The sequence below is a fragment of the Acuticoccus kandeliae genome (genome assembly GCF_003073115.1).
Genome location: NZ_QBBV01000001.1, coordinates 1,761,283 through 1,817,684 on the forward strand (window position 1 = coordinate 1,761,283; position 56,402 = coordinate 1,817,684).

Here is a 56,402-nt window from a genome sequence, read left to right on the forward strand (position 1 = left end):
CGCAGCCGGACCATCCGCCCCACGGGCTGGAGGGCGCCTTCAGGCGGCGCCCGGTTGGTAGTCCTCGAGCCAGCGATATTGAAGGGTGTTCTCGATCGTCTCCGGGAATTGCGCGCGCATCGCGTCAATCGCGTCCGTCGGCGTCGATCCCGCGTCGATCAGGTGCATGGCCGCGACGATTCCACTGCGGCCCGCGCCATGCTGGCAGCACATGCCGATCGCGTGGTCATCGGCGAAGAGCCGGCCGAACACCGGCTCAAGCCGCCTCCAGGCGTGCAGGAAGGGCCGCGACGGGACGCTGAAATCCTCGATCGGCAGATGGATCGAGGGCACGCCGAGGGCGCGGGCGGCCGTCTTGAGTTCGGCGACCGCCCCCTCCGGCAGTTCGTCGCGCTGCGCCAGGATGATGAGGAGGCGCATCCCGGCCGCAACCGCCCCGGCCAGGGTCGCGTCGCGTGATTCGGGGCTGAGCCAGGCGTCTCCGCGATGGTCCGTCTCGAGGCCCGGGCAGCCCATCGTGATGACGCGCCCTCCGCCTTGCCGGGCGCAGATGGCGCGGATCGCAATGGTGGCTTCGCTGTCTTGGCCGATCGGCATCATTGGAGTTCCCGTAGAAAGACGAACGCGCGGCATCGCGTGACGCCGCGCGTCGATGAGGCTCAGCGGATCGGCAGGGCGTACATCAGGCCGCCGTCGGCGGGGGTGCCGTTCGGCGTCTGTGTGCGGTCGAGCCCGAAGGGGGTGTCGGCGCCGAGATGGCGGTCGAAGACCTCGCTATAGGAGCCGACCTCACGGATCACCTGGACCGACCAGTCCTGCGGCAGGCCGAGCTTGGCGGCCATGTCCGTCGCGGCCGACTCGCCGCCGAAGAGGCGCTGGACGGCGGCCGGCTGATTGTCGATGTCGGCCACCACGGTGTCGATATTCGCGGACGTGATGCCGTAGGCGTCGGCGTTCAGCATGACCTGGAACGCCCAGAACACCGCCGCCTCGAGGGCCTGATCGGGCCGCACGACAAGGGTGAGGGGCTCGTTCGAGATCACCTCGGGCAGGATCACATAGTCCGCGGCGTTGGGGGCGAGCTGCCGGTCCGCGGTGAGCGCCGTGATATCGGACGCGTAGACGTCGCACTTGCCGGAGAAGAAGGCTTCGAGCCGGGCGGTCTTGTCGGCGATATTCTCCACCCGGTAGTTCATGTTCCGCGCGCCGAACCAGTCCGCGATGTTGAGGAGCGTGGTCGAGCCGTCCTCGGCGCAGACGCTGGCGCCGTCCAGTTCGCTGGCGCTCGCGACGCCGAGCGCGCGCGGCACCATGAAGCCCTGGCCGTCGTAGAAGGTGGTCACGACGAAGGCCATGCCCTCGTCCGCATCGCGGGTGCCGGTCCGGGTGATGGAGCGCGAGGCCATGTCGGCCTCTCCCGCGACGAGCGTCTTCATCGAGTCCGAGAAGCCGACGCCGCGGATGTCGGCCTTGTCCGCATCACCGAGGATGGCGGCGGCGGCCATGCGGCAGAAGTCGGCATTGAAGCCCTGGAAGACGCCCTGGGAGTCGGGCACGGAAAAGCCCGGCGCGGTGGGGCTGACGAGGCAGACAAGGCTGTCCCGCGCCTTGATGGCGTCCATGACCGGTCCGGCGGCGGCCGGCATGGAGGCGAGGGCGAAGGTGGCGACCGCGAACAGGCCGAGGGTCCTGGTGGTTGGCATGGGATGCTCCAGCTGAAGGGGGCAGTGGGTCAACGCCCAACCTGTATACAGGTATATTTCAAATTTTTCATGACAGTTCAGCGACGGTGCGAATTTTTATGCCGGTGCAGGTCGCGCCCCACCCAGGACAGGAATGCGCAGGTCGCGAGAAACCACACGCCGACAAAGGCATACGCCTCCAGCGCATAGGCCCCCCAACCCGGCGCGCTGAAGGCCATGCGCGCGGTCGAGGTGAGGTCATGAAGACCGAGCACGACCACCAGCGAGGTGTCCTTGTAGGCGCCGATCACCGAGTTCACGAGCGCCGGCAGGGCGCGTGTCAGCGCCTGCGGCAGGACCACCAGCCGCATCGTCTTCGCCCATGAGAGGCCGAGCGCATGCGCAGCCCCGCCCTGGCCGTCGGGCACCGACTGAAGCCCGCCGCGCAGGTCCTCCGCGATGTAGGAGGCGTGGAAGAAGATGAGCGCGATCAGCGTCGCGATCACCGGGCTGATCCGCGTCCCCGGCGGCAGCGTCAGCGGCAGCACGAAGACGCCGACGAACAGCACCGTCACCATGGGCACACCGCGCATCGTCTCGATGTAGACGATTGCGGCGCGGCGCAGGACCGGCGAGGCCGTCTGGTACCGCAGCACCGCGAGAGCCACGCCGAGCGGAAACGCGAGCGCGATCGCGATCACCGAGAGGATCAGGAGGACCGGAAGCCCGTTCCAGCGCGAGACGTCGACCGGGACGAGCCCTGCCCAGCCCCCTCCCATCAGAAGGAGCGCGAGCGGGACGGCGACGACCCAGAGCCCGGCGAGTGCCCGCGGACTGAGCCATGCGAGCCGCCCCGTGATCCGCACCCCGACGAGCGCCGACAGCCCGAGCAACAGCACGCTGACGAGCGCCGGCCGCCAGTGCGCGTCGAACGGGTAGGTGCCGAACAGGATGAACCGGGTCTTCTCGGCGTAGAAGCGCCAGCAGGCGCCGGCATTCTCGACGCAGCGGTCCATCGGCGCGAGGGGGGAGGTCGCCGACAGGAACGCCCAGTCGACCACCTTCCACATTAGCCAGAGCGAGACGGCCGCGCTCACCCCCGACACGAGCGCCGTCATCGGGGTGCCGGCCCAGTCCCGCAGGATGCTGCGCCTCGCGGCCGGAGGCGGTGCGGCTGGCATCATGCGGCGTTCGAGCCGAAGCGCGCGCGAAGAGCGTCGTTGAGGCGGTTCAACGCCGTCGAGGCGATGAGGCAGAGCGCGAGATAGAGCGCCATCGTCACGAGCATGATCTCGAGCGGGCGGAAGGTCTGGTTGATGATGGTGCTGCTCACCGACATCAGGTCCGAGTACCCAACGGCGATGGCGATCGAGGTGTTCTTGATGAGATTGACGTACTGATTGATCATCGGGGGGATGACGATGCGCAGCACCTGCGGCAGCACGACGAACCGGGTCGCCTGCCGGGGGGAGAGGCCGAGCGAGCGTGCCGCGTCGACCTGACCGGACGGGATGGCGAGGATCCCGCCACGCACGACCTCCGCGATCTGCGCGCCGTGGTAGATCCCGAGCGTGACGAGGACGACGACGAATTGGACGGACATGCGTGCGCCGCCCACATAGTCGAAGCGTTCGAGCCGCGGCACGCTGACGGGAAGCGGGATCTGCGCAGCCCATGCGAAGAGCGCCGGGCCGACGAGCATCGTCCCGACGATGAGCGGGGCGACCGGCCACTCCCGCCCTGTGTCGCGCTTGACCCTGCGCGCCCTCATCCAGATCCAGGCCGAGCCGAGGGCGCACGCCGCGACGGGCAGGAGGAGCCACAATTGCGCCCGCCGCGGCTCGATCATCGGGAGATAGAGCGAGCGGTTCGACAGATGCACCGGCCCCAGCGAGAGGGCTTCACGCACCGGCGGCAGGCCCTGGACTGCCACCACGTAGAGAACGAGGAGCACGAGGATCTTCGGCAGGTTGCGGAAGACCTCGACATAGACGAGCGCGAGCGCGCGCCCCGGCGGGCTCGACGAGACGCTGACGAGCGCCATGAGGACACCGAGGACGGTCGCGAGGACCAGCGCTGCCGCGGCGAGGACGATGGTGTTGACGAGACCGGCGAGGATCGCCTGCGCATAGGTGTCGTCGGCGCGGTAGGCCGTGAGGCTTTCGTTGAGGTCGAACCCGGCCGTTTGCGCGAGAAAGCCGTAGCCGGGCGTCATGCCGGCGGCGCGCATATTGAGCTCGATGTTGAAGACGAGGGTGCCCGCCGCAACCAAGATGAACGCGACGACGACGATGCCCGGCCAGTCGGGTCGGCGGCGCGCGGGTGGGGGCGGTTGTTGCATGGACGGCGACCTTACGCTAATGTTGCGCACCTGTATACATGTTGTGCGTCAGGTCTGTGACAGGCTCGGCGCATCAGTCCCGGATCCGGCAATGAGCGTGACTTCCAGACCCCGCGTCGACGATATCGTGGACGCCATCCGCAAGCGGATCTTCCTGCAGCCGGTCGATGCGGAGACGGTCTTTCTCGAAGGCGCGCTCGCGAACGAATTCGGCGTGTCGCGCACGCCCGTCCGGCAGGCCCTCCAGAGGCTGGCCTATGAGGGGCTGATCGAGGTGCGGACGGGGGTGGGATCGCTGTCAAACCCGCTCGACCCGAAGGAGCGGGACCTGCACGTCGTGGTGCATTGCGGGGTCCTGCGCCTCGTCGCGTCGTTGCCTGATGCACCGGTCGTGCCCGGCGTCTCGGGCCGGCTCGCCGCGCTTGCCGAGGTGAGCCGCTTCGGCCACGCGTCCGGCGCGGACGAGGTCTTCGACCTCTTCACCGAGTTCAACGCCACGCTGTCGCGGATGGTGCCCGACACGGTCGTCGCCGACGCCCATCTCGTGAGCGGCTGGCGGGTCGTGCGCTGGGTCTTGAGCGAGATGCGGCAGGACCATGATGGACGGACCGCGTTCGCCCACGAACTCTGCCTTCGCGTCCATGGCGCGGCGGGCGAGGGGCGGGCGGCCGTCTTCGGCGCGGCCGCGGACGTGTTCACGACGGGACTGCTCGGCCGCTAGCGTGCCTCTTCGTGCGAGGCGACTGATCCTGCCCCAGTGGGCGGTCTTCTGCCGCCATTCGCTCGGCCTCGGCGGGTGATCTGTCGCCGGGAGCGCGTCGCGCCGCTCTCCTGTGCGAACCAGGCTGCGGCCTTTGAGAGGATATCTCTCTCCTGGCGCAACAGGCGGTTCTCGCGGCGAAGGCGCGGCGGCTCCTCGCTCGTCAGCCCATTGGTGCGGCTTCCGCCGTCACGCTCGGCCTGGGTGTCCCCGAGCGGAGGGTGAAGCAACGTCGAGACGACAAGATCGACCGGCAGCGCGCGATCAATGCGGGTCGGTTGTAGTCGGCTGCCGACCCGGACGAGATCGCGGATGCCGGAGCCTTTATTGTAGAGAATGTGAAGCCGGAGGCCGTGTGTACAAGCGCTGCCACTTCAACGAAGGTCGGTGGCTAACCCACTGAAAAGATTGGCGACCCCGGTAGGACTCGAACCTACGACCTACGGATTAGAAGTCCGTTGCTCTATCCAGCTGAGCTACGGGGCCGTTTTCGTCTGGTGTTCGGGCTTGTGGCCGAACGGGCGCTCGTCGGGGCGTGGCGGTGCCGGGCGGCGCGCGGTGTTCGGTATCATCCCCGCCGATGGGGAGGCAAGCGGTTGGTGTCCGGGCGGCGCTGCTGGCCGGGAGGCGTGCACCGGGGTCTTGATCGGGCGCAGCCGGATCGGGCCGGCCTCGCTCGTTCGCGGTGAGGGTGGTGCCGCAGCTCGTGCCCGGCGTGGCCGGCGGCGCAGAGACGTGGTCGTGCCCGGCTAAGCGTTGGGCGGGGATCTGAGGCGGTACGCGGGTTCGGCGGCGTTCAGATCAGCCTGGCCGAGCTCCCGACGGCCGCCGGATCAGCCGGCCCCCGGTGGTGGCGACGCCAGCAGAGCCCCAGTCGCCACGAGGCGGCCAGCCGTGCCCAGGATGGCCGCCTGATCGGCCGACACACGGTGGCCGCGCGTTCAGCCGAGCCCCAATGGCCGCCGGATCGGTCGATCTGCGGTGGCCGCGAGGTCAGCCGTGCCCGGCCGGACGTCCGATCAGCCGAGCCCCGCGCGCGGGATCAGAACCCCAGCGCCGCGCGTCAGTGGGTCCAGGGGGCGGCGCGGTCGGAGCGGAAATTGTCGGAGTAGGCGATCCGCTTTTCCTGGGCGGATTTCGGCTCCTCGACACGGAATTCGATGCCGTGGCGCTCGGCGTAGGCGATCGCCTCTTCCTTGGTCGCGAACTCGAGGCGGATCTGGCGCTTGGTGTCGGCCGAACTCGTCCACCCCATCAGCGGGTCGACCTCGAGGGGGCCGAGCCCTTCGAACTCGAGGCGCCAGAGCCGCGTGCGGCGGTTGCCGGACTGCATGGCTGTACGGGCCGGTTTGAAAATTCGTGCTCGCATCCGTCTCTCCAAGGCGGGCCTCGGCCCGGCGAACCGGCGTTGCCGGCGCGTGGTCGGGGCAGCAAGATTCGAACTTACGACCCCCGGTTCCCAAAACCGGTGCTCTACCAGACTGAGCTATGCCCCGACATGCGCAGCCATCTCCTACACGCTGGCTTCGCGCCGGGCAACGGTGGGATCGGCGCGAGGCGCCGCCGAAGTCAGCGTCGCAAGGTGCGGCCGAAGTCAGCGTCGCGCGGCGAGTCTGAAGTCAGCGTCGCGCGGCGCGGGCGGTCAGCCGTCGACGCGGCGGTGGAGGAGCGTGTCGCCTGGGGCGAGGCCGATCTCGTCGGCGACGCCGGCATTCACCTCGAAGACGAAGCGGGCGGGACCGTCGGACGGGATCGAATCGGTGGAGAAGGGGGTGGTGTGCTTGGCGATGGAGACGACCGTCCCGTCGCCGCGCGTAAAAATGATGTCGAGCGGGAGGGGGGTGTTCTTCATCCAGAAGGCGCGGGGCGCCTCGCGGCCGAAATCGAACAGCATCCCGTGATCGCGCGCCATCGTCTCGCGGAACATCAGCCCCTGCGCGCGCTCGACCGGATCGTCGGCGATCTCGATGGTGAAGGTGTGGGTCCCGCTCCCGGTGACGAGGACGAGCTCGTCCGCCGGGAGGGTGGCCTTGTCGATCGTCGCGGCGTCGGCGGCGAAGGCCGCGTGGTGCGATGCGAGCGGGATCGGCGCGGCGAGGAGGATCGCCGCGCAGACGAGGGAGGCGACGCGCGTCATGGCGTCAGTGGGACTGGGGGACGGTCGTTCCCGATTCCGGCAGGATCTCGGCCGCCATCAGACCCTTAGGGCCGGGGCCGAAACGGACCTTCACCACCTGGTTCGGCCGCAGCTCGGTGATCCCGAAGCGACGCAGCGTCTCCATGTGGACGAAGATGTCGGCCGTTCCTTCGCCGCGGGTCAGGAAACCGTATCCCTTGGAACGGTTGAACCATTTCACCCGCGCGAATTCTGCGGGACCTTCCGGCGTAACTTGGATATGCGCACGGGAAGGCGGGAGTTGCGAAGGATGAGCCGCACTCGACTCGTCCATCGAAAGAATACGGAAGGCTTGAAGGCCTTTGGTGCCGCTCACGCACTCGCAAACGACACGGGCGCCTTCATAGGCGCTCTGGTATCCGTCGCGACGAAGGCAGGTCACGTGGAGAAGAACGTCGGCGCCACCATCGTCGGGAACGATGAAGCCGTAGCCCTTGCCGACATCGAACCATTTGATGCGGCCTGACATCTCTGTCAGTCCTTCCAGACCTTCGAAGTTCGGGGTGCTGCCCCGGTCGTCGGCAGAATAGTCCTCGTAAAATCGAACCGCTTTGTCGTCGCTCACCACTAAACCCGCCACTTTACCAATGACACTGCCGTCCAACGCATCCGTGAATCGTACGTTACCATTGATTCACCGTTTCGGCGACTGGTGTCGCCGTCTTGCCGCTCTGTGTTGCGAATGAGACACACGAATTTCGTCAAATTTTCACCTGTTCGATGATCGCGAACGTCGCCGCGAGCGGCGTTCGCACGACGAGATCGGCGTCTTTGTCCTGTTCTGTCGGGGCGCGCGAGGCGATGACGAGCATCGCGCCGGCCTCCCGCGCGACCTGCGGCAGGGCTGCTGCGGGGTAGACAACGAGCGATGTTCCGAGGGCGAGGAAGAGGTCGGCCTCGATTGATTCCTCCATCGCGCGCTGCAATTCGGCCTCGGGCATCGGCTGGCCGAAGGAGATGATCGCCGCCTTGATGAGGCCGCCGCACGCGGTGCAGCGCGGCGAGGCGCCGGTCCGCTCGATCGTCTCTTTCGCGTATTCGATCTCGTGGCGCGTGCCGCATTCGAGACACGTCGCGTGGTCGCCCGCGCCGTGGATCTCGATCAGCTTCTCGCGCGGCACGCCGGCGCGCGTGTGAAGGCCGTCAATATTCTGGGTGATCACCGTGGTGACGAGGCCGGAGCGGGCGAGGGCTGCGACGACCCGGTGCGCGGCGTTCGGCTCGGCGGCGGCGAAGCGCTCGGCCATGTCGAAGCGGCGCTCCCAGTCGGTGAGGCGCGCGTCTTCCGAGGTGAGAAACGCGTCGTAGAGGATCGGCTCCATGCGGGTCCAGATCCCGCCGGCGCTGCGAAAGTCTGGGATGCCGGATTCGGTCGAGATGCCGGCGCCGGTAAAGACGACGACGCGACGAGCCGAGCGAAAGGCGTTGATCAACGCCTCACTAGCCTCTTGCACATCGCTCAAGATCAATCCGGTCATGAAGTGTTTCTGGGGGCTTCGCGAGAAAAAGCGCAAGAGGTCGTCCATCAGCAAGGTTAAAGAGCGTGCCTATAGGCGATCGCCTCGGCGACATGGGCGCGCTTGACGCCGTCGCTGCCGGCAAGGTCGGCGATGGTGCGGGCGACCTTCAGCGTGCGGTGATAGGTGCGCGCGGAGAGGCGCCGCTCGGTCACAACCTGGTCGAGCAGGGAGAGGGCCTCGTTTTCGGCGGCGAGGACGGCCTCCAGCATGTCGACCGCGCACTCGGCGTTGACGGGAATGTGGGGGGAGGCGGCGTAGCGGTGGCGCTGGCGCTCCCGCGCCTCGGAAACGCGGGAGTAGATCGCGACCGAGGCCTCGCCCGGCGGGGCGCGAAGGTCCGCCGGCGTCACCGCGCCGACGCGGATCGTGAGGTCGATCCGGTCCAGCAGGGGCCCGGATATGCGCGACTGGTAGGAGTCCTGGCAGGCCTTGCCGCGCTTGCAGGTGTGGCCGGGCTCGTTGGCGTGGCCGCACCGGCAGGGGTTCATCGCGGCGAGGAGCTGGAAGCGGGCGGGGTAGGAGACGCGCGTGTTCGCCCGCGCGATGGTGGCCTTCCTCGTCTCCAGCGGCTCGCGCAGCGCGTCGAGCACCTGGGGCGCGAACTCGGGCAGCTCGTCGAGGAAGAGGACGCCGCCATGGCAGAGCGAGACCTCGCCCGGCCGCCCCTTCGGCCCGCCCCCGATGAGGGCCGGCATCGAGGCGGAGTGGTGTGGCGCGCGGTAGGGCGGGGCGCTGTCGAGCCGGCCGCCCGCGAGGTCGCCCGCGATGGAGCGGATCATCGCGCTTTCGAGGAGGGTGTTCGGCTCGAGCGGGGGGAGGATCGAGGGCATCCGCTCGGCGAGCATCGACTTGCCCGAGCCCGGCGGGCCGACCATGAGGAGATTGTGCCCGCCGGCGGCCGCGATCTCGAGCGCGCGCTTCGCGCTCTCCTGGCCGCGCACGTCGGCAAGGTCGGCCCCGATGCGGCCGGGGCGATGGATCGTCGGGCGCGGGCGCGACAGGGACTGGTGCCCGGCGAAATGGTTGACGAGGGCGGCAAGGCTTGCCGGGGCGAGGATCGGCATGTCGGCCGAGGCCCAGGCGGCCTCCGCCCCGTCGGACGCCGGGCAGATGAGGCCCTTGCCGAGCGCGTTCGCGCCGACCGCCGCCGGCAGCACGCCCGCGACGCCGACGATCCGCCCGTCGAGCCCCAATTCGCCGACGACGACGTGATCGGCGAGCGCCTCGCCGGGGATGATGCCGAGCGCGGCCATCAGGGCGAGCGCAATCGGCAGATCATAATGACTGCCCGATTTCGGAAGGTCCGCCGGGGCGAGGTTCACCGTGATGCGGCGCGGTGGCAGCGAGAGGCCCGAGGCGGTGAGGGCGGCGCGCACGCGCTCCCGGCTCTCGGTCACGGCCTTGTCCCCGAGGCCGACGATCATGAAGCCCACGGCGCCGGGGGCGATCTGCACTTCGACGTCCACGGGTACCGTGTCGATCCCGCGGAATGCGATGGTGGTGATGCGACTGACCACGCCCTGGCTCAATGCAAGAAAATCAACCTAAGGTACATGATGGGGCGAGATGTCGCAACCAATGACCGCAAGAAATCGGGATCTTTGCGGGACGGTGATGGATCACCACGTTGCGAAGGACGCGCCGGGGCAATAACGTCCTGTTACAAAGCCACGACGTGTCGTGATCTGTGGCGCGGGAAGGGGCGCAATATCCATGGGAACCAACCGCTCGGTGGTTACATCGGGGGGCAGCCGTTGATCGTCGAACCCCGTGACCATCGCCGCCGGCGCACCGTCGCCCGGCTCCGATCCTTGTCGCCCGTGGTCCGGCGCTTCGTTCCAACGGGCCGCAACCCCCACACGGCCGTCGGCCCGTGGCTCGGCACGCAGCCGCGTCTGCCGGGCCGCCGCATCGCGCCGCTCGACCGCAAGACGCCGACCTTCGGTCAGCTCGGCACGCTTGAGGTCCGCCTCGCCCGCACCACGGGCGAAGTGAAGCGGGCTCAGCAGATCCGCTACCAGGTCTTCTACGAAGAGCTCGCCGCGCAGGCCGACGCTTACACGATGGCAACGCGCCGCGACCGCGACCAGTTCGACAATCTGTGCGATCACCTCCTGGTGCTCGACCACAACGTCGCCGCCCGCCGCTTCCGCAAGCCGCGGCCGCGCATCGTCGGCACCTATCGGTTGCTCCGCCAGGAGATTGCCGAGCAGAATGGCGGCTTCTATTCGGCCTCGGAGTTCGACATCCAGCCGATGATCAACGGCCACCGGGATCTCAGCTTCCTGGAGCTCGGCCGGTCCTGCGTCCTGAAGCCCTATCGCGACAAGCGCACCGTCGAGCTCCTGTGGCACGGTGCCTGGTCCTACGTCCTCCGGCACAATGTCGACGTGATGTTCGGCTGCGCCTCGCTCGGCGGGACGGATCTCGAGGCGCTCTCCGTTGCGCTCTCCTATCTTCACCACAACCACATGGCTCCGGCGGAGTGGCGCGTCAGCGCGCTGCCGAAGCGCTACGTGTCGATGAACATGATGCCGGCCGACAAGGTCGACCCGAAGCAGGCGCTGCGTGCCCTGCCGCCGCTCATCAAGGGCTACCTGCGGCTCGGCGCCTTCGTCGCCGACGGCGCGGTCATCGACCACCAGTTCGGCACGACCGACGTGATGATGGTGCTCCCCGTCGCCGGGATCTCGCACCGCTACATCAACTATTATGGCGCGAACGCCACGCGCCACGCCTGACGGCGAACGAGGCGGTGGCCGACCCGGCCGCCGCCTTTTCTTTTTCCCCTAGTCCGGAAGCGGCGCGTTCTTGCTGAGGCGCAGCTTGGTGACGCGATTGCGCTCGCGCTCCGTCACCTCGAAGCGCACCCCGTGGAAGGTGAACGCCTGGTTCACCTCGGGGATGGTCTGCGCCTCGTGAATGACGAGGCCGGCCGCCGTCGTCGCCTCGTCGTCCGGCAGCGACCAGTCGAGCGCACGGTTGAGGTCACGGATCGTGACCGACCCGTCGACGATGACCGATCCGTCCGGCTGGGGCGTCACGCCCTCGACCTCGACGTCATACTCGTCCTCGATCTCGCCGATGATCTCCTCGATGATGTCCTCGAGGGTGACGAGCCCCATCACCTCGCCATACTCGTCGACGACGAGGGCGAAATGGGTCTTGCGCTTCAGGAAGGCGTTCAGCTGGTCCTGCAGCCCGGTCGTGTCCGGCACGAACCAGGGCGGCTTGGTGATCGCCGGGATGTTGACCTTCGCATAGTCGCCCCCCGCCGCATGGATCGCGCGCAGGAGGTCCTTGGCGTGGAGGATGCCGACGATGTTGTCACTGGTGTCGCGCCAGAGCGGCAGGCGCGTGTAGGGGGAGGCGAGCGCCTCGCCGACGATCGCATCGGGCGGGTCGTCCGCGTTCAGCATCCGCATCCGCGTCCGGTGGACCATCACGTCCGAGACCTCGAGGTCGGCAAGGTCGAGGAGGGCGCCGAGCCGGTCGCGGTCCGCCTTGTGGAGGCCGCCCTCTGCGTGCTGCAGGTCGACCGCGCCGCGGATCTCCTCACGCGCCGACTGGACGAGCTCGTCGTCCGCCCGCACCCCGAAGAGGCGCAGGATGAGGCGCACGATGTGCTGCACCGTCACCGTCACCGGGGCGAAGATGATGACGACCACGCGCACGATCGGGGCGACGACGAGCGCGAAGCCCTCCGGCCGCAGGATCGCGAGCGTCTTCGGCAGCACCTCGGAGAAGATGAGGACGAGCGCCGTCATGATGAAGGTCGCGTAGACGACCGCCGCCTCGCCGAAGAGGCGGATCAGGGCCGACGTCGCGAGCGCGGAGGCGGAGATGTTGACGAGGTTGTTGCCGACGAGGAGCGCCCCGATCAGCTCCTCGCGCGACTGCATCAGGCGGCCGGCGGTGGCGGCCCGCTTGGAGCCCTGCCGCTCGTGCTGGTGGATGCGGGCGCGCGACGCCGCCGTGAGCGCCGTCTCCGAGCCGGAGAAGAACGCGGACATCGTCAGAAGGACGAAGATCGCCGCAATGGTGAGCCCGAGACCCCAATCGATCATCGGCGTCACTCAGTTCGACCGGTCGTTCATGACGACGGAAGGCCCTCGCTTTTCAGGAAGCTGATAAGGCGCGCCGGCGGAACGCCGTCGGCGACGAATGCATCCCCGATGCCGTTGACGAGCACGAAACGGACCACCCCGTCCTTCACCTTCTTGTCCTGCGACATCGCGCCTGCGACGTCCTCGGCGTTGAGCGGCACGGGAATGTCCGCAAACGTCGTCGGCAGGCCGACCGCTTGCAGATGCCGGGCCACCCGCTCGGCATCCTCGGCCGGGCAGTGGCCGAGCGCGACGGAGAAGCGGAAGGCGAGGGCGCAGCCGAGGCCGACCGCCTCGCCATGGACGACGCGGTCGTCATAGCCCGCGCACCGCTCCACGGCGTGCGCGAAGGTGTGGCCGAGATTGAGGAGGGCGCGTCGCCCCGTCTCGCGCTCGTCCTCGACGACGATCTCCGCCTTCATCTCCACCGCGCGCGCAATCGCCTCGACGAGCCCGTCGGTGAGGGCGGCGGCGCCCTGCGCCTCGAGCCGCTCGAAGAAGGCGCGGTCGCCGAGGAGGCCGGCCTTCACCGTCTCCGCATAGCCCGCGCGGCGGTGCCGGTCGGGGAGGGTCGAAAGGGTCGCGATATCGGAGAGGACCAGCGCCGGCTGGTGGAACGCGCCGACGAGGTTCTTGCCGTGGCGCGTGTTGATGCCGGTCTTGCCGCCGACGGAGGAGTCCACCTGTGCGAGAAGCGTCGTCGGCACCTGCACGAAGGGCATGCCGCGCCGCGTGATGGCGGCCGCGAACCCGGCGAGATCGCCGACGACGCCGCCGCCGAGCGCGACGACGATGTCGCCCCGCTCCAGCTCCGCGTCGAGGATCGCGTCGACCGTCGCGGTGAGGTGGCCGATCGATTTCGAGGATTCGCCCGCCGGCACGACGTGGCTCGTCGAGGCGAGGCCGCCCGCCTTCAGCCCCGCCTGAAGGGCGGAAAGGTGGAGCGCGGCGACGCTCTCGTCGGTCACGATGAGCGTGCGGCGCTTGCCGAGCCTCGCGGCGATCAGCGCGCCGGCCTCAGCGATCAGCCCGTCGCCGATGAGGACGTCATAGGCGCGCTCGCCGAGGGGGACGGTGATCGTGATCGGGGCGGCCGACTGGATGTGGGGGCGGGTCGCCTCGGTGGTGGTCATGCCTCACTCATGGGTTCGTGCGCCAACGGCGTGGCGCTGAAATGGTTGCGCAGGGAATCGAGAATGGCCGCGACGACCTTCTCGTGCGGACCCGAGGAGGAGACGACGCGCACGTCCGCCCCCGCGAAGACAGGGTCGCGCAAGCGCCGCAGCTCCAGGAGCTTCTGGTGCGGGTCGACGTCCTTGAAGAGCGGCCGGTGCGCGCGGCGCGCGACGCGCGAGACGAGCACGTCCGTCGACGCGTCGAGCCAGATCGAGACGCCGCGCGCCGCGATCGCCGCGCGCGTGTCGGCCGACATGTACGCCCCGCCGCCGGTGGCGAGCACCTTCGGCCCGTCCTCCAGGAGGCGCGTGATCACGCGCGTCTCGCCGGCGCGGAACTCGGCCTCCCCGTGCGTGGCGAAGATGTCGCTGATCGACATGCCCGCCGCTTTCTCGATCTCATTGTCCGCATCGACGAAGGGTATGGCCAAGCGTGCCGCAAGGCGCTTTCCGACGCTGGACTTTCCGGCCCCCGGCAATCCCACAAGCACGAGATTGCGGTCCTCCAACGCCGTCAACAGGGCCTTCGGCCCATTCTGTTCCACGGGAGTTCTCCCACCCCTTCTTTCGTCGCGCGGCTCTTCCGGGCCGCGTCTGCCCAGCGGACAGGATTACGCGGCCGACTGCAAGCCCCGCCATGCAAGCCTGTGCCAGCAGGGCACAATCCATCCGTGACGCAGCCTGCTGCCGAACGCGCGGGTCGCAGTCAAGCCCAGCCGGCGCCGCAGCGGCGCGGCCGGGGCGGGCGCGCGGCCTCCACAGGGGACGATCGGTAAAGTTTGATCGACTTCCCTCACGCCGCTGAAATCCGTGATCGGCCACTCTCCGGGCTCGTTCTGGAGAGGCAATCGATGTCCCTGGCCGCAGAAGCCTTCCTGGAGATGATGGCGGTGGAGCACGACGCCTCGCCCCACACCATCGAGGCGTACCGGCGGGATCTCACCTGTTTCGACGAGGTCTGCCGCGCGCGCGGCGTCGTGTCCGAGGCGGCGGGGGAGGCGGACCTGTCGGCCTTCCTCCAGTCGATGTCGGCGCGTGGCGAAGCGAAGACGACGCAGAACCGGCGCCTCTCCGCCGTGCGCCGCTTCATGCGCTTCCTCTACGCGGACGGACGGCGCGGGGACGACCCCGGCGCGCTCGTCGACGGCCCCAAGCGGCCGAAATCGCTCCCCAAGATTCTGTCGATGGACGAGGTGCGCCGTCTCCTCACCGTCGCGGAGGAGGCGGCCGAGGCCGGCGGCGCCGCGCCCGCGCGCCGCTCCGCGCTTCTCGAACTCCTCTATGCCGGGGGGCTGCGCGTCTCCGAGCTCGTCTCGCTCCCCGAATCGGCCGTGAACGACAAGCGCGAGGCGATGATCGTGCGCGGCAAGGGCGACAAGGAGCGCCTCGTGCCGCTGACGGAGGCTGCGCGCCGGGCCGTTGCGCGCCACCGTGCCGCACGCGGGCCCTCGCCGAACCGCTATCTCTTCCCCGCGCGCTCGCGCGAGGGGCACCTGACGCGACAGGCCTTCGCGCGCGAACTGAAGGCGCTCGCCGCCGCCGCGGGGCTCCCGGCCGCCAAGGTGTCACCCCACGTCCTGCGGCACGCCTTCGCGACGCACCTCCTCGTCAACGGGGCGGATCTGCGCGTCGTCCAGACACTTCTGGGCCACCAGGACATCTCGACGACCGAGATCTACACGCACGTGCAGAGCGACCACCTCGTCGCCGTTCTCAACGACTGTCACCCGCTCGCCTGACCGGCGAATTGAACGCGTTTGGCTTGACAGGCCGCGTCACCAACTTAAGGGTCCGCCTCGTCCTTAACAGCCGCGACCTTGGTGCATGCGTACTTTCCTCGAATTTGAGAAACCCGTCGCCGACGTGATCGGCAAGATCGAGGAGCTGCGCACGCTCGGCGGGAGTTCGGCCGTGGACGGGGGCGACGAGATCGCCAAGCTCGAGGACAAGGCCGAGAAAGCGCTCGCCGAGCTCTACGCGAAGCTGACGCCGTGGCAGAAGACCGAGGTCGCGCGCCATCCCGACCGGCCGCACACCTCCCACTATCTCGCCCGCCTCGTGGATGATTTCACGCCGCTCGCCGGCGACCGCGCCTTCGCGGACGATGCGGCGATCGTCGCCGGCGTCGGCCGCTTCAACGGCCGCTCGGTCGCCGTCCTCGGCCACGAGCGCGGATCGGACACCGAGAGCCGGCTGCGTCACAATTTCGGCATGGCCCGGCCGGAGGGCTACCGCAAGGCGAAGCGCATCATGCAGCTCGCCGAGCGCTTCCGCCTGCCGGTGATCACGCTCATCGACACTGCCGGCGCCTATCCGGGCATCGGCGCGGAGGAGCGCGGCCAGGCTGAGGCCATCGCCCGCTCGACCGAGCAGGCGCTGACCCTCACCGTGCCGAGCGTCGCCATCATCATCGGCGAGGGCGGATCGGGCGGCGCCCTCGCGCTCGCCTCGGCGAACCGCGTCCTGATGCTGGAGCACGCGATCTACTCGGTGATCTCGCCCGAGGGCGCGGCCTCGATCCTGTGGCGCGACGCCGCGCGTGCGCAGGAGGCCGCCGCCAACATGAAGATCACCGCGCAGGACCTGTTGCGGCTCGGGGTGATCGATTCCATCATCGAGGAACCGCTCGGCGGCGCCCATCGCAATCTCGGGCAGACGATCGAGCGTGTCGGCGCCGCCATCGAGGCGTCGCTCTCCGAGCTGTCCCAGCTCGACGGTCCGGCGCTGAAGGCGTCGCGCGCCGAACGCTTTTTGGCCATCGGACGCACGCTCGAGACTTGAGCGTTGCGCGCGCGCAACAGCGCGCCATTCACAGGTGGACAAGCCGTCGCCAAGGAACGTTGACGGTTTGTAAACCGGCCCCACACAGGGTACACGCCAGCAACGGTGGTCAGTATTGTCGCCACCGTGGATCGCGGGATGAACGCATGCACTATGATGCAGTCCGCAAGCCGACCGACCGCCGGATGAGTGTTCCCGGCCTCCTGCGCCGCCTCCGAGGCCCGGTTCTCGCGGGTGGGCTGGTGTCGCTCGCCCTCGCGGGGTGTCAGGTCAGCGAATTGTCGACCGCGGCCCACCTCGCCCCCGTCCCCTCCGCCCTCGCGACCAAGATCGACCGGATGGGCATGAGCGTGCGCTCGCCCATCCTCCTGCGCATCTACAAGGAAGAGTCGGTCCTCGAGGTCTGGAAGCAGGATCGCGCGGGCAAGTACAAGCTTTTGAAAGAGTACGAGATCTGCGCCTGGTCGGGCGAACTCGGCCCGAAGCTGAAAGAGGGCGACCGTCAGGCGCCCGAAGGGTTCTACACGGTCACGCAGGGCCTGATGAACCCGAACTCCAGCTATCACCTCGCGTTCAATCTCGGCTTCCCGAACACGTATGACCGCAGCAACGGGCGCACCGGCTCGTTCATCATGGTCCACGGCGATTGCTCCTCGCGCGGCTGCTACGCGATGGACGACCAGCAGATCCAGGAAATCTACGCCCTCGCGCGCGAGGCGTTCGCCGGCGGCCAGAAGGGCTTCCAGGTCCAGGCCTTGCCCTTCCGCATGACGCCCGAGAACATGGCGCGTCACCATGACAGCAAGAATCTCGAATTCTGGGAGATGCTGAAGGACGGGTCGGACCATTTCGAGGTGACCGGCCAGGAGCCGCGCGTCGACGTGTGCGGCCGCAAGTACGTCTTCAACGCGCGTCCGGCCGGCGGCTCCTTCGTGCCGACCGCCTCGTGCCCCGACTACACGGTCGAGGCGCAGATCGAGCAGCTCGTCGCCGCGAAGCGCAACGCCGACCTCGAGAAGCGCAAGGTCGCGATCGCGCGCGACGACAACCGCAAGGAGCGCGAAGAGCGCTGGGCGGCCCGCGAGAAGCAGATCGCGACGATGTTCAACAACAGCCGCAGCGGTGCGGACGAGCCGCCCGCCGCCACCCCCGCGGCCGCGGAGACCACGGTCGCGAGCGCGACCGCCGGCGATCTCGGCGCCGCGCCCTCCACGGGCGGCACGCCGATGCCGCGCCCCTCGCCGCGCGGCACGACCGCCGCGATGGAGACGAAGTCGGGCGGCGGCTTCCGCATCCCGAACCCCTTCGCCCGCAAGGACGAGCCCGTGGCGTCGGTCGCCGCCGTCGAGGCGACGCCGGTCGCGCCTGCGGCTCCCGCTGCGCCGGCGCCCGCCGCCACTGCGGCCGCTCCGTCGAGCCAGTCTCTGCCGGGCGTCGCCGTCTCCTCCACCGCCGGCGTCGCCGCCGCGCCGCCCGCAGCGCCGACCGCGCCCGCCGCGCAGGCCCAGGCGCAAGCCCAGGCGAGCGACACCGCGACGAGCACCGCCCCGCCCGCCGCCCTCGGCTACGCGGCCGACGAGGAGGAGGGGGGCTTCCTCTCCAACGTCTCGAAGGGCAGCAAGAGCCTCTTCCGCCGCGCCGGCAGCCTCTTCAACTGAGGCGCGGCCCGCGCACCCGCGCGGACGGACGACACGAAAAAGCGCCCCGCCGGCATCCGGCGGGGCGCTTTTGTTTCATCTTCGCGACCAGATCCGCCGCCAGGACGCGCGTGACGCGTCAGGGATGCGACGAAACGATCAATCTCACGATTGAATGGATCTTTCTGCCGACTTCTTCGTTCATCGAGAAACGAAGGAGTGTTCCATGGCCGATCTGATCCGCATCCTGTGCGCGGTCTTCCTGCCGCCGCTGGGCGTTTTCCTGCAGGTGGGACTGACGCTGCAGTTCTTCATCAACATCGTGCTGACGCTGCTCGGCTTCTTCCCGGGCATGATCCACGCGCTGTGGATCATCGCGCGCCGCTAAAGCGTCCCGCGCGTTCGCGCGCGGATAAGAGGCTCTCGATCCTTGATGGAGAGCGGCGCCTTCTCGCGCGATGCGCGACGAAAAGGCAAATCGCCGGCGGCGGGTCTCTCCCGCCGCCCGCGCCCCCTCAGCTCCCGGTGACGGGGTTGGCCGTGCTCTCGCAGCCGATCTGGCTGCCGCAGCGCTCGGAGACGGTCCAATGGTCCGCCGCGCTGACCGCCAGGAAGACGGGGCCGAGCAGGATCACGCACAGAACGGCGACGGCCGTCAGGGCCCCCAGGGCACGTTGCATATTTGGTCTCCCGTTCGCCGATCCGGCGCAAATCGTGAGAGCGTCCGGACCGTATCACTCCGCGCGGGCCAAACACGCCGCGCGTTGACTATCAGTTGCGCCTCTTTCGTCGATTGACCAAGAGGCGTTTGCCAACGTCCGCAGCCTGGCGTTTCCACTCCATTGGCCGCTTCGTTCAAATTATCCCTTCCGCGTTTGGACCTTCATCGTCAACCGACGAGGACCGGGACGAGCGAGGCGAGGAGGAGGGCGGCCATCAGGATGTTGAAGGCCCTCATCGCGCGCCGCGTCGCGAGAAACCGCCCGATGGACGCGCCGAGCGCCGCCCAGGCGAGGGTGCTGGCGAAGGTCATCCCGCCGAAGATCAGCGCAAAGAGCACGGACAGTGTGACGCGCCCCGCGCCGGCCTCCGCCCCGCCATAGGTGACGACCGCGCCGCCCACCATCACCCACAATTTCGGATTGACGAGCTGGAGGAACGCCCCTTGCGCGAAGGAGGTGGGCGCCGTCCCCGCTGCGCCGGGCCCGTCGGTATCCACGGGCGACGGCGTGGCATTCGCGATCGTCCATGCGAGCCACGACAGATAGACGATCCCCGCCCATTTCAAGACGCGGCCCACCGCCGGGTCGGCGACCAGGGACGCCCCGAACGCCGCCGTCGCGAGCATGATGGAGGCGACCCCGACGGCGATGCCCGCCATCAAGGGCAGGCTGCGGGCCATGCCATGGCGCGCGCCCGACGCAGCCGCGATCGTGTTGTTGGGGCCGGGGGTGGCCGCCATGGCGAAGGCGAAGCCCAACACCCCGGCGAGCCATCCAGTGTCCATGGACCATCCTCCGGTGCCGATCGGCAGACGCTACCGGAGAGGGCCCGCAATAGGATTGCGTTGTTGCGCGGTTTTCCCCCATGTTTAGCATTGGAAGGTGCCAATGCCGAAGATTTTGGAATCGGATGCCATGAATCTGGACGACATCGACAGGCGCATCCTACGCGAGCTTCAGCGGGACGGGCGGGTTCAGAACAACGAGCTCGCCAAGCGCGTCGGCCTCTCGCCCTCGCCCTGTCTGCGCCGGGTGAAGCTGCTGGAGGCGAGCGGCATCATCAGCCGCTATGTCGCCGTCCTCGATCAGGGGAAGGTCGGCCTCCAGCTCTCGATGTTCGCGCGCGTCTCGCTGGTCGCGCAGGACGCGGAGACGATCGACCTCTTCATCGCGGCGATGCGGACGCTGCCGGAGGTGGTCGAGTGCTACATCATGCTCGGCGAGAGCGACGCGCTTCTGCGCGTGGTGGTGCGCGACCTTGCGGACTATCGCCGCTTCCAGGCGACGCACCTCACGCGCAAGAACGGCATCCAGAACGTGAAGACGGACGTGCCGAGCGAGGTCGTGAAGCAGACCTTCGCCCTGCCGGTCTGAAGCGCCCGCGTCCGGCGCGACGCGATCCGTTGCCTTGTCCCCCGTCTCGCTGTACGGCGAGCGTCATGGAACCGCTCTTTCTCTATGACACCCGCACCCGCTCAAAGGCGGAGTTCGCGCCCGCAGACCCGCGAGACGTGCGGCTCTATGTCTGCGGTCCCACGGTCTATGACCTCGCGCACATCGGTAACGCGCGCCCGATCATCGTCTTCGACGTGCTGTTCCGCGTGCTGCGCGCCCGCTATGGCGCGGACGCGGTCACCTATGTGCGCAACATCACCGACGTCGACGACAAGATTAACGCGCGCGCGGCCGAGCGGGGGATCGACATCCGCACGCTGACCGAGACGACGCTCGCCGACTTCCACGCCGACCTTACCTCCCTCCACACCCTGCCGCCGACGCACGAGCCGCGCGCGACGGACAATATCGACGGCATGGTCTCGATGATCGAGACACTGGTCGCGAACGGGCACGCCTATGTCGCGTCCGACCATGTGCTCTTCGCGGTCGCCTCGGTCGACACCTACGGCAGCCTCTCCAAGCGCTCGCTCGACGAGATGGTGGCCGGGGCGCGGGTCGACGTCGCGCCCTACAAGCGCGATCCGATGGACTTCGTCCTGTGGAAGCCGTCGAAGCCCGGCGAGCCGGCCTGGCCGAGCCCGGCGGGCATCGCGGTGGGCGGACGGCCGGGCTGGCACATCGAGTGCTCGGCGATGGCCGCGCGCTATCTCGGCGAGACGTTCGACATCCACGGCGGCGGCATCGACCTCGCCTTTCCCCATCACGAGAATGAGCGGGCCCAGTCCTGCGCGGCCTTCGGCGTGAAGGAGATGGCGCGGGTGTGGATGCACAACGGCTTCCTCCAGGTGGAGGGGCGCAAGATGGCGAAGTCGGAGGGCAACTTCATCACCATCCGCGACGCGCTCGGCCGGATGAGCGGCGACACGCTGCGCCTCGCGATGCTGATGACCCACTATCGCCAGCCGATCGACTGGACCGACCAGCGCGTCCAGGAGGCGCGGGGGCTCCTCGCCTCGTGGGCGGCGGCCGCCGAGGGGGTGGCCCCTGCGGCCGAGGCGGACGCCGAAGTGGTCGCGGCGCTCTCCGACGATCTCAACACGCCCGCCGTGGTGACGCGCCTCTCCGAGCTTCAGCGCACCGCGCCCGACGCGCTCGCGCCGAGCGCGATGCTCCTGGGGATCGACCTTGCCCGCGTCGCGGAGGCGATCGCGGCGGGGGAGGCGGCGAAGAGTGCGGCGCTGACGGTCGACGTCGACGCGCTGATCGCCGAGCGCCTCGCCGCGCGCGCGGCAAAGCGCTTCGACGAGGCCGACCGCATCCGCGACCAGCTCCTCGCCGAGGGCATCGCTTTGAAGGATGGGAAAGACGAGAACGGCGCGCCGATCACCACCTGGTCGTTCACCAGCTAGCACGGCGACGGGAAGGCGCGGGCGGCAAGCCCGGCCTTCACCGGCCCCGTTCGAACGGCGCTAGAGGCGCCGCAGCATCGCCTCGCGCGGGCTGCGCTCGGCGTGAAGCTTGGAGTGGCGCGAGACGAGGGTCGGGATCACCTCGGCGATCTCGTCCACAACGTCATAGCTCACCTCCCAGCCGGGCCGGATGAAGCCGGACGCGGACATGTGGGTGATCAGCTCGCTGAGGGGGGCCCAGAAGTCGGCGACGTTCGCGAGAACGATCGGCTTCTCGTGCTGGCCGAGCTGTGACCAGGTCATCATCTCGACCACTTCTTCGAGCGTGCCCACGCCGCCGGGGAGGGCGACGAACGCATCGGCTCGCTCGAACATGATTCGTTTGCGCTCGTGCATGTCCTCGGTGACGATCAGCTCGGACACGTCGCGCAGCATGACCTCGCGGTCATGCAGGAATTGAGGGATCACGCCCACGACATGCCCCCCGGAGGAGAGCACCGTGTGCGCGATCCGGCCCATCAGGCCGAGGGACCCCCCGCCATAGACGAGGCTGATCCCTGCTTCGGCAAGGGCCACACCAAGTTCGTCGGCCGCGGCGACGAATGCCGGGTTATGGCCAGTGGACGAACCGCAATAGACACATACGCTTTTCAAGTCGTGCATGGGTGAAAGGCTAGCATGAGGCCCGAGGCCTTGCACCAGATTCTATCGTGTCGCTCGCGGTTCGTTTTCGCGTGGCTGTGGGGCGTCAGTTCGACGGGGCGGGCGTCGTCGCCGGGGCCGGCGTGGTCGTGGCGGCGGGCTCCACCATCGGGGCCGCGTCGAAGTAGCCCATGAAATAGGCGGCGCCAGCGATGATCAGGGCGATGATCACGAGGGTCACGATGATGTTGCTCACGCTCATTGGGTTTTCTCGCTCCAGCTCGGCGGTCCTGGCGCCGCCAGGCCGCGGTTGTGCCCCGCCCGGGTTCGGACGAGGCTTTGGCGATCGCGCGCCCGCGCCATGCCGGAAAGCAGAACGCTGGAAGGCGCCAACCGTTCGCGTTCCCTGATGTCGCAGGTGCGGCGCACCCGGTTGGGGCCGGGAACGCTCACACTCCATCAAGTGGGGCGAGCATAGACGATGGGCAACATGGCGTCGAATGCATCATAGCCGGAAGAGAAAGGATCTTGCGCGGTCAGCGCACCGCCAATTCCACATTCGCTCTGGCAAGGAGCGCGTCCAGGCTGACATTTGCGGCGTCCGCAATGAAACCGAAGTTGATTGACGTGCCGGGCGCGATGCTCGCGTTCCAATCGACATTTTGCATCACGACACGGCCGTTGCTTTCCGACAGGAGCGTCACGTTCCAGCTCTGCGTGATGGCGAAGGGGAGGTTGATGCCGAGCTCCCACCCGTTCACCGGCGCGTCCGACACGTTGCGGATCACGACGTTGAAGAGCGTGCCGTTCGACCACTGGTCCTCGAGCACGATGTCGATGGTGAGCTGGGGCGGGGCGTCGACGGAGGGGGCGACGCTGATCTCGCCGCCGCCGGGCGCGGTCGCTGGCACCGTCGCGACCGCGCGCCCGGTGCGGATCTCGGCCCCGCTCGCGCGGGTGAGGGCGAGGGCGAACCGGTCGGCGGGGTTCGCCTGGCCGAGACCCACCTCCAGCACCGCCTCACGCTCGCCGCGCGGGATCACGAGCGTCCCGTTGGTGGCGTCGGCGCCGGCGCCCTCGGCGCTGATCGAGAAGGCGATGTCGACGTCGCGCTGGGCGGGCTCGGACAGGACGATCCGGAACATTGCCGCCGCCGACGGGTCGGGCACCACCGTGCTCGCGACGTCGACGAAGGGGAGGGCGGCGGCCGGCGGCGCGTCGGCGGTGATGACCGCCGTCCCCGAGCCGCGCAGCGTGCCCGCCCCGCCGACGGTCAGATAGAAGAAGCGGTCCCCCGCCGGCGCGTCGAGCGGTAGGACGGGGACGGTGACCGACTTGCGCTGCTGGCCGGGCGCAAAGGTCAGCGTGCCGGCCGTCGCCACATAATCGACGCCGGCGAGCGCCGTGCCGTCCGCCGTTGCATATTTGAGGACCGTCTCGGCCGTGGCGGGCGCCTCCAGCACGATGTCGAACACCGCCGCGTTCGCCCGGCCTGCGACGCTGGAGAAGCCGACATCGGGCCGCGTGCGCGCCAGATACGGATCGAGCAGCGACAGGACCGGGCGGCGCAGCGTCATCCAGTCGTCCTGGTAGAGGCCGCCGGTGTCGCCCGAGTTCGGATTCAGCGCCCACCACATTGCCGGGATGTCGTTGCGCGTGAGGTAGCTCGAGATCGCGCGCGTCCAGCTCCGGTCGGCCTCGGTCTGGAGGAGCGAACCCCATTCGCCGATCAGCACCGGGGCGATGTTCTCCTCGGCGAGATAGCCCCAGTTCGTGCGGAACTTGTCGTCGAGATTGCTGCCGTCGGCGAACCAGGGCTGGGCGTAGACCGAGGGCGGATAGTCGTGCGCGGAGTAGACGAGGCGGTTCGGGACCGAGAGGCGCACGGGCCGGTCGGCCGCGCCCTGGAGGTTGCCGCCCCACCAATAGGGGTCGCCGTCATAGACGGAGATGCCTTCCACCACGATCAGCCAGTTGGGCGCGATCGCGAGGACGGCGTTGCCGATCCGCTCGGCGGCGGCCGCCCAGTCGGTCGGCGCGCCGTCGCCCCAGGTGCCGGCGTGCGGCTCGTTGACGAGGTCGGCCCCGATCACCGCCGGCTTGTCGCGATAGCGCCGCGCCATCGTCTGCCAGACCGAGATGACGTCGGCCTCGGTGAAGCCGCCGTCGCCGTACCAGAGGCCATTGTCGTTCGGCCCGTCCCCGGCCGGCCCGCGGTGATAGTCGAGGAGGATGCGCAGCCCGATCCGGTTCGCATAGTCGACGATCGCGTCGAGGATCTCGAGCCCGTTGAGGCCGACGAGGTCGGGGTTGAGGGCGGGGTCGATGCCGCTCGGCTGCCCACCGCCGGTGCGCACGAGCTCGCCCGAGAACGGGATGCGCACGAGGGTGAAGCCGAGCGACTTCACGTCGTCCATCATCGTGCGCCAGTTGCGCGCCCAGAGCCCGTGCGGGGCCGAGATGTCCGTCTCCAGCCCGAACCAGTTGATGCCGTTGAGGATCGCGGGGTTGCCCGCCGCGTCGAGGATGGTCGCGCCGCGCGTCGTGAAGGGGCCCGGCGCGAAGACCGCGCCCGGCAGCCCCGCGCGCGTGCCCTTGGTGCGCTCGACCGTGACGCCGGCGACGGAGAGAGGGGCGGTGGGCGGCGTCGGGCTCGCCGAGACCTGGCCGAGGAGCTTCGCCCCGCTGGCGGCCGCGGGCGCGGTGGAGGGCGCGACCGGTGCGGCCGGCGCTCCGGGCTGGCGCAGCGATCCGATCGGCGGCGGCCCGGCCGATGGCGGCGAAGGGAGGCCCGGCGCGGGGGCGGCGCCGGCGGGCGCGGCGGGGGCCACGCGCGTGCCGGAGGGGACGGCGGTGGAGACCGACAGGAGGCGGAACGCGTTCGAGCCGTCGACCTGCATGCCGAACTCTACCACGTCGCCTTGCGCGAGGCGGCGGTTGTAGTCGACCGCGCCGACGGTGTAGCGCGTCCCGGTCCGGCCGATGATCTCAGCGTTCCAGATGTTGATGATCTGGCCGCCCACATCGATCTCGACGCGCCAGTCCTCGACCGCGCCGGTCGCGTCGAGCGTGAGGTCGACGAGGCCGCCTGTTCCCCAGCTTTCGCGCAGCGCGGCGCGGACCTCGGCCTGCGGCGAGGCGACGCTTGCCGCCGCGACCTCGAACGCGCGCGCGGGCTGTGCGAGCGTGCCGAATGTCAGCGACAGCAGGATTGTGAGGACGATGTTGGCGGCCGCGATCCGGCCAAGCTCCGTGTGATGGTGGGAAAACACCAGATACGGCCTCGCATTAGACTGTCGGTGGGACATCTGCCCCGGCGCTAAGATGTCAAGGCAAGTGTCGCACGTCTTAAATGCTGTTGGCCACAGCCTATGGCTTGCGCCAAGTGGGCATGAACAGCGCAGCGAGGCTTGTCGCGCTGAAACGTTTGGCGTAGGGAACACGGCGCGGCGACGTGGCGGAGTGGTTACGCAGCGGACTGCAAATCCGTGTACGCCGGTTCGATTCCGGCCGTCGCCTCCACCCCACAATCCGCGAGCGCTCCGGCTCGCGCCACTTGGAGATGGGCATGGGCGACGAGGCGGTGCTTCGCACGCGAATGGTCAACAATCAGCTTCGCACCTTCGATGTGACGGACCATCGCGTCCAGGACGCGTTCCTGACCGTCGAGCGCGAACGCTATGTGCCGGCCGATGAGCGCGCCATCGCCTATTCGGACGAGGCGATCGCCATCTCGCGCGACGCGATCGGCCGCCCCTCCCGGACCATGACCGCGCCGGCCATTCTCGGCCGTCTCCTCCAGCTCGCCCGCGTCGGCGAGGAGGATGTCGTGCTCCTCGTCGGGGCAGGGCTCGGCTATACGGCCGCGGTTCTCGGCAATCTCGCGAGTTCGGTGATCGCGCTCGAGAGCGATCCGGACCTTGCCGAGCGCGCGACGCGCCTTCTCGAAGAGGCGGACGTCACCAATGTCGCCGTCGTCACCGGCCCCTTGCCGGAAGGCTATCCGTCCGAGGCCCCGTTCGACGTGATCTTCGTCGACGGCGCGATCCAGACCGAGCCGACCGCGCTTCTGGAGCAGCTGAAGGACGGCGGACGCCTCGTCGCGATCGAGGGCGAGGGGCTTTCCGGATGCGCGCGGATCTACACCAAGGGGACCGCCTCGGTCTCCTCGCGCACGGCGTTCAATGCGGCCGCTGGAACACTCCCAGGTTTTGCGAAAGAGGCCTCCTTCGTCTTCTGACGAGGCTGTGGATCTTGCCAACATCTTAACGGGCGTTGCGCAAATGCCTCACCGCTGAAAGGCTTGGCGTTCCGCGGGCTTCCGAAGCGCTGCGAACACTGGCCTCCGACCCCGGCTCGCCATTAGGAAGGTGGCGTAGTCACTGAGGGTACGGTCGCAATGGTCAGAGTGAATAGAGTCGGCATTGCAGCGGTGGCGTGTACGATGCTCGTCGCGTTCGCGCCGACGGCTCAGAGCCAGACTCTGACCGAATCGCTAGCTGCTGCCTACAACACCAATCCCACTCTCAATGCGGCCCGGTCGCGTCTGCGTGCGATCGACGAGAACATCGCCATCGCCCGCTCCGGCAACCGGCCGCGCCTGTCTGCTGCCTTCAGCCAGGAAACCAACACCTCCCGCATCGTCGGCGACCGCGGCTTCCGCGGCACTTCCGGCAGCAACCCGACACAGGTCGCGCTCCAGCTCACCCAGCCCCTCTTCCAGGGCTTTCAGGTCCGCAACACGATCCGCCAGTCCGAATCGGCGGTGAAGGCCGAGCGCGCCTCCCTCCAGAACACCGAGCAGAGCGTCCTCTTCGACGTCGCGACCTCGTTCGAGGACGTGATCCAGAACCGCTCCATCGTCTCCCTGCGCGAGAGCGACGTGGAGTTCCTCACCGCCCAGGTGCAGGCCGCGCAGGACCGCTTCGAGGTCGGTGAAGGCACCCGCACCGACGTCAGCCAGGCCGAGGCCCGCCGCGCCCAGGCCGTCTCCGCGCTTGCCTTCGCCCGCGCCAACCTCTCCTCCAGCGAAGCGACCTACCGCCAGCTCACCGGTCTCGACGCGCGCAACCTGAAGAACAATTTCAACGTCGAGCGGCTGCTGCCGAAGAGCCTCAACTCGGCGATCGATATTGGCCAGCAGGGCCACCCGGCGATCATCGCGACCCTTTTCGACGTCGACACCGCGATGTTCAACGTGAAGGCCATCGAAGGCCAGGCACTGCCCTCGGTGAACGTGACGGGCCAGCTCTCCACGACGTGGAACCAGCAGACGAACGTCGACCGTCAGGACGCCGCCTCGCTCGGCCTCAACGTGTCGGTTCCGATCTATCAGGGCGGCCTCATCGCGGCGCAGACGCGCCAGGCGAAGGAGCAGCTCGGCACTTCGCGCATCCAGGTCGACCTGACGCGCGACCAGGTCCGCCAGAACACGGTCGCGTCCTGGGCATCCTATGACGCCTCGGTCCGGTCGATCTTCGCGGCCCGCACGGGTGTCTTCGCCGCCCAGCTCGCCCTCCAGGGCGTCGTCGAAGAGCAGCGCGTCGGTCAGCGCACCACGCTCGACGTTCTCGACGCGCAGCGCGACCTCGTGTCCGCCCAGGTGACCCTCGTCCAGTCCGAGCGCGACAAGGAAGTCGCCGCCTTCGCGCTCCTCGGCGCGATCGGCCGCCTCGGCGTCGAGACGCTCGGCCTCCAGGTCGCCGTCTACCGCCCGCAGGAACACACCGACGCCGTGCGCGACAAGTGGTTCGGCTTCCGCACGCCGGACGGCCGCTGACCCCATCTCCACCGTTCGACGAAACAAGGCGGCCCTCGGGCCGCCTTTTTCTTTGGGCAATCTTCCCGGCGCCGCGCGGCCGGACTTCGGGCGCATGATCTGTGAACTCAGCCGCGTTTACGCGATCGCAACGGTTGGTCGGAGCGGTCGGATGATACCATCGACCCCGTGAAAGATGATTCGCGGGCCCTTGGCGGGGCGGGAGGGACGATGGAGGATCTGTTGGCATCGATCCGAAAGATCATCGCCGACGAGGCCGGTGCGGAGATGTCCGCCGCCGCCTCACGGATGCACGCCGCCCGGACCCGGTCGGACCGCGTCGAGCCCGGCGCCTACGCGCCGCCGGCCGAGCGATCACCCGAATCCATCGAGCGCTCGGTGAGCGCCGCCTTCGACAATCTCGACCTCACCGAGGAGGACGAGATCGACGAGGCGATCGCCTCGCTGCCGGAGATCGACGACGACGACCCGGACGAGGACGCGCTGACGAGCATCGCGCGCGCCATCGCCGCCGAGTGCGAGGTGCGTCGCTCGCGCCCCGGCGCGGAGCAGAGCGGCTGGCCGCGGCGGGAGGATCGTCACGCCGAGTGGTCGCCGGTGGTGCTCTCGGAGCCCGACATCGACGAGACCTATGCCGCCGAGGATTGCGAGGGCCGCGTCGCCGACGCGATCCCGCTTGACGAGGACGAGGCCACCTTCGTCGGCCGCGCCCGCGCGGCGGCGCCCGAGCCCGAGCCGGTGCGCATCGCCCAGCCGGCCCCCGTCCACAGCCGGCTCGCCGCGCTGAAGAGCGCCTTCCAGCCCCAGCACGCGCCGCAGACCCATACGCAGGGCGAGGCCGACGCCGCCGCCCGCGCCGCGATGAAGCCGCGGCCGAGCCCGCTCGGCACGCGCACCTCGCCGGCGGCGAGCGAGGCCGTCGCGCCGCAGCGCCCGCAGCCGGCCCGCCCGCAGCCCCAATCCCAGCCGCCGCGCGCGACGCCCGTCGCCGAGGAGGCAGCGTTCGACGACACACACGCATTCGAGACCGATCATAGGATGGACGACATGAGCGAGACCGTCATGGACTCGAAGATCGACGCGGAAGGCAACGTCTTCCGCCGCGCGGCTCCGCGCGCGGAGATGGACGACAGCCTCACGAGCCAGAAGACGCGGCAGTCGGTGACGAACTCGCTCGACCAGCTCTCGCGCACGATCCTGTCGAACAACCCGCGCACGCTCGAAGACCTCGTGCGCGACATGGTGCGCCCGCTGCTGCGCGAGTGGCTGGAGGCGAACCTGCCCGACATCGTGGAACGCCAGGTTCGCCAGGAGATCGACCGCGTCGCCTCGCGCGGCCGCTGAGACCATCCCGTCGCCCTCCGTCCAGCCCGGCCGGAGGCGCGACGATGGGGCCAGTCTAGAGCGACTATAGAAGACTTGCGTCGCTTCGCGGCTCGACGCACTTAGTGGCCGATGATCCTCTGGTTCGCTCTCGCCGCACTCCTCGCGCTGACGCTCGTCGTCCTCGTGCGCCCGCTGGTCGGGGCCGACCCGCACCTCGCGGGCAATGACGATGCCGACGTCTATGCCGCGCAGCTCGATGAGGTCGAGGCCGACCGCGAGCGCGGGCTGATCAGCGCGGAGGACGCCGCCTCCGCCCGCACCGAGATCGCCCGCCGTCTCCTGCGTGCCCGCCGTGACGGCGGGGCGCGGCCCGAGGGCCGCCGCCGCCGCTGGGGCGCGGCCGGGATCGTCGGCGCCTTCGTCATCGCCTTCTCCGTCGCCGCCTATGGCTGGATCGGCTCGCCCACCTATGGCGACCAGCCGCTCGCCGCGCGCACCCCGCCGGAGACCAACGACCTCGCGACCATGCTCGCACGCGCGGAGGAGCGCCTCGCCGCGCAGCCGGACGACGGGCGCGGCTGGGCCGCCGTCGCGCCGGTCTATCTGCGCATGGGCCGCTTCGACGATGCGGCCGAGGCCTACGCCAATGCCGGCCGCACGCTCGGCGAGAGCGCCGCCTTCCTCACCGGCGAGGGCCAGGCGCTGACGCTCGCGAACGACGGCGCCATCACCGACACCGCCCGCGCCCGCTTTGCCCGCGCGAGCGAGATCGAGCCTGCCGCCCCGGCGCCGCAGATCTTCCTCGCGATCGACGCCCGCCAGCGCGGCGACATCGCGGACGCGGCGAACCGCTGGCGAACCCTCCTTGAGACGAGCAATGGCAGCGAGCCGTGGCTCCCAATCGCGCGCGCCGAGATCGCCCAGCTGCCGGGCTCCCCGCTCGCCGACATCGCGCCCCCGGCCGCCGCGCCGGCGCCGGGCCCGACGCCCGAGGCCGTCGCCGCGGCGAGCGCCATGTCGGACGAACAGCGCGCGCAGATGATCGAGGGCATGGTCTCGGGGCTCGCCGCCCGTCTCGACGCGGACGGCGGGACCGCGGCCGAGTGGATCCGCCTCGTCAACGCCTACCGCGTCCTCGGCCGCGAGGCCGACGCCGCGGCGGCGATCGAGCGCGCCATGGCGGCGCTCCCGGACGCCGACCGCGCCGCCTTCGCCGAGGCCGTCAACACGAACAAGAGCGTGGAGTAGAGGATGGAGCGCAAGCGGTGAGGGGCAGTGGTCGAAAACGGCGCCGTCTCGTTCTCGTCGGCGTCGCGGGCGTCGCGCTCGCGGGGGCGGCGGCGCTCGTCTTCTATGCGCTCGGCGATCGCATCACCTACGCGCCGACGCCGACGGAGCTCGCGGCTGGCCATCACGCGGCCGGCACGCGCATCCGCCTCGGGGGGCTCGTGGAGGAGGGGTCGGTGGTGCGCGGGGCGAACGGGGCGGTGAGCTTCAACGTCACCGACACCGTGAACCGCATCCCCGTCACCTATGTCGGCATCCTGCCCGACCTCTTCCGCGAGGGGCAGGGCGTCGTCGCCGAGGGCGTGCTGGAGACGTCCGGCGGGCTCGCCGCAGACAGCGTCCTTGCCCGCCACGACGAGACGTATATGCCGAAGGAGGTCGTCGACGCTCTCAAGGCGCAGGGGCGCTGGCAGGAGGACGCGACGACCGCCGGGATGGTCGGCAAGACCGGGACCGCCGCCGCGGGCGAAGCCGCACCGCAAGGCCAATGAGATGAACGGCGAGGGGAGGCCGGGGCCATGTTGAACGAAATCGGCCACTACGCACTCGTCCTCGCGCTCGGCGTCGCGATCATCCAGTCCGTCGCCCCGATCCTCGGTGCGCGCCTCAAGGACGGGCGGCTGATGGCGATGGCCGCGCCCACCGCCGGGCTCACCTTCCTCCTCGTCGCGCTCTCCTTCGCGGCGCTGATGGCGGCCTATGTCCGGTCCGACTTCTCGCTCGTCAACGTGTTCGAGAATTCGCACTCCTCGAAGCCCCTGATCTACAAGATCTCCGGCGTGTGGGGGAACCACGAGGGGTCGATGCTCCTGTGGGTGCTGATCCTCACCCTCTTCGGGATGCTCGCGGCGAGCTTCGCGAAGCAGATGCCGCCCAGCCTGCGCGCGACCGTCGTCTCCGTGCAGGGGTGGGTCGCCTCCGCCTTCCTCCTCTTCGTGCTCGCCACCTCGAACCCGTTCGCCCGGATGATGCCGGCCCCGATCGAGGGCAACGACCTCAACCCGCTCCTCCAGGATATCGGTCTCGCGATCCATCCACCGCTTCTCTATGTCGGCTATGTCGGCTTCTCGATCGTGTTCGCCTTCGCCGTCGCCGCCCTCATCGAGGGCCGGCTCGACGCGGCGTGGGCGCGCTGGGTGCGGCCCTGGACGCTGATCTCGTGGATCTTCCTGACGCTCGGCATCGCGATGGGGAGCTACTGGGCCTATTACGAGCTCGGCTGGGGCGGCTGGTGGTACTGGGATCCGGTCGAGAACGCCTCCTTCATGCCCTGGCTCGCGGGGACGGCGCTCCTCCATTCGGCCGCCGTCATGGAAAAGCGCGACGCGCTGAAGGTGTGGACGGTGCTTCTCGCCCTCATCACCTTCTCGCTCTCCCTTCTCGGCACCTTCCTGGTGCGCTCGGGCGTCCTCACCTCCGTCCACGCCTTCGCCTCGGACCCGACGCGCGGCGTCTTCATCCTCACCATCCTGTCGATCTTCATCGGCGGCTCGTTCGCGCTCTTCGCGCTGCGGGCGGGGGCGCTGAAGGCAGGCGGCGCCTTTGCTCCGATGAGCCGCGAGGGCGCGCTCGTCTTCAACAACGTGTTCCTGACGACGGCGTGCGCGACCGTCCTCGTCGGCACGCTCTATCCGCTCGTCCTCGAGACGCTGACGGGGGAGAAGATCTCCGTCGGTCCGCCCTTCTTCAACATGACCTTCATCCCGCTGATGGTGCCGCTCCTCGTTGCGATGCCGTTCGGGCCGCTGCTCGCCTGGAAACGGGGCGACGTCGCGGCGGCGGCCGAGCGGCTCATCGTGGCGGCCGTGGTTGCGGTCGTGGGCGGGGCGCTCGCCGCCTGGATCGCGGGGGAGGAGACGGCGCTCACCGCCGCCCTCGGCACAGCGCTCGCGGCCTTCCTCATCGTCGGCAGCTTCGCCGAGCTTGCGCTGCGGACCGGGAGCGCGGACTCGCTGTCGGCGCGCCTCAGGCGCCTCGCGCACCTGCCGCGCCCGATCTGGGGCGCCGCGCTCGGCCATCTCGGCGTCGGACTCACGGTCCTCGGGATCGTGTCGCTCTCGGTCTTCGAGACGGAGGTGATTCGCGACATGGGGCCGGGTGATTCGGTCGAGATCGCCGGCTACACGCTGACCTTCGAGCACGCCGAGCAGCGCGAGGGGCCGAACTATACGGACGCGACGGCGATCTTCGCCGTCTCGCGTGGCGGGTCGCGCATCACCACCATGGAGCCCGCGCGGCGCGTCTATCCGGTGCGGCAGATGCCGACCACGGAAGCCGCGATCAAGACGTTCGGCCTCTCCCAGCTCTACGTCACCCTCGGCGAGGTGCACGACAACAACACCGTCGTCGTCCGCCTCTTCAACAAGCCGCTGGTCCTCCTCATCTGGCTCGGCGCCGTGGTGGCGGCGATCGGCGGGACGGTCTCGCTGACCGACCGGCGCCTGCGCATCGGGCTGCCGGCCCCGGCGCGCCGGCGTGTCGCGGAAAAGCCCGCCGAGGCGTCGGCGTGAGGCGCGTCCTCCTTCTCGCCCTGGCGCTCCTCGTCGCCGCCCCCGCCTTTGCGGCGAACCCGGACGAGATGCTGTCCGACCCCGCGCTCGAGGCGCGGGCGCGGGAGATCTCGCAGGAGGTGCGCTGCCTCGTCTGCCAGAACCAGTCGATCGACGCCTCGGACGCGGAGCTTGCACGGGACCTGCGCATCCTCGTGCGCGAGCGCGTCAGCGCGGGCGACACGAACGAAGAGGTGCTGAACTATCTCACCGACCGCTACGGCGCCTTCGTCCGCCTGCGGCCACCCTTCACCGCGTCGACGCTCCTGTTGTGGGGCGCACCGCTCTTGATCGTGATCATCGCGCTCGGGGCGGGCGGGCTCTATCTGCGCAGCCGCCGCCAGCCGGCCGCCGACGTGGACGCGCGGCTCACCGAGGCGGAGGAGGCGGAACTCGCCGCGCTCCTCGCCGAACGCGACAAGGGCTGACCCGGCGGGAAGACCGGCAGGCAAGGAGGACGGCGCGAATGGACAGGCTCGAGGTCGAAGGGGCGCTCGGCGCCAAGCTGTCCGTCAGGATCGACCGGCCCGACGGGCCGCACAGTGCGGTCGCGCTCTTCGTCCACTGCTTCACCTGCGGCAAGGACATCTTCGCCGCGCGCGACATCGCCCGCCAGCTCGCCGCCGAGGGCTTCGCCTGCGCCCGGTTCGACTTCACCGGGCTCGGCTCCTCCGAAGGCGAGTTCGCCTCGACCGATTTCTCCTCCAATGTCGGCGACATCCTGAAGGTGGTCGACGCGCTGCGCGACACGCTCGGCGCCCCGCAGCTTCTCATCGGCCATTCGCTCGGCGGGGCGGCGGTGCTCGTCGCCGCGCGGGCGGTGAAGGAGGTGCGCGCGGTCGCCACCATCGCCGCACCGGCCGACGCCGCGCATGTGAAGAAGACGCTCGACGCGGACCTCGCCCGGATCGAGAGCGAGGGCCAGGCGAGCGTGCGGCTCGGCGACCGCGCTTTCACGATCCGCCGCGAGTTCATCGACGATCTCGACCGCCACAGCGTGACCGACGCCGTCGCCGGGCTGAAGGCGGCGCTCCTCGTTCTCCACGCGCCGCGTGATTCGGTGGTGGGCATCGAGAACGCGACGGAAATCTTCCTCGCCGCCAAGCACCCGAAGAGCTTCGTCTCCCTCGACGACGCCGACCATCTCCTTTCCAACCACGACGATGCGCGCTACGCGGCGGAGGTGATCGCGGCCTGGGCGCTGCGCTATGTCGAGGCGCCGGCGCGGCCGATGCGGCGCCTGGAGGAGGAGGCGGTGCGCATGGGCGCGCTCGCGACCTCGGCCGGCGGCGCCTTCCGCACCGAGATCGCGCTCTCCGGCCATTCCCTCGTCGCCGACGAGCCGAAGGATGTGGGCGGGGAGGGGAGCGGGCCGACGCCCTACGATCTCCTCGCGGCGGGCCTCGCCGCCTGCACGCTGATGACGATGCGCCTTTATGGCGCACGCAAGGGCTGGACCGTCGACGCGACCGTCAGCGTCGACCACGGCAAGGTCCACAAGGAGGATTGCGACGACTGTGCGGACGGCCGCGCGGGCAAGGACGGGCGAATCGATCGCTTCGAGCGCCACATCCATTTCGGCCCCGGCACGGACCCCGGCCACCGCGCCCGCCTTCTCGAAATCGCCGACCGCTGCCCCGTCCACAAGACGCTGGAGCTCGGTGCCGTGGTCGTCACCAAGGCGCAGCCTTAGATTTCTGTCACATCGCGAAATATTAAGAAATCGCGCCCACGAATCCGGTCTCGAAAGTGTCTCGGCGGGTCGGGAGATCGCAGCTTACGAAATGGTCACGCGGCGGACAGCGCGGTGTAATGTATTCAATCCTAACTTCATCGCGAACCCGCTCGACGGGTATTCCGATTCCGATAGGAGAACTCAATGGCATTGGACCTGACTAAGGCCACGAAGCGACGCACGAGCGCGCTGCTTGTTGGAACCTTCCTGTTGGGTGCGGCGGGTGCGGCCTTCCTCGAGGGGCAGACGTCGACCCCCGCCTTCGCGCAGAATCTCTCCGAGCAAGTGACGCCGAATTACGAGCGTGGCGCGCCCGGCTTCGCCGACATCGTGGACCGCGTCAGTCCGGCGGTCGTCTCCATCCAGGTGAAGAGCCGCGCCCGCCCGCAGCTCTCCGGCTTCGGCATGGAAGGCTCGCCGTTCGAACGCTTCTTCGATGATTTCGAGCGCCGCTTCGGCCAGCAGGAAGGCCGTCGCGCCCCCTTCAACAATCGCGGTGGCGGCCAGGAGCGTCGCCAGTTCTCGATGGGCCAGGGCTCCGGCTTCCTCATCTCGTCCGACGGCTATGTCGTGACCAACGGCCACGTCGTGGACGGCGCCGAAGAGGTCGACGTGATCCTGCAGGACGGTGAAGTCCTCAGCGCCGAAGTCATCGGCGTGGACGACAAGACCGACCTCGCGCTGGTGAAGGTCTCCCACGACAAGGACTTCCCCTTCGTGTCGTTCGCCGACAAGGAGACGCGCGTCGGCGACTGGGTCGTCGCCGTCGGCAACCCGTTCGGTCTCGGCGGCACCGTGACGGCTGGTATTGTGTCCGCACGGGGCCGCGAGATCGGCGCCGGTCCGTATGATGATTTCATCCAGATCGACGCCCCCATCAACCGCGGCAACTCCGGTGGCCCGACCTTCAACCTCAACGGCAACGTCGTGGGCGTGAACACCGCGATCTACTCGCCGTCGGGCGGCTCGGTCGGCATCGGCTTCGCGATCCCCGCCTCGATCGCCGCCGACGTCATCGACGACCTGAAGGACGACGGCACGGTCACCCGTGGCTGGCTCGGCGTTCAGATCCAGCCGATCACCCCGGAGATCGCCGAGAGCCTCGGCCGTGATTCGATCATCGGCGCGCTCGTGACGGAGCCGCAGGCGGGCAGCCCCGCCGAGAAGGCCGGCCTTCGCCCCGGCGACGCGATCGTGTCGGTCGACGGTGAAGACGTCGAGGGGCCGCGCGATCTCGCCCGTACCATCTCGGGCCGCTCGCCGGACGAGAAGGTCAACCTCCAGGTCTGGCGCGACGGCAAGATGGAGACGGTCGAGGTCACCCTCGGCAAGCTCAACGCCGACGAGCCGGAGCAGGCCTCGAACAAGCGCACCAGCTCGAACCGCGATGACGATGCCGCGGACCTCCTCGGCATGACCCTCGCCCCGACCTCCGATGTCGGCATCGACGGGCCCGGTCTCGCGGTCGTCGAGGTCGATCCGGAGGGCGCCGCGGCCGAAGCCGGGATCCGCGTCGGTGACGTGATCCTCCAGGCCGGCGGCAGCGATCTCGCCTCGGCGGGCGATCTCGAAAGCGGGATCAATGCGGCGGGTGGCGAAGGCCGCAAGAACGTGCTTCTCAAGCTCCAGAGCGGTGAGAACACACGCTTCGTCGCCCTTCCGGTCACCGGCGAGCGCGGCTGAGGCCGGCTCACCATATCGAGACGAACGGGTCGGACGCGCGAGCGTCCGGCCCATCCATGCAAGAGCGGGCGTTATGAAAGTTCTGATCGTTGAGGACGACGACGACGCTGCGGCCTATCTCGCCCGTGGCTTGACCGAAGCCGGTCACGCGACCGACGTGGCCGAGGAGGGGGAAGCCGGCCTCGAGCTGGCCCTCGACAACGATTATGACGTCCTGATCGTCGACCGGATGCTGCCGCGGCTCGACGGTCTCTCGCTCATCGAAACGCTCCGCAGGAAGGAGCGGCAGGTGCCGATCCTGGTGCTCTCCGCACTCTCGCAGGTCGACGACCGCGTGAAGGGGCTGAGGGCCGGCGGCGACGATTATCTCACCAAGCCCTACGCTTTCACCGAGCTTCTGGCTCGGGTGGAGGCGCTCGCGCGGCGCAAGCAGTCGGCCGACTTCGAGGCCGTCTACCGCGTTGGCGATCTCGAGCTCGACCGGCTCTCCCACACGGTCAATCGAGCCGGGAAGCCCGTGGTGCTTCAGCCGCGCGAGTTCCGCCTTCTCGAATATCTGATGCGCCATGCCGGCCAGGTCGTCACCCGCACGATGCTCCTCGAGAACGTGTGGGACTATCATTTCGACCCGCAGACCAACGTGATCGACGTGCATATCTCGCGCTTACGCGGCAAGATCGATAAGGCTTTCGAGCGCCCGCTCCTTCATACGGTGCGTGGCGCAGGCTATGTGATCCGCGCGGATGCCGAGTAAGGAGACGGGCCATGGCGGAGACGGCAGCCGGGGCGCTGCCGGAAAAGGGGCGCCGCGCGGAAGAGGCGCCTGAACGGCGCGAGCGCCGACGGCGCGTCGCCCGGCCGGGGCGACTCGTGCGCACCACGGCCTTCAAACTGACGCTCGTCTACCTCACGGTCTTCGTCGTCCTCTCGCTCGGGCTGATCGCCTACATCTCCTCCACGACCGCCGACCTCATCGACCGCCAGCTCGAAGCGGCGATCGACGGGGAGAGCGCCGAGCTCGTCGCCGAGTTCCGCTCGCGCAACCTCTTCCGCCTGATGTCGACCATCGAGCGGCGGGCGATGCGGCCGGACGCGAGCGTCTATCTCATCACCGACTTCTCCGGGAATCCGATTGCGGGCAACGTCTCGGAATTGATCTACGACCCCGTCGAGGCGACGCCGGGCGGCACCTTCCCGGTGCGCTATGTGCGCCTCGTGCGCTCGGACGACGAGGAGCGCGTCTCCCATCGCGCGCTCGCCAAGCTCTCCGTCCTCGGCGGCGGCTATCGCCTCCTCGTCGGGCGCGACGTGGAGGACCGGATCGAGTTCTCCGGCATCATCCGCCGCTCGATCCGCGGCGCGATCGTTGTGGTCGTCGCGCTCGCGCTCCTGTCCTGGATCTTCCTGTCCCGCTCCGTCCTCCACAAGGTCGACGCGATCGCGGCGAGCTCGCGCCGCATCGTCGCCGGCGACCTTGCCCGGCGCTTGCCGACCGACCAGTCCGGCGACGAGTTCGACCGCCTCGCCCAGAGCGTCAACGTGATGCTCGACGAGATCGAGAGGCTGCACGCCGGGTTGCAGGAGGTCTCGCAGAACATCGCGCACGACCTCAAGACCCCGCTGACGCGCCTTCGGAACCGGCTCGACGAGATCCTGCGCACCCGTCCGTCGCGCGAGGACAGCGAAATCGTCCTCTCCCGCGCCATCGAGGAGTGCGATCAGCTCATCCGCACGTTCGAAGCGCTGTTGACGATCGCCCGTGTTGAAAGCCATTCCGCGGGGGTGAGTTTGGAGCCGACCGACCTGTCGGCACTGGTGGGGGATATGGCGGAATTCTACGAGCCTGCGGCCGAGGATGTCGGGATGCGTCTCGACAGCCGGATCGAGCCGGGAATCACGATCGCGGGCGAGCCGACCCTCCTGCGCAACATGATCGCGAACCTCCTCGACAATGCGCTGAAATACGGGCGCAGCGACAAGGCCTCGGTGGACCTCAGCCTGCGCCGCATCGGCGACGAGGCCGTCATCATCGTGCGCGACCACGGTGCGGGCGTCGGCGACGGGGACCGCTCGCGCCTCACCGACCGGTTCGTGCGCATGGACGCGGCGCGCTCGAAGCCGGGGGCGGGGCTCGGCCTGTCGCTCGTGAAGGCGATCGTCGGCCACCACTCGGGCACGCTGGAGCTTGCCAACGCCGATCCCGGCTTCTCGGTCCGCATCGCGCTCCCGATCACGACATGAGCGACGCGCTGATCTCGACGCTGACGGCGTTGCCCGGCGAGATTGACGCGGCCTTCGCCGACGAGATCGCCCCCACCCTTCGCGACCTCCAGGGCGGCGGGGAGGAGACCGTCCGCGCGCTCGCCTCCGTCGCGGCGGTGTCGCCCTATCTGCGCCACCTGATGCTCGCCAATCCGGGCCTCCTTGCCGAGGTGCTAACGCACTCGCTCGCCGAGACGGTGGAGGCCGCCTGCACGGTGGAGCCGGGCGAGGATCTCGACCGCGTCACGCGCGAACTGCGCAAGAGCAAGGCGAAGGTCGCGCTCGCCGTCGCCCTTGCCGATCTCCTCGGCGGGGCCGACGTCGCGACCGTGACGGCCGCGCTCAGCGACATCGCGGACCACGCGATCTCCGTCGCGCTCGACAGTCAGCTCCTCGACGCGGCGGCGCGCGGGGTGATCGACGATCCGGATCCGCAGCGCTGCGGCCTCTTCATCCTCGCCCTCGGCAAGCTCGGCGCGCGCGAGCTCAACTATTCGAGCGATGTCGACATCGTCGCCCTCTACGACCCCGAGCGGGCGGGCCCGCGCGGGATCGATGGCGGGCGGGCGGTGCGCATCGTCCAGCGCCTCGCCAAGATGCTCGCCGAGCGCACGGCCGACGGCTACGTCTTCCGCGTCGACCTGCGTCTGCGGCCGGACCCAGGCTCGACGCCGGTCGCCGTCTCCACGCGCAACGCGGTCGCCTACTTTCAGTCCCGCGCGAGGGCGTGGGAGCGGCAGGCGCGCATCAAGGCGCGCATCGTCGCCGGCGACCGGGAGGCGGGGCGCGCCTATCTCACCGCGCTCGACCCGTCGGTCTGGCGGGCGAGCTACGATTTCGCCGCGATCGACGACACGCTCGAAATGCGCGAGCAGATCGCGATGGTGCGCGGGGCGGGGAGCCTCACGCTGCCGGGCCACAATCTGAAGCTTGGCCGCGGCGGCATCCGCGAGGTCGAGTTCTTCGTCCAGAGCATCCAGCGCGTTGCGGGCGGGCGGGACCGGCGCCTGCGCGGCCGCGGCACGGTCGCGATGCTTCATGCGCTGGCGGCGACGGGCTGGATCGAGGCCGAGACGCGCGACGCGCTGACTGCCGCCTACGAGGTTCTGCGCAAGGCCGAGCATTGCGTCCAGATGGTCGCCGACGAGCAGACCCACACCCTGCCCGAGGCCGAAGGCCTGCCGCGGATCGCGTGCATGATGCGCACCGATTCGCTGGAGGCGACGCTCGTCCCCGTGTTCGAGGTGGTGCATCGCCACTTCGCTTCGCTGAGCGACCTCGTCGGCCAGCGCAACCCGGCCCTCGTCGACATGAAGGCGGGCGGAGAGGCGATCCCCGAGCCGCTCGCCCAGTCGATCGAGGCGATGTTCCGCGACTGGCTCTCCGGCGACCGGCCGAGCCTGCGCACCGAGCGCGCGCGCCAGCTCCTGGAGGCGCTGCAGGGAGACCTCACCGCCGCGATCGCCGATTCGCCCGACCCCGAGGCGACGCTCGCCGAGCTCGACGCCTTCTTCGCGCGCCTGCCGGCGGGCGTCGATCTCCTCTCGCGCCTCGACCTTCAGCGCGATCTCGTGGCGGTCCTCGTCCTCATCGTGTCGAGCGCGCCGCGCATGGCGGCCGAGCTTGCCCGCCGGTCCCACCTCCTCGACGTGCTCGTCGACCCCGCCTTCTTCGGCAATCTTCCCGACGAGGCGGCGCTGGAACACCAGCTCGACGGGATGCTCACCGCCGTTCCGGACTACGAGCCCGCGCTCGACGCGATGCGCGTCTTCGGCCAGGAGCAGGCGCTCCTCATCAATGTGCGGATCCTGACGGGCTCGATCATCGGCCCCGAGGCGGCGCACGCGACGACCCGCCTTGCCGACGTCCTCGTGCGCCGCGCGCTCGCGGTGGCGAGCGAGGCCTTCGCCAAGCGCCATGGTCGCCTTGCGGGTGGGGCGGTGGCACTCCTCGCGCTCGGCAAGTTCGGCAGCCGCGAGATGACGGCGACGAGCGATCTCGACATCGTCTTCCTCTACGACTGCGACCCGGACGCCGGCCAATCGGACGGCGAGAAGCCGCTGACGCCCGGCCACTACTACACCCGCCTCGCGCAGCGCTTTATCGCCGCCCTCTCGGCCCCGACCGCGCGCGGCTCGCTCTACGAGGTGGATCTGCGCCTTCGCCCGTCCGGGCAGGCCGGTCCGATCGCGACCCACATCCACTCCTTCGAGCGCTATCACGAGGAGAGCGCGTGGGTGTGGGAGCACATGGCGCTGACGCGCGCCCGCGTCGTGGCGGGCGATCCCGCGCTCGGGGAGCGGGCGATGGTCGCCGTGCGCCACGCGATCACGATCGAGCGGGACGCGCCGGACCTGCGACATGAAGTCGTCGCCATGCGGCGCCGGATCGGCGAGCAGCGGCGTGGCGGGCTGAAGCACATGCCGGGCGGGCAGGTCGATATCGAGTTCATCGCCCAATACCTCGCGCTGAAGGACCGGCTCGCGGCGGACGCGGACGAAGACACCGGCACGGTCGCCGCCCTCGGCCGGGCACGCGCCGCCGAGGTGCTTTCGGGCGACGATTACGACACGCTCGTCCAGGCCCATGCCCTGTTCCAGCGGCTCGCGCAGGTGATCTCGATCGCCTCGGACGGGGCGATCCGCCTCACCGATGCGCCGCTCGCCCTTCAGCGCCTTCTCCTGCGCGCGGGCGATGCGCCGGACATCGATTTCCTCAACGCCGACCTCATGGAAAGAGGCGAGGTCGTGCGCGCCACATTCGAGCGACTCATCGGTTCGCTGGAGGCGGAGGGTGTGGACAACTAACGCAGTTTTCCGGTTGGCGTTTTTCCGTCGCGAAGTCGCTTGACTTCCCCTGGGGCGCCGAGTACTTCCCCCAAACGCCGCGCGGACAGCGCAGCGTCTGGGGGTGTAGCTCAGTTGGTTAGAGTGCCGGCCTGTCACGCCGGAGGTCGCGGGTTCGAGCCCCGTCACTCCCGCCAGTCCTTCGAAATTCCATCCGAAAATTCAGTCACTGCCACGCCGCCGCGAACATCGCGGCCCGTTGCATGATGGCAACCACTCCGCGGCTCGCGCATTGATGCGATGGGCCGCTGCACGTGTTGGGTCCGCAGCGACCGTTCGTGCCTGGAGGGTCCGATGCGCATTCTCGCTCTCGTCCTGACGCTCGCCGCCGCGTTCGCCGCGGGCGATGCCGCCAACGCCGCGCCGCAGGGCAAGTTCGTCACGGGGGGCGGGGGACTCAAGATCTACACCCGCGCGTGGGGCAACCCGAACGGGCCGGCGATTCTCCTCGTCCACGGCTGGGCGCAGTCGAGCGAATCGTGGTCGCAGCAGATGGGCGGCAGCCTCGCCCGCAAATACAACATCGTCGCGATGGACATGCGCGGCCACGGCAAGTCCGAGGCCCCGGCCGACAAGCGGCTCTACCAGAGCGGCGACCTGATGGCCGACGACGTCGCCGCCGTCATCCGCGCCTATCGCCTGCGCCGCCCGGTCCTCGTCGCCTGGTCCTATGGCGGGGTCGTCGTCGGCGACTATCTCGCGAAATATGGCGACGGGAATGTCGCGGGCGTCGTCACCGTCGGCGCCATCATCGGCCTCGGCACGCCGGAACTGTCGACGCTCTCGCGCGCGTCCACGATGGCGACGCTCGGCGCCGCGCTCCGCCTTCCCTTCAACAGCAAGCTGAAGGGCGTCGTGCCGCGCTTCTTCGGCACGCCCGGCCACGTCCGCCGCGCCTTCATCGGCCGCAAGGTCGACCACAGCGACACGTACAAATCGCTCACAAAGCCGCTCCTCGTGATCCACGGCGCGAATGACGCGATCGTGAGCCCCGACGTCGCGGACTATTTCAAGGTCGTGCAGCCCCGCGCGAAGGTGCTGATCTTCGACAAGAGCGGCCATTTCCCCTTCGCCGAGGAGCCGGAGCGCTTCAACGCCGAGCTCTCCGCCTTCGTCGACCGGGTGAACTGAGCCTCATCCGCCGGGGCACCGCGCCCGTATTCTGGAAACGGAGCAATTCGTCTGCGGCACCCGCGAAGGCGGGGCCGGGGAGGGGGCCGCTCGCGGACCGGGAGGGGCGTTGCGGATCGCGGCCGGGGCTGCGGATTTCCCCGCGCTTTGTCGGATCGCTGGGCGTTCTTGCGCCAAACGCTTGAAAATCGACGCGGATGGGTTCTTAACGGGCGGGCTCCCGAATTGCTGCGGCGCGTGAGGCTTGCGCCGGACCGGTCTCGGGGGCTCCGCGGTGGGCGCGGGGCAGAAGCCCGGTTGCGGCGGACCCTCGTTTGAGTCATTCCAAGGACTGCCCACATGGTGGTTCGAAGCGGCGCCGGGTGCGCCGCAGCAAGGATCGATATGGAAGAGCTTCTCGCCAGCTATCTGCCAGTCGTCATTTTCGCGGGCGTCGCGGCGGTGATCGGTCTGGCGCTCCTGGTGTCGCCGTTCATCATTGCCTACAAGAGCCCGGATCGGGAGAAGCTGTCGGCCTACGAATGCGGCTTCAACGCGTTCGACGATGCCCGCATGAAGTTCGACGTGCGGTTCTATCTCGTCGCCATCCTCTTCATCATCTTCGATCTCGAGGTCGCGTTCCTGTTCCCGTGGATCCTGTCCTTCGACTCGATCGGCTGGTTCGGCTTCGGCTCGGTGATGCTCTTCCTCACGATCCTGACCATCGGCTTCGTGTATGAATGGAAGAAGGGGGCGCTCGAATGGAACTGACAACGGAAAAGCCGCTCCTCGACCAGCGTCGGGTTGAGCCGTCCGACACGCCGAACGCGCCGGACGATGCGTTCTTCCGCTCGGTGAGCGACGAGCTGAACGACAAGGGCTTCCTCGTCACCTCGTCCGAGGCGCTGATCCAGTGGTCGCGCACCGGCTCGCTGATGTGGATGACGTTCGGCCTCGCGTGCTGCGCGGTCGAGATGATGCAGCTCTCGATGCCCCGCTACGACGTGGAGCGCTTCGGCTTCGCGCCGCGCGCCTCGCCGCGCCAGTCGGACGTGATGATCGTTGCGGGCACGCTGACGAACAAGATGGCCCCGGCGCTGCGCAAGGTCTATGACCAGATGCCGGAGCCGCGCTACGTCATCTCCATGGGCTCGTGCGCCAATGGCGGCGGCTACTACCACTATTCCTATTCCGTGGTGCGCGGCTGCGACCGGGTCGTCCCGGTCGACATCTACGTTCCGGGTTGCCCGCCGACGGCCGAGGCGCTGCTCTATGGCGTGCTTCTGCTGCAGCGGAAGATCCGGCGGACCGGCACGATCGAGCGCTGACGATGGCTGAGACGGTTCAGAACGATTCCCTCGTCGACGTGCTCGACATCATCCGCGGCGCCCATCCGGACGCTATCGTGGAGCACTCGATCACCTTCGGGCAGCTCACCGTCGTCCTGACGCGGACCCACCTCATCGAGGTGGTGCGCTTCCTGCGGGACGATCCGCGCGTCGCCTTCGTCAACCTCGTCGACATTTGCGGCGTCGACTGGCCGGCCCGGGCCGAGCGGTTCGACGTCGTCTATCACCTGCTCTCGCCGGTCCATAATCTGCGCATCCGCCTCAAGGTGACGGCGGACGAGCGCACGCCCGTCCCCTCCCTCTCGGGCGTCTTCCCCGCGGCGGACTGGTACGAGCGCGAGGCCTACGACCTCTACGGCATCCTCTTCTCCGACCATCCGGACCTGCGCCGTCTACTGACGGACTACGGCTTCGACGGGCATCCGCTGCGCAAGGACTTCCCGCTGACAGGCTTCGTCGAGGTCCGCTATGACGACGAGGTCAAGCGGGTCGTGTACGAGCCGGTGAACCTCGTGCAGCAATTCCGCGACTTCGACTTCCTGTCGCCCTGGGAAGGCACGGAGTATGTTCTTCCGGGCGATGAGAAGGCAAACTGATGGCTGAGCGACATGGGCAGTGCGCCTGCGGCGCCGTCACCTTCACCGCCGACATCACGGCCGAGCATCTCGGCGCCTGCCACTGCACCACCTGCCGGCGGATGAATGGCGGCCCCTTCATCGTGGTCGAGGCGCACGGGCTGACCTATCCGGCCGACGCGCCCCTCGGCGTCTACAATTCCTCCGAATGGGCCGACCGCACCTACTGCCAGAAGTGCGGGACGAGCCTTGCCTACCGCCTCAAGGGCCAGGACATGGCCTTCGTCGGCGCCTACACGTTCGACCCGCCGCTCGACATGCCGCTGAAGGGCGAGGTCTTCATCGACGAGAAGCCGGCCGACTATTCCTTCGCTGACGACACCCAGAAGATCACGGGTCCCGAGCTCTTCGCGATGATGCAAGGACAAGGTTGATGGCCGAGCATCAGGTCAGAAACTTCAATATCAATTTCGGCCCGCAGCACCCGGCCGCGCACGGCGTCCTGCGCCTGGTGCTGGAGCTCGACGGCGAGATCGTGACGCGGGTCGACCCGCACATCGGCCTTCTCCACCGCGGCACCGAGAAGCTGATCGAGCACAAGACCTACACGCAGGCCGTGCCCTATTTCGACCGCCTCGACTATGTGGCGCCGATGAACCAGGAGCACGCCTTCGCGCTCGCGACCGAGAAGCTCCTCGGCATCGAGATCCCGAAACGCGCCCAGCTCATCCGCGTCCTCTACAGCGAGATCGGCCGCCTTCTCTCCCACCTCCTCAACGTGACGACCCAGGCGATGGACGTCGGCGCGCTGACCCCGCCGCTGTGGGGCTTCGAGGAGCGCGAGAAGCTGATGATGTTCTACGAGCGGGCGTGCGGCGCGCGCATGCACGCGAACTATGTGCGACCCGGCGGTGTCCACCAGGACCTGCCGGACCAGCTCGTCGAGGATATCGACGCCTTCTGCGAGCCGTTCCTGAAGGTGGTCGAGGATCTCGACCGGCTGATCACGGAAAACCGCATCTTCAAGCAGCGCAACGTCGATATCGGCGTCGTCTCGCTCGACGAGTGCTGGGCCTGGGGCTTCTCGGGCGTGATGGTGCGCGGCTCGGGCGCGGCGTGGGATCTGCGCAAGTCGCAGCCCTACGAGTGCTACGACGAGATGGAATTCGACATTCCCGTCGGCAAGAATGGCGACTGCTACGACCGCTATCTCATCCGCATGGAGGAGATGCGCCAGTCGACGTCGATCATGCGCCAGTGCTGCCAGAAGCTGCGCACGACCAAGGGTCCGGTGCACACGCTCGACGGCAAGGTCGCCCCGCCCAAGCGCGGTGAGATGAAGCGCTCGATGGAAGCGCTCATCCACCACTTCAAGCTCTACACCGAGGGCTTCCACGTTCCCGAAGGGGAGGTGTATGCCGCGGTGGAGGCCCCGAAGGGGGAGTTCGGCGTCTATCTCGTCTCCGACGGCACGAACAAGCCCTATCGCTGCAAGATCAAGGCCCCCGGCTTCGCGCATCTCCAGGCGATGGATACGATCTGCGAAGGGCACATGCTCGCGGACGTGGCCGCGATCCTCGGCTCGCTGGACATCGTGTTCGGCGAAGTTGACCGGTAATTGCGGGAGTGGTGGCGCCCGCACCGCGCGTGAGGGTGGCGTCCGGTTGGGCGCACCTTATCGCGCGGGGCGACTGGCACCCCGCTTCCTTTTGCGACGCACAATGATAGTGATGACCCGATCTGCGCTAAGTTCCGGAGCTAACCCATGGCTGTAAGGCGTCTTGCGAGCGAACAGCCCGCCTCGTTCGAGTTTACGCCGGAGAATCTCGCCTGGGCCCAGAATAGGATCTCCGACTATCCGGAGGGACGGCAGGCGAGCGCGGTCATCCCGATCCTGTGGAAGGCGCAGGAGCAGCACAATGGCTGGCTGCCCGAGCCGGCCATCCGCCTCGTGGCGGACATGCTGGACATGCCGTACATCCGCGTGTTCGAGATCGCGACCTTCTACACGATGTTCCAGCTCCAGCCGGTCGGCACCGTCGCCCATATCGGCGTGTGCGGGACGACGCCGTGCATGCTGCGCGGGGCCGAGGACATCATCCGCGTGTGCAAGTCGCGCATCGCCGGCCACGCGTTCGAGCTGTCGGCCGACAAGCGCTTCTCCTGGGAAGAGGTCGAGTGCGCCGGGGCGTGCGTGAACGCGCCGATGGTGCAGATCGGCTCCGACACGTTCGAGGATCTGACGCCCGAGACGTTCGAGGCGCTGCTCGACACGCTGGCGAGCGGCGCGACGCCGGTCCCCGGCCCGCAGAGTGCGCGCAAGGCGTCCGAGCCGATTTCCGGGGCGACCACTTTGCTCGGCGGCCAGCGCCGTCCGAAGCCGGTGGCCGAGGCGGCGCCCGGCGACGCGGCCCCCGATTCGGGCGTCGACCCGGCCTCTCCCGCCGCGCACGAGCAGCAGGCGGGTCTGCCCTCCGGCGCCGACCGGCCCGAGGTCGAGGCGACGCGGTCGAGCGACGAGCCCGCCGGCAACGCCCATCCGGCCGCGCCCGAGGCGCAGACCAACGGCCAGGTCGCCGAATCGCCCGAAGAGGCGGCGCGGCAGAAGCCGGCCGACACGCCCGAAGAGGCCGCGTCCGCGGACGCGCCCGATGTCGAGGCGCCGAACGAGGCCGAGATCGAAGCCGCTCCGCCGCGCGACGAGGAGGCCGACCGAGCCGCCGCCGACCGCGCCTCGCCGGGTGGCGAGTATGCCGCGCGCACCGACGAGGGCGAGGCGACCACCGACAGCGTGACCCCGCCCGCCGAAGCGGTGAGCGAGGCCGCCCCGGCCGAAGAGCCCGCGCCTGCCGAGGAGCCGGCCCCCGCCGAAGAGCCTGCGCCGGTCGAAGAGCCGGCCGCGGTCGAGGCGGCGGCTCCTGCCGAGGAGCCTGCGCCCGTCGAAGAGCCTGCCCCGGTGGCCGAGGAGCCCGCTCCGGTGGTGGAGGCTGCGGCCGAAGAGCCTGCGCCTGTCATCGAGGAGCCGGTGGAAGAAGCACCGGTCGAAGAGGCGCCTGTCGCCGAGGCGGCCGAGGAAGAGGCCGAGGAGGCGGCGGACGCGACGATGCCGGCGCCGCCCGACCGCATCGCGGCCAAGCGCGCGAACGAGGCGGGCGTGCGCCCGACCGGCGTGATGCGCGAGACGATCGGCGAGCCCGACGACCTGAAGCAGATCTCCGGCGTCGGCCCCGTGATCGAGAAGACGCTCCACCGTCTCGGCATCTTCCATTTCGCGCAGATCGCCGGGTGGACGCAGGAGAACAAGGACTGGGTGAACGCCTATCTCGCCTTCAAGGGCCGGATCGACCGCGAGAAGTGGGTCGAGCAGGCGCAGGCGCTCGTCGACAACACGGACGCGCCGCAATGATTGCCCAGCGTGGAGCGAACGCCGCCGGCGGCATCGCCGCACAATCCTCGCGAGTTGGAGCTGACGGATGCTGACGGATCAGGACCGCATTTTCACCAACCTCTACGGCTTCGAGGACTGGAGCCTGGAGGGGGCGAGGGCGCGCGGCCAGTGGGACGGGACCAAGGGGTTCATCGACCAGGGGCGTGACTGGATCATCGAGCAGCTGAAGGCCTCGGGCCTGCGCGGCCGCGGCGGGGCGGGCTTCCCGACCGGCCTCAAGATGAGCTTCATGCCGAAGGCCTCCGACGATGGGCGTCCGCATTATCTCGTCGTCAACGCCGACGAGTCCGAGCCCGGCACCTGCAAGGATCGCGAGATCATGCGGCACGACCCGCAGCTCCTCGTCGAGGGCTGCCTCATCGCCTGCCGCGCGATGGACTCGCACTATTGCTACATCTACGTGCGCGGCGAATATATCCGCGAGCGCGAGCACCTCGAGGCGGCCGTGCGCCAGGCCTACGAGGCCAAGCTCATCGGCAAGAACAACATCCACGGCTGGGACGTCGACATCGTCGTCCACCACGGCGCGGGCGCGTACATCTGCGGCGAGGAGACGGCGCTCCTCGAAAGCCTCGAAGGCAAGAAGGGGATGCCGCGCCTGAAGCCGCCATTCCCGGCCAATATGGGCCTCTATGGCGCGCCGACGACGGTCAACAATGTCGAGACGATCTCGGTCATCCCGGAGATCCTGCGGCGCGGGGCGACCTGGTTCGCCGATCTCGGCCGTCCGAACAATGTCGGCACCAAGCTCTTCTGCATCTCCGGTCACGTCGAGAAGCCGTGCACGGTGGAAGAGGAGATGGGCATCACCTTCCGCGAGCTCGTCGAGAAGCATTGCGGCGGCGTGCGCGGCGGTTGGGACAATCTCCTCGCGGTGATCCCGGGCGGCTCGTCCGTGCCGCTGATCCCGCACTGGGAGTGCGACGACCTCTACATGGATTTCGACACGCTGCGCGACAAGAAGTCGGGCCTCGGCACCGCGGCGGTCATCGTGATGGACAAGTCGACCGACATCATCAAGGCGATCAGTCGCCTCAGCTACTTCTACAAGCACGAGAGCTGCGGCCAGTGCACGCCGTGCCGCGAGGGCACGGGCTGGATGTGGCGCGTTATGGAGCGGATGGTCGAGGGGCGGGCCGACCCGCGCGAGATCGACCAGCTCCTGTCCGTGACCAAGCAGGTCGAGGGCCACACCATCTGCGCGCTCGGCGATGCCGCGGCGTGGCCGATCCAGGGCCTCATCCGCCATTTCCGCCCGGAGATGGAAAAGCGCATCGCGAGCTTCTCGGCCAAGCGCGTCGCCCCGGCGCCGATGGCGGCCGAGTAGGACGATGAAATTCGAGGATGCCCACGAAGCGCTTCACGTGCGCGGTGTCAGCGCCGAGAACTCGACATTCGAGGACGTGAACCTCTCGAATGCGAAGTTCGACGACGTCAATCTGTCGGTGGCGTCGATCACGCGGGCGAACCTCGCCGACGCGAAGGTGGAGAACGCGGACCTGTCGAACGCGCAATTCACCAACGTGAACATGAGCAATGTGCGCATCGACAACGCGCAGACGGCGGGAATGCGGATCAACGGCATCCCGCTCGCCGATCTCCTCGCCGCCTACACCATGATGCGCGACCGTCCCGCGGGGGACCGGTCGTGAGCGGCGCGGCGATCACGACCGGCGACGGCGCGTCCGCCCGGACGCCCGGCGGCCACGTGCGGGGCATTTGCCCACCGCGTTCGGGCCGCGGGGAGTTTGCGCGGGCCGCGAATTTGAATAATGAGAGGCCACTGCCAACGCTCGCGGCGCGTGTGGCGCGCACGGCGCTGCCGGCTCCCCGGCGGCTCTTGGGGCGACCCGTGGAACGAAGCGTAGCGTGAGGATGACGCGATGACGAAGCTGATCATCGACGGGCAAGAGATCGATGTGCCCGATCACTACACGGTGCTGCAGGCCTGCGAGGCCGCGGGCGCCGAAATTCCGCGCTTCTGCTTCCACGAGCGGCTGTCGATCGCGGGCAACTGCCGCATGTGCCTCGTGCAGATCGTCGGCGGGCCGCCGAAGCCGGTCGCGAGCTGCGCGATGGGGGTCAGGGACCTGCGCCCGGGTCGTGACGGCACGCCGCCGATGGTCAACACCAAGACCGAGTTCGTGAAGACGGCGCGCGAAGGGGTGATGGAGTTCCTGCTCATCAACCACCCGCTCGACTGCCCGATCTGCGACCAGGGCGGCGAGTGCGACCTGCAGGACCAGGCGATGGCCTACGGCGTCTCCGGCTCGCGCTTCAAGGAGAACAAGCGCGCGGTCGAAGACAAATATATCGGCCCGCTGGTCAAGACGATCATGAACCGGTGCATCCAGTGCACCCGCTGCATCCGCTTCGTGACCGAGGTGGCGGGCGTGCCCGACCTCGGCGCCATCGGCCGCGGCGAGGACATGGAGATCACCACCTATCTCGAGACCGCGATGGGCTCGGAGCTGCAGGGCAACGTGATCGACCTTTGCCCGGTCGGCGCGCTCACCTCGCGGCCCTACGCCTTCCAGGCCCGCCCCTGGGAGCTGACGAAGACCGAGACCATCGACGTGATGGACGCGGTCGGCTCCAACATCCGCGTCGACGTGCGCGGGCGTGAGGTGATGCGGATCATGCCGCGCCTCAACGAGGACGTGAACGAGGAGTGGATCTCCGACCGCACGCGCTTCGTGTGGGACGGCCTCAAGACCCAGCGCCTCGACCGCCCCTATGTGCGCGGTGCCGACGGGCGCCTCGCCCCGGCGACTTGGCGCGAGGCCTTCACGGCGATCTCCGCCAAGGTGAAGGGCACGCAGGCCGGCCGGATCGCCGCGCTCGGCGGTGACCTCGCCTCGGCCGAGGAGCTCTTCGCACTGAAGGACCTCATGTCCTGCCTCGGCGTCGCCTCGGTGGATTCGCGCCAGGACGGGGCCGCGCTCGACCCGTCTCTCGGCCGCGCCTCCTACCTCTTCAATCCGACGATTGCCGGGATCGAAGAGGCGGACGCGATCCTTATCGTCGGCGCCAACCCGCGCTGGGACGCGGCGGTCCTCAACGCCCGCATCCGCAAGGCCTGGGTGCATCACGGCGCGAAGGTCGGCCTCATCGGCGAGCGCGTCGACCTCACCTATCCCTACCAATATCTCGGCGCCGGCCCCGCGACTCTGTCCGACCTCGGCGCCTTCCGCGAGGTCCTCGAGAAGGCCGAGAGGCCGATCATCATGGTCGGCGCCGCGGCCCTCACGCGCGACGATGCGGCGGCGGTGCTCGCCGAAGCGGCCTCGCTCGCGAAGGCGGTCGGGGCGGTGACGCCCGAGTGGAACGGCTTTGCCATCCTCCACACGGCGGCGGCGCGCGTCGGCGGCCTCGATGTCGGCTGCGTGCCGGACGCGGGCGGGCTCGACACCCGCGGCGTGCTGGCGGCGGCGGGCGCGGGCGATATCGACGTCCTCTTCCTCCTCGGCGCGGACGAGATCGACACCGGCGGGCTCGAGAAGCCCTTCGTCGTCTATATCGGCACCCACGGCGATCGCGGCGCCCACGCGGCCGACGTGATCCTGCCGAGCGCAGCCTACACCGAGAAGCAGGGCACCTATGTGAACCTCGAGGGGCGGGCCCAGCGCGGTCACCGCGCCGCCTTCCCGCCGGGCGAGGCGCGCGAGGACTGGGCGATCCTGCGCGCCCTCTCGGCCGAGCTCGGCGCGCAGCTTCCTTATGACAGCTTCGCGGCGCTGAACCGTGCGATGGTCGCAAAGGCGCCCTTCCTCGGCGAGGTCGACCAGGTGGTTCCCGGCAATCCGGACGCCATCGACCGTCTCGCCGCGCGGGCAGGGGCCATGGAAGGGACGCCGTTCGTGAACCCGATCGAGGTCTTCCACCTCACCAACCCGGTGACGCGGGCCTCGAAAGTCATGGCCGAGTGCGCCCGCCTTCTCGACGAGCGGGCCCGCCCCGCCGAAGCCGCGGAGTAGACCCGATGCGCCGCCCCGTCGCCGCAACGCTTGCGATCGTCCTCACCGGCCTCATGGCCGCGGTGCCGCCGACCTTCGGCGCCACCGTCACGCAGGACGATTCCCACGACGTGCTGATCGAGATCGGCGGCGACGCCTCGGTCAACGCCTGCGCCCAGAGCGGCGCGGTGGTGGACGCGGGCAAGGACGGCGCGGTCGTGCGCCGCGGCCCGTCCGAGGACTACGGCCTCCTCGACCAGCTCGTCGACGGGACGAGCGTGTTCGTGTGCGCCACCGAGGGCAGCTGGCTCGCGGTGGTCTACGGATCGGGCGATTGCGGCGTCTCCGAGCCTTGGCCGGAGAAGAAAACCTATAATGGCCCGTGTCTGTCCGGCTGGCTGCCGGCGTCGCGGGTGAAGATCATCGCCGGTTGAGCGGCGCGTGAGGGATTGATGGATGTCTGAGTTCTGGAGCAATTACGCCGCACCGACGCTCCTGATCGTGCTTCAGAGCGTGGTCCTTCTCGTGGCTCTGCTCATCATCATCGCCTACATCCTGCTCGCCGACCGCAAGGTCTGGGCGGCGGTGCAGATGCGGCGTGGCCCGAACGTCGTCGGTCCCTTCGGCCTCTTCCAGTCCTTCGCGGACCTGTTGAAGTTCGTCTTCAAGGAGCCTGTCATTCCGGCGGGCGCGGACCGCACGGTCTTCCTGCTCGCCCCCTTCATCACGACGCTTCTCGCGCTGTGCGCCTGGGTCGTGGTGCCGGTCGCGCAGGACTGGGTGATCGCCGACATCAATGTGGGCGTCCTCTACGTCCTCGCGATCTCCTCGCTCGGCGTCTACGGCGTCATCATGGGCGGCTGGGCGTCGAACTCGAAATATCCCTTCCTCGGTGCGCTCCGCTCCAGCGCGCAGATGATCTCGTACGAGGTGTCGATCGGCCTCGTGATCATCACGGTGCTCCTGTGCGTCGGCTCGCTGAACCTGCAGGACGTCGTGTTCGCGCAGGAAACGGGCCTTGCGACGATGCTGGGCCTCCCGTGGCTGTCGATCCTCAACTGGTACTGGCTGCCGCTCTTCCCGATGTTCGTGGTGTTCTTCATCTCCGCCCTCGCGGAGACGAACCGCCCGCCCTTCGACCTGCCCGAAGCCGAATCGGAGCTCGTCGCGGGCTTCATGGTCGAGTACGGCTCCACGCCCTACATGATGTTCATGCTCGGCGAGTACGTCTCGATCGGGCTGATGTGCGCGATGACGACGCTGCTCTTCCTCGGCGGCTGGCTGCCGCCGCTGGCGATCGCGCCGTTCACCTGGATTCCGGGCGTCATCTGGTTCGCCCTTAAGTGCTTCGGCGTCTTCTTCATGTTCGCCATGGTGAAGGCCATCGTCCCGCGCTACCGCTACGACCAGCTCATGCGCCTCGGCTGGAAGGTCTTCCTGCCGCTGTCGCTCGGCGCGGTGGTGGTCGTCGCGCTCGTCCTGAAGCTCACCGGCTGGCGCGGCTGACCCGCGCCACGGGGCGCGAGCCCCGCGGTTGCGAACTTGGCCGACCGCGCCATGTGGAATTGTTGTAGTTTGACGGTGCGCCGCTTCCGACGCGCCGTCCCGTTGATGACGCAAGAGAGCTGAACCGATATGGCAACCCTCCAGGGCACCGCCCGCTCGATCTTCCTGTTGGAGTTCGTGTCGGCCTTCTTTCTGGGCATGCGGTACTTCTTCAGCCCGAAGGCGACGGTGAACTACCCCTACGAGAAGAACCCCATCTCGCCGCGCTTCCGCGGGGAGCACGCGCTGCGCCGCTATCCGAACGGCGAAGAGCGCTGCATCGCCTGCAAGCTCTGCGAGGCGATCTGCCCCGCCCAGGCCATCACCATCGAAGCCGGGCCGCGCCGCAATGACGGCACGCGCCGCACCACGCGCTACGACATCGACATGGTGAAGTGCATCTATTGTGGCCTCTGCCAGGAAGCCTGCCCGGTGGACGCGATCGTCGAAGGCCCGAACTTCGAGTTCGCGACCGAGACGCGCGAGGAGCTCCTCTACACCAAGGAGAAGCTGCTCGCGAACGGAGACCGTTGGGAGCGTGAGATCGCGGCCAACATCGCGGCGGACGCGCCCTACCGCTGAGGCGGGCGCATCATCCGGCATGACGCCGCAGATGAGGGCAAGCGTGCACCCATGACCGACCCGTTCGAGAAGCAGCACAAGAACGCGGCGCGCGCGAAAAACGCCGCCTTCTTCACGCTGATCCTGGTCGGCGCGATCATCATCGGCGTCCTGATCATCTACGGCGCGCTCTTCTAGGACGCGTCATCTCGCCGCGAAGCCTGGCGGGAAAAGCCGGCACCATCCTCCAACACGTCGAGCGCCTGGCGTTTCCGTAAGGACGCGGCTCCGGGCCGTGCCGGGGCCGCCCGCGCGTCAGTCGCCGGGCTTCTCCTCGTTGCCCGCCATCAGCTCGGCCGCGAGCTTCGTCACCGCCACGGTGTCGAGCTTGCCGGTGCCGAGAAGCGGGATCTTCTCCACCTGGAAGACGCGATAGGGCATGAAGCGCTCCGACAGCTTGTCGTGCTTCAGGCGGGCCAGAAGCTCGTCCGGCTCCGGATCGGGCTCTTCCGTCAGAAGGACGATGATCTCGCCCTTGTGGCCGAGCGGGAGGGCGGCGGCGGCGTGGAGCGACTCGGGCCAGACGGCGCCGGCGAGATTCTCCACCGTCACGAGCGAGGTCATCTCTCCGCCGATCTTGGCGAAGCGCTTCAGGCGTCCGCGGATCGACAGATACCCGTCCTCGATGACGACGGCGTCGCCGGTGTCGTGCCAGCCGTCGGGCGGGGAGCTGAGGCTGCCGTCCGGCTGGAGATAGCCCGCCATCACGTTCGGGCCGCGCACCTTGAGGCGGTAGCCGTCATGAAGGCCGGGCACCGGCTCAAGCAGCGCCTCGATCCCCGGAAGGAGCTTGCCGACCGTCCCGTCGCGCACGTCGTCGGGGTGGTTCGCGGCGAGCACCGGGCTCGTCTCGGTGACGCCATAGCCCTCAACGACGGAGAACCCGAAGCGGGAGCGCACGAGGTTGCGCGTCTCGGCCCGCACACGCTCGGCCCCGCACACGGCGAAGTGCAGCGAGGAGAGGCTGCCCGGATCGCCGACGCGCGCGTATTGGCGCAGGAACGTGTCGGTTGCGAGGAGGACGTTCGGCTGCGTCTCTGAGATGCGCTTCGCGACCTCCTTCGCCCGCAGCGGGGAGGGGTGGAGGACGAGTTTTCGCCCCAGCACCAGCGGCAGGATCATGCCCGGCCCAAGCCCGTAGGAGTGGAACATCGGCAGCGGGTTGAAGAACACCTTCACCCGCTCGAGCGGCAGCCCGCGCACGACCTGCTCGATGTTGGACAGGATGTTGCGGTGGGAGAGGACGACCGCCTTCGGGTCCCCTTCCGCGCCGGAGGTGAACACGATCGCTGCGCCTGAATCGGGCGCGGCACGCGGCAGGAGGCCGAGCTTGGGGCCGATGACGGCGAACGCCTTGTCGCGCCGCGTGACGGACTTGCGCAGCGTCTCCAGCGGCAGCACCGGCGCGCATTCGGCGAGCGCGGCCGCGATCGGCTCCAGCTTCGCCATCGCGATGAACCGGTCGGCGGTGATGATGGCGCCGACCTTCGCGACCTCGCAGGCCGCGACGAGGGTCGGCCGGCCGGCGGTGAAGTTCAGCATCGCCGGCGTGCGCCCCGCGGCGAGCACGGCGAAATAGGCGATCACGGCCGCGATGCTCGACGGCAGCATGATCGCGACGACCTCGCCCTTGGTCTCGCGCTTCACGACGCGCGACAGCGCCGCGACGGCGCGCACAAGCTCGGTGTAGGTGAGGATGCGCTGCTCGCCGTCCTCCAGCGCGACGCTGGCGCCGCCGAACTTGCGCTCAGCCTCCAGGAGCGCGGTGAGGATCGACCGGTCCGAGACCTTGGCGATCGCCGCCCCGTCCGGCCCGTCCTCGCGCGCCGGCAGGTAGATCGTGCCGTCGGGGGCCCAGGCGGGAAGCGCCTTCGGCTCGCGTGCGCCGATATCGTTCACGGCCGACGCTCGGTCTCGCCGGTCCCGATGGTCGCCAGCGGGGCGGGAGCGGCCATGCGCACGCGGCGGGTGGAGGTTCGGCG

52 protein-coding genes and 4 tRNA genes are annotated in these 56,402 nt (G+C 68.9%); 36 read left to right on the plus strand and 20 right to left on the minus strand.

Going from position 1 to position 56,402, the window contains the following annotated elements; genetic code table 11:
- Positions 1–39 precede the first annotated feature (39 nt).
- From DBV35_RS08015 to DBV35_RS08030, 4 genes are all read right to left on the minus strand, one after another.
- Positions 40–597 carry a protein-tyrosine phosphatase family protein gene (locus DBV35_RS08015; protein WP_157961631.1) on the minus strand — a complete coding sequence of 186 codons (558 nt, stop codon included), beginning with the start codon at positions 595–597 and terminating at the stop codon, positions 40–42.
- Between the two features lie 62 nt (positions 598–659).
- Complete coding sequence (locus DBV35_RS08020; protein WP_108659647.1) at positions 660–1,703, minus strand: transporter substrate-binding domain-containing protein; 1,044 nt, start codon at positions 1,701–1,703, stop codon at positions 660–662.
- Positions 1,704–1,780: 77 nt separating this feature from the next.
- Positions 1,781–2,866 carry an amino acid ABC transporter permease gene (locus DBV35_RS08025; protein WP_108659648.1) on the minus strand — a complete coding sequence of 362 codons (1,086 nt, stop codon included), beginning with the start codon at positions 2,864–2,866 and terminating at the stop codon, positions 1,781–1,783.
- Positions 2,863–4,023, minus strand: a complete 1,161-nt coding sequence (locus DBV35_RS08030) for an ABC transporter permease subunit (RefSeq protein WP_108659649.1) — start codon at positions 4,021–4,023, stop codon at positions 2,863–2,865. The genes DBV35_RS08025 and DBV35_RS08030 overlap by 4 nt, the downstream gene beginning before the upstream one ends.
- Before the next feature lie 91 nt (positions 4,024–4,114).
- On the opposite strand from DBV35_RS08030, the gene DBV35_RS30145 reads away from it, so the two are divergent.
- Positions 4,115–4,744 (plus strand): GntR family transcriptional regulator, encoded by a 630-nt coding sequence (locus DBV35_RS30145; protein ID WP_170134889.1) that lies wholly within the window; start codon positions 4,115–4,117, stop codon positions 4,742–4,744.
- A 448-nt stretch (positions 4,745–5,192) separates the two neighbouring features.
- Here the strand turns inward: DBV35_RS30145 and DBV35_RS08045 are convergent.
- The 7 genes from DBV35_RS08045 to DBV35_RS08075 all read right to left on the minus strand — a co-directional run bounded on the left by DBV35_RS08045 (position 5,193) and on the right by DBV35_RS08075 (position 9,996).
- A tRNA-Arg gene (locus DBV35_RS08045) sits at positions 5,193–5,269 on the minus strand.
- A gap of 577 nt (positions 5,270–5,846) precedes the next feature.
- Positions 5,847–6,152, minus strand: coding sequence for an ETC complex I subunit (locus DBV35_RS08050; protein ID WP_108659651.1), 306 nt, complete (start codon positions 6,150–6,152; stop codon positions 5,847–5,849).
- Positions 6,153–6,202: 50 nt separating this feature from the next.
- Positions 6,203–6,279, minus strand: a tRNA-Pro gene (locus tag DBV35_RS08055).
- Between the two features lie 146 nt (positions 6,280–6,425).
- Complete coding sequence (locus DBV35_RS08060; RefSeq protein WP_108659652.1) at positions 6,426–6,920, minus strand: DUF192 domain-containing protein; 495 nt, start codon at positions 6,918–6,920, stop codon at positions 6,426–6,428.
- A gap of 4 nt (positions 6,921–6,924) precedes the next feature.
- Positions 6,925–7,428: a cold-shock protein gene (locus DBV35_RS08065; protein WP_108659653.1), complete on the minus strand. Its 504-nt coding sequence runs from the start codon at positions 7,426–7,428 to the stop codon at positions 6,925–6,927.
- A gap of 232 nt (positions 7,429–7,660) precedes the next feature.
- Complete coding sequence (locus DBV35_RS08070; protein WP_245943873.1) at positions 7,661–8,392, minus strand: SIR2 family NAD-dependent protein deacylase; 732 nt, start codon at positions 8,390–8,392, stop codon at positions 7,661–7,663.
- A gap of 101 nt (positions 8,393–8,493) precedes the next feature.
- Entirely contained in the window at positions 8,494–9,996 is a 1,503-nt protein-coding gene (locus DBV35_RS08075; RefSeq protein ID WP_108660619.1) for a YifB family Mg chelatase-like AAA ATPase, read from the minus strand.
- 240 nt (positions 9,997–10,236) lie between these two features.
- On the opposite strand from DBV35_RS08075, the gene olsB reads away from it, so the two are divergent.
- Positions 10,237–11,220, plus strand: a complete 984-nt coding sequence (gene olsB / locus DBV35_RS08080; RefSeq protein WP_425428463.1) for a l-ornithine N(alpha)-acyltransferase — start codon at positions 10,237–10,239, stop codon at positions 11,218–11,220.
- Positions 11,221–11,268: 48 nt separating this feature from the next.
- Here the strand turns inward: olsB and DBV35_RS08085 are convergent, their stop codons facing one another.
- From DBV35_RS08085 to DBV35_RS08095, 3 genes are read right to left on the minus strand one after another with little or no spacing between them, the layout of a single operon-like run.
- Positions 11,269–12,546, minus strand: coding sequence for an HlyC/CorC family transporter (locus tag DBV35_RS08085; protein ID WP_108660621.1), 1,278 nt, complete (start codon positions 12,544–12,546; stop codon positions 11,269–11,271).
- Between the two features lie 26 nt (positions 12,547–12,572).
- Positions 12,573–13,718, minus strand: coding sequence for a 3-dehydroquinate synthase (aroB, locus tag DBV35_RS08090; protein ID WP_108659654.1), 1,146 nt, complete (start codon positions 13,716–13,718; stop codon positions 12,573–12,575).
- Positions 13,715–14,305, minus strand: a complete 591-nt coding sequence (locus DBV35_RS08095) for a shikimate kinase (RefSeq protein ID WP_108659655.1) — start codon at positions 14,303–14,305, stop codon at positions 13,715–13,717. Before DBV35_RS08095 ends, aroB begins: the two co-directional genes overlap by 4 nt.
- Positions 14,306–14,611: 306 nt before the next feature.
- On the opposite strand from DBV35_RS08095, the gene DBV35_RS08100 reads away from it, so the two are divergent.
- The 4 genes from DBV35_RS08100 to DBV35_RS08115 all read left to right on the plus strand — a co-directional run bounded on the left by DBV35_RS08100 (position 14,612) and on the right by DBV35_RS08115 (position 18,566).
- The gene (locus tag DBV35_RS08100) at positions 14,612–15,499 is read left to right on the plus strand and encodes a tyrosine recombinase (protein WP_108659656.1); all 888 of its coding nucleotides are present in this window, start codon (positions 14,612–14,614) and stop codon (positions 15,497–15,499) included.
- 85 nt (positions 15,500–15,584) lie between these two features.
- Positions 15,585–16,541, plus strand: a complete 957-nt coding sequence (locus tag DBV35_RS08105) for an acetyl-CoA carboxylase carboxyltransferase subunit alpha (RefSeq protein ID WP_108659657.1) — start codon at positions 15,585–15,587, stop codon at positions 16,539–16,541.
- 146 nt (positions 16,542–16,687) lie between these two features.
- Positions 16,688–18,199, plus strand: a complete 1,512-nt coding sequence (locus DBV35_RS08110; protein WP_108659658.1) for a L,D-transpeptidase family protein — start codon at positions 16,688–16,690, stop codon at positions 18,197–18,199.
- A gap of 205 nt (positions 18,200–18,404) precedes the next feature.
- Positions 18,405–18,566, plus strand: a complete 162-nt coding sequence (locus tag DBV35_RS08115; protein ID WP_108659659.1) for a YqaE/Pmp3 family membrane protein — start codon at positions 18,405–18,407, stop codon at positions 18,564–18,566.
- A gap of 127 nt (positions 18,567–18,693) precedes the next feature.
- Here the strand turns inward: DBV35_RS08115 and DBV35_RS30150 are convergent, their stop codons facing one another.
- The gene (locus DBV35_RS30150) at positions 18,694–18,858 is read right to left on the minus strand and encodes a hypothetical protein (protein ID WP_157961633.1); all 165 of its coding nucleotides are present in this window, start codon (positions 18,856–18,858) and stop codon (positions 18,694–18,696) included.
- Positions 18,859–19,067: 209 nt separating this feature from the next.
- Positions 19,068–19,685: a LysE family translocator gene (locus tag DBV35_RS08120; RefSeq protein WP_108659660.1), complete on the minus strand. Its 618-nt coding sequence runs from the start codon at positions 19,683–19,685 to the stop codon at positions 19,068–19,070.
- A gap of 130 nt (positions 19,686–19,815) precedes the next feature.
- Here DBV35_RS08120 and DBV35_RS08125 point away from each other — a divergent pair, with 130 nt between their 5' ends.
- Both DBV35_RS08125 and cysS read left to right on the plus strand, forming a co-directional pair.
- Complete coding sequence (locus DBV35_RS08125; protein WP_108660622.1) at positions 19,816–20,274, plus strand: Lrp/AsnC family transcriptional regulator; 459 nt, start codon at positions 19,816–19,818, stop codon at positions 20,272–20,274.
- Positions 20,275–20,339: 65 nt separating this feature from the next.
- Positions 20,340–21,707: a cysteine--tRNA ligase gene (gene cysS / locus DBV35_RS08130; RefSeq protein WP_108659661.1), complete on the plus strand. Its 1,368-nt coding sequence runs from the start codon at positions 20,340–20,342 to the stop codon at positions 21,705–21,707.
- Positions 21,708–21,767: 60 nt separating this feature from the next.
- Here cysS and DBV35_RS08135 read toward each other — a convergent pair whose 3' ends face one another.
- The 3 genes from DBV35_RS08135 to DBV35_RS08140 form a co-directional block, all read right to left on the minus strand.
- Entirely contained in the window at positions 21,768–22,370 is a 603-nt protein-coding gene (locus tag DBV35_RS08135; RefSeq protein ID WP_108659662.1) for an LOG family protein, read from the minus strand.
- Between the two features lie 85 nt (positions 22,371–22,455).
- Positions 22,456–22,611 carry a hypothetical protein gene (locus DBV35_RS30155; protein ID WP_157961634.1) on the minus strand — a complete coding sequence of 52 codons (156 nt, stop codon included), beginning with the start codon at positions 22,609–22,611 and terminating at the stop codon, positions 22,456–22,458.
- A 274-nt stretch (positions 22,612–22,885) separates the two neighbouring features.
- A complete protein-coding gene (locus DBV35_RS08140) occupies positions 22,886–25,621 on the minus strand; it encodes a cellulase family glycosylhydrolase (protein WP_170134890.1) in 2,736 nt (911 codons plus the stop codon).
- 176 nt (positions 25,622–25,797) lie between these two features.
- Here DBV35_RS08140 and DBV35_RS08145 point away from each other — a divergent pair.
- The 28 genes from DBV35_RS08145 to DBV35_RS31275 all read left to right on the plus strand — a co-directional run bounded on the left by DBV35_RS08145 (position 25,798) and on the right by DBV35_RS31275 (position 54,558).
- A tRNA-Cys gene (locus DBV35_RS08145) sits at positions 25,798–25,871 on the plus strand.
- 46 nt (positions 25,872–25,917) lie between these two features.
- Positions 25,918–26,589, plus strand: a complete 672-nt coding sequence (locus DBV35_RS08150) for a protein-L-isoaspartate O-methyltransferase family protein (protein ID WP_108659664.1) — start codon at positions 25,918–25,920, stop codon at positions 26,587–26,589.
- A gap of 204 nt (positions 26,590–26,793) precedes the next feature.
- Positions 26,794–28,128: a TolC family outer membrane protein gene (locus DBV35_RS08155; RefSeq protein ID WP_108659665.1), complete on the plus strand. Its 1,335-nt coding sequence runs from the start codon at positions 26,794–26,796 to the stop codon at positions 28,126–28,128.
- Positions 28,129–28,350: 222 nt separating this feature from the next.
- Positions 28,351–29,472: a DUF2497 domain-containing protein gene (locus DBV35_RS30865; RefSeq protein ID WP_157961635.1), complete on the plus strand. Its 1,122-nt coding sequence runs from the start codon at positions 28,351–28,353 to the stop codon at positions 29,470–29,472.
- Between the two features lie 111 nt (positions 29,473–29,583).
- Positions 29,584–30,702 (plus strand): c-type cytochrome biogenesis protein CcmI, encoded by a 1,119-nt coding sequence (ccmI, locus tag DBV35_RS08165; RefSeq protein WP_108659667.1) that lies wholly within the window; start codon positions 29,584–29,586, stop codon positions 30,700–30,702.
- Between the two features lie 17 nt (positions 30,703–30,719).
- Positions 30,720–31,232 carry a cytochrome c maturation protein CcmE gene (ccmE, locus tag DBV35_RS08170; RefSeq protein ID WP_108659668.1) on the plus strand — a complete coding sequence of 171 codons (513 nt, stop codon included), beginning with the start codon at positions 30,720–30,722 and terminating at the stop codon, positions 31,230–31,232.
- Between the two features lie 27 nt (positions 31,233–31,259).
- The gene (locus tag DBV35_RS08175) at positions 31,260–33,251 is read left to right on the plus strand and encodes a heme lyase CcmF/NrfE family subunit (protein WP_108659669.1); all 1,992 of its coding nucleotides are present in this window, start codon (positions 31,260–31,262) and stop codon (positions 33,249–33,251) included.
- Positions 33,248–33,718, plus strand: a complete 471-nt coding sequence (locus DBV35_RS08180; protein WP_108659670.1) for a cytochrome c-type biogenesis protein — start codon at positions 33,248–33,250, stop codon at positions 33,716–33,718. Before DBV35_RS08175 ends, DBV35_RS08180 begins: the two co-directional genes overlap by 4 nt.
- A gap of 38 nt (positions 33,719–33,756) precedes the next feature.
- Positions 33,757–34,983, plus strand: a complete 1,227-nt coding sequence (locus tag DBV35_RS08185; RefSeq protein ID WP_108659671.1) for a bifunctional alpha/beta hydrolase/OsmC family protein — start codon at positions 33,757–33,759, stop codon at positions 34,981–34,983.
- Positions 34,984–35,169: 186 nt separating this feature from the next.
- Positions 35,170–36,708, plus strand: a complete 1,539-nt coding sequence (locus tag DBV35_RS08190) for a Do family serine endopeptidase (protein WP_108659672.1) — start codon at positions 35,170–35,172, stop codon at positions 36,706–36,708.
- A 73-nt stretch (positions 36,709–36,781) separates the two neighbouring features.
- Entirely contained in the window at positions 36,782–37,462 is a 681-nt protein-coding gene (locus DBV35_RS08195) for a response regulator transcription factor (protein WP_108659673.1), read from the plus strand.
- Positions 37,463–37,473: 11 nt separating this feature from the next.
- A complete protein-coding gene (locus DBV35_RS08200; RefSeq protein WP_108659674.1) occupies positions 37,474–38,949 on the plus strand; it encodes a sensor histidine kinase in 1,476 nt (491 codons plus the stop codon).
- Positions 38,946–41,777: a bifunctional [glutamine synthetase] adenylyltransferase/[glutamine synthetase]-adenylyl-L-tyrosine phosphorylase gene (locus DBV35_RS08205; protein ID WP_108659675.1), complete on the plus strand. Its 2,832-nt coding sequence runs from the start codon at positions 38,946–38,948 to the stop codon at positions 41,775–41,777. The genes DBV35_RS08200 and DBV35_RS08205 overlap by 4 nt, the downstream gene beginning before the upstream one ends.
- 99 nt (positions 41,778–41,876) lie before the next feature.
- Positions 41,877–41,953: transfer RNA gene (locus tag DBV35_RS08210), tRNA-Asp, on the plus strand.
- A gap of 157 nt (positions 41,954–42,110) precedes the next feature.
- A complete protein-coding gene (locus DBV35_RS08215) occupies positions 42,111–42,947 on the plus strand; it encodes an alpha/beta fold hydrolase (RefSeq protein WP_157961636.1) in 837 nt (278 codons plus the stop codon).
- 384 nt (positions 42,948–43,331) lie between these two features.
- On the plus strand, positions 43,332–43,697 hold the full coding sequence (locus DBV35_RS08220; protein WP_108659677.1) for an NADH-quinone oxidoreductase subunit A: 366 nt from the start codon (positions 43,332–43,334) through the stop codon (positions 43,695–43,697).
- A complete protein-coding gene (locus DBV35_RS08225; RefSeq protein WP_108659678.1) occupies positions 43,688–44,254 on the plus strand; it encodes a NuoB/complex I 20 kDa subunit family protein in 567 nt (188 codons plus the stop codon). Before DBV35_RS08220 ends, DBV35_RS08225 begins: the two co-directional genes overlap by 10 nt.
- A gap of 2 nt (positions 44,255–44,256) precedes the next feature.
- Positions 44,257–44,871 carry an NADH-quinone oxidoreductase subunit C gene (locus DBV35_RS08230; protein WP_108659679.1) on the plus strand — a complete coding sequence of 205 codons (615 nt, stop codon included), beginning with the start codon at positions 44,257–44,259 and terminating at the stop codon, positions 44,869–44,871.
- A complete protein-coding gene (locus DBV35_RS08235; protein ID WP_108659680.1) occupies positions 44,871–45,284 on the plus strand; it encodes a GFA family protein in 414 nt (137 codons plus the stop codon). The genes DBV35_RS08230 and DBV35_RS08235 overlap by 1 nt, the downstream gene beginning before the upstream one ends.
- Complete coding sequence (locus DBV35_RS08240) at positions 45,284–46,468, plus strand: NADH-quinone oxidoreductase subunit D (protein ID WP_108659681.1); 1,185 nt, start codon at positions 45,284–45,286, stop codon at positions 46,466–46,468. Before DBV35_RS08235 ends, DBV35_RS08240 begins: the two co-directional genes overlap by 1 nt.
- Positions 46,469–46,615: 147 nt before the next feature.
- Entirely contained in the window at positions 46,616–48,256 is a 1,641-nt protein-coding gene (gene nuoE, locus DBV35_RS31030; RefSeq protein WP_170134891.1) for an NADH-quinone oxidoreductase subunit NuoE, read from the plus strand.
- Between the two features lie 67 nt (positions 48,257–48,323).
- On the plus strand, positions 48,324–49,625 hold the full coding sequence (gene nuoF / locus DBV35_RS08250) for an NADH-quinone oxidoreductase subunit NuoF (RefSeq protein WP_108659682.1): 1,302 nt from the start codon (positions 48,324–48,326) through the stop codon (positions 49,623–49,625).
- A gap of 4 nt (positions 49,626–49,629) precedes the next feature.
- Complete coding sequence (locus tag DBV35_RS08255) at positions 49,630–49,950, plus strand: pentapeptide repeat-containing protein (protein WP_108659683.1); 321 nt, start codon at positions 49,630–49,632, stop codon at positions 49,948–49,950.
- Positions 49,951–50,181: 231 nt separating this feature from the next.
- Positions 50,182–52,275 carry an NADH-quinone oxidoreductase subunit NuoG gene (gene nuoG, locus DBV35_RS08260; RefSeq protein WP_108659684.1) on the plus strand — a complete coding sequence of 698 codons (2,094 nt, stop codon included), beginning with the start codon at positions 50,182–50,184 and terminating at the stop codon, positions 52,273–52,275.
- Positions 52,276–52,280: 5 nt separating this feature from the next.
- Positions 52,281–52,688 (plus strand): SH3 domain-containing protein, encoded by a 408-nt coding sequence (locus tag DBV35_RS08265; protein WP_108659685.1) that lies wholly within the window; start codon positions 52,281–52,283, stop codon positions 52,686–52,688.
- A 22-nt stretch (positions 52,689–52,710) separates the two neighbouring features.
- Positions 52,711–53,760 (plus strand): NADH-quinone oxidoreductase subunit NuoH, encoded by a 1,050-nt coding sequence (gene nuoH / locus DBV35_RS08270; protein WP_108659686.1) that lies wholly within the window; start codon positions 52,711–52,713, stop codon positions 53,758–53,760.
- Positions 53,761–53,889: 129 nt separating this feature from the next.
- Positions 53,890–54,381 carry an NADH-quinone oxidoreductase subunit NuoI gene (gene nuoI, locus DBV35_RS08275; RefSeq protein WP_108659687.1) on the plus strand — a complete coding sequence of 164 codons (492 nt, stop codon included), beginning with the start codon at positions 53,890–53,892 and terminating at the stop codon, positions 54,379–54,381.
- A gap of 51 nt (positions 54,382–54,432) precedes the next feature.
- Positions 54,433–54,558: a hypothetical protein gene (locus DBV35_RS31275; RefSeq protein WP_281262221.1), complete on the plus strand. Its 126-nt coding sequence runs from the start codon at positions 54,433–54,435 to the stop codon at positions 54,556–54,558.
- Positions 54,559–54,675: 117 nt separating this feature from the next.
- Here the strand turns inward: DBV35_RS31275 and DBV35_RS08280 are convergent, their stop codons facing one another.
- Positions 54,676–56,319: an AMP-binding protein gene (locus tag DBV35_RS08280; protein WP_205648508.1), complete on the minus strand. Its 1,644-nt coding sequence runs from the start codon at positions 56,317–56,319 to the stop codon at positions 54,676–54,678.
- Positions 56,320–56,402: the final 83 nt, after the last annotated feature.

Bases quoted from the DNA above. Each gene is read 5' to 3' on its own strand.
- DBV35_RS08030 (WP_108659649.1), bottom strand. From the start codon at position 4,023: ATGCAACAACCGCCCCCACCCGCGCGCCGCCGACCCGACTGGCCGGGC.
- DBV35_RS08020 (WP_108659647.1), bottom strand. From the start codon at position 1,703: ATGCCAACCACCAGGACCCTCGGCCTGTTCGCGGTCGCCACCTTCGCC.
- DBV35_RS08100 (WP_108659656.1), top strand. From the start codon at position 14,612: ATGTCCCTGGCCGCAGAAGCCTTCCTGGAGATGATGGCGGTGGAGCAC.
- DBV35_RS08135 (WP_108659662.1), bottom strand. From the start codon at position 22,370: ATGCACGACTTGAAAAGCGTATGTGTCTATTGCGGTTCGTCCACTGGC.
- DBV35_RS08060 (WP_108659652.1), bottom strand. From the start codon at position 6,920: ATGACGCGCGTCGCCTCCCTCGTCTGCGCGGCGATCCTCCTCGCCGCG.
- nuoE (WP_170134891.1), top strand. From the start codon at position 46,616: ATGGCTGTAAGGCGTCTTGCGAGCGAACAGCCCGCCTCGTTCGAGTTT.
- nuoF (WP_108659682.1), top strand. From the start codon at position 48,324: ATGCTGACGGATCAGGACCGCATTTTCACCAACCTCTACGGCTTCGAG.
- nuoI (WP_108659687.1), top strand. From the start codon at position 53,890: ATGGCAACCCTCCAGGGCACCGCCCGCTCGATCTTCCTGTTGGAGTTC.
- DBV35_RS08215 (WP_157961636.1), top strand. From the start codon at position 42,111: ATGCGCATTCTCGCTCTCGTCCTGACGCTCGCCGCCGCGTTCGCCGCG.
- DBV35_RS08190 (WP_108659672.1), top strand. From the start codon at position 35,170: ATGGCATTGGACCTGACTAAGGCCACGAAGCGACGCACGAGCGCGCTG.
- DBV35_RS08205 (WP_108659675.1), top strand. From the start codon at position 38,946: ATGAGCGACGCGCTGATCTCGACGCTGACGGCGTTGCCCGGCGAGATT.
- nuoG (WP_108659684.1), top strand. From the start codon at position 50,182: ATGACGAAGCTGATCATCGACGGGCAAGAGATCGATGTGCCCGATCAC.
- DBV35_RS08255 (WP_108659683.1), top strand. From the start codon at position 49,630: ATGAAATTCGAGGATGCCCACGAAGCGCTTCACGTGCGCGGTGTCAGC.
- DBV35_RS08115 (WP_108659659.1), top strand. From the start codon at position 18,405: ATGGCCGATCTGATCCGCATCCTGTGCGCGGTCTTCCTGCCGCCGCTG.
- DBV35_RS30145 (WP_170134889.1), top strand. From the start codon at position 4,115: ATGAGCGTGACTTCCAGACCCCGCGTCGACGATATCGTGGACGCCATC.
- DBV35_RS08150 (WP_108659664.1), top strand. From the start codon at position 25,918: ATGGGCGACGAGGCGGTGCTTCGCACGCGAATGGTCAACAATCAGCTT.
- DBV35_RS08015 (WP_157961631.1), bottom strand. From the start codon at position 597: ATGCCGATCGGCCAAGACAGCGAAGCCACCATTGCGATCCGCGCCATC.
- DBV35_RS08085 (WP_108660621.1), bottom strand. From the start codon at position 12,546: ATGATCGATTGGGGTCTCGGGCTCACCATTGCGGCGATCTTCGTCCTT.
- DBV35_RS08240 (WP_108659681.1), top strand. From the start codon at position 45,284: ATGGCCGAGCATCAGGTCAGAAACTTCAATATCAATTTCGGCCCGCAG.
- DBV35_RS08175 (WP_108659669.1), top strand. From the start codon at position 31,260: ATGTTGAACGAAATCGGCCACTACGCACTCGTCCTCGCGCTCGGCGTC.
- DBV35_RS08220 (WP_108659677.1), top strand. From the start codon at position 43,332: ATGGAAGAGCTTCTCGCCAGCTATCTGCCAGTCGTCATTTTCGCGGGC.
- DBV35_RS30150 (WP_157961633.1), bottom strand. From the start codon at position 18,858: ATGCAACGTGCCCTGGGGGCCCTGACGGCCGTCGCCGTTCTGTGCGTG.
- DBV35_RS08065 (WP_108659653.1), bottom strand. From the start codon at position 7,428: ATGTCAGGCCGCATCAAATGGTTCGATGTCGGCAAGGGCTACGGCTTC.
- DBV35_RS08265 (WP_108659685.1), top strand. From the start codon at position 52,281: ATGCGCCGCCCCGTCGCCGCAACGCTTGCGATCGTCCTCACCGGCCTC.
- DBV35_RS08125 (WP_108660622.1), top strand. From the start codon at position 19,816: ATGAATCTGGACGACATCGACAGGCGCATCCTACGCGAGCTTCAGCGG.
- aroB (WP_108659654.1), bottom strand. From the start codon at position 13,718: ATGACCACCACCGAGGCGACCCGCCCCCACATCCAGTCGGCCGCCCCG.
- ccmI (WP_108659667.1), top strand. From the start codon at position 29,584: ATGATCCTCTGGTTCGCTCTCGCCGCACTCCTCGCGCTGACGCTCGTC.
- DBV35_RS30155 (WP_157961634.1), bottom strand. From the start codon at position 22,611: ATGAGCGTGAGCAACATCATCGTGACCCTCGTGATCATCGCCCTGATC.
- DBV35_RS08225 (WP_108659678.1), top strand. From the start codon at position 43,688: ATGGAACTGACAACGGAAAAGCCGCTCCTCGACCAGCGTCGGGTTGAG.
- DBV35_RS08025 (WP_108659648.1), bottom strand. From the start codon at position 2,866: ATGATGCCAGCCGCACCGCCTCCGGCCGCGAGGCGCAGCATCCTGCGG.
- nuoH (WP_108659686.1), top strand. From the start codon at position 52,711: ATGTCTGAGTTCTGGAGCAATTACGCCGCACCGACGCTCCTGATCGTG.
- DBV35_RS08200 (WP_108659674.1), top strand. From the start codon at position 37,474: ATGGCGGAGACGGCAGCCGGGGCGCTGCCGGAAAAGGGGCGCCGCGCG.
- DBV35_RS08155 (WP_108659665.1), top strand. From the start codon at position 26,794: ATGCTCGTCGCGTTCGCGCCGACGGCTCAGAGCCAGACTCTGACCGAA.
- DBV35_RS08110 (WP_108659658.1), top strand. From the start codon at position 16,688: ATGCACTATGATGCAGTCCGCAAGCCGACCGACCGCCGGATGAGTGTT.
- DBV35_RS08230 (WP_108659679.1), top strand. From the start codon at position 44,257: ATGGCTGAGACGGTTCAGAACGATTCCCTCGTCGACGTGCTCGACATC.
- DBV35_RS08235 (WP_108659680.1), top strand. From the start codon at position 44,871: ATGGCTGAGCGACATGGGCAGTGCGCCTGCGGCGCCGTCACCTTCACC.
- DBV35_RS08105 (WP_108659657.1), top strand. From the start codon at position 15,585: ATGCGTACTTTCCTCGAATTTGAGAAACCCGTCGCCGACGTGATCGGC.
- DBV35_RS08195 (WP_108659673.1), top strand. From the start codon at position 36,782: ATGAAAGTTCTGATCGTTGAGGACGACGACGACGCTGCGGCCTATCTC.
- DBV35_RS08185 (WP_108659671.1), top strand. From the start codon at position 33,757: ATGGACAGGCTCGAGGTCGAAGGGGCGCTCGGCGCCAAGCTGTCCGTC.
- DBV35_RS08120 (WP_108659660.1), bottom strand. From the start codon at position 19,685: ATGGACACTGGATGGCTCGCCGGGGTGTTGGGCTTCGCCTTCGCCATG.
- DBV35_RS08050 (WP_108659651.1), bottom strand. From the start codon at position 6,152: ATGCGAGCACGAATTTTCAAACCGGCCCGTACAGCCATGCAGTCCGGC.
- cysS (WP_108659661.1), top strand. From the start codon at position 20,340: ATGGAACCGCTCTTTCTCTATGACACCCGCACCCGCTCAAAGGCGGAG.
- DBV35_RS31275 (WP_281262221.1), top strand. From the start codon at position 54,433: ATGACCGACCCGTTCGAGAAGCAGCACAAGAACGCGGCGCGCGCGAAA.